Raw genomic sequence first — 56841 nt, forward strand, 5'->3', positions numbered from 1 at the left:
CCGGGCGAGTACCGGCTGGGCTACTACTACAGCACGGCGAAGGCCGATGACGTCTACGACGACGTCGACGGCCAGCCGCAGGGGCTGACCGGCAACGACTTCAAGTCGCGCGGCAGCAAACATGGCTGGTGGGTGGTGGCGCAGCAGCAGGTCACTTCGCACAACGGCGATGCCTCGCGCGGGTTGAGCCTGTTCGCCAACCTGACGGTCCACGACAAGGCAACCAACGTGGTGGACAACTACCAGCAGCTCGGGGTGGTCTACAAGGGTCCGTTCGACGCGCGGCCGAAGGACGACATCGGCCTGGGCATCGCGCGCATCCACGTCAACGACGATGTGAAGAAGCGCCAGCGCCTGGTGAACCAGGTGAACGGCATCGACGACTACGACAACCCGCTGTACCAGCCGCTGCAGGACACCGAGTACAACGCCGAGCTGTACTACGGGGTGCATGTGACCGACTGGCTGACGGTGCGGCCGAACCTGCAGTACATCAAGCAGCCGGGCGGGGTCGACGAGGTCGACAACGCGCTGGTGGCGGGGATCAAGATCCAGACGGTGTTCTGACCGTCGCGTTGCCTGCTCCGGTGTTGTGCCTGGGCCCGCCCGAGCGTTTCGGGCGGGCCGTTTTTTTCCGGCGACCGCTCTTCCCGGCTGCCTGTTACAAACCGACTACGCTTTTCCTGTGCCGATCATTTGGGGCTTGCGTGCGAAATGTAGTAAAACTACACGGATGCACGCCCGGGCTTTCCGGGAAGGGGAGAGGGTAGGACAATCGGACATGCTTGAGCATCCGCTGCAGCGTTTCTTTCATTCCATGCGGGCCAAGCGACCGTTCGACTGGGTACGCTTCCAACGTCGCGATCTGCTGTTGATCGACCATCCGCTGTGCCAGGCCGTATTCAGTCGGCAAGGGGCGCAGCTCCTGCATTTCCAGCCGCAGGGCGAACGCCCGTTGCTGTGGTGCGCCAGCGAATGGCCGGCCCTCAGCAGTGCGCCGGTGCGCGGCGGCATCCCGGTCTGCTGGCCGTGGTTCGGCAGCCATCCGAACGGCAGCGAATGGCCGCAGCAGGGCTGGGCGCGGCAACGCGAATGGCGCCTGCTGGATGCCTACGCCGACGAAAGCAAGGTGGTGGTGAGCTGGCAACTGGACCTGGAGGACTGGCACGTGCGCCTCGATGCGCGCCTTGGCCAGCGCCTGGAGCTGGAGCTGTGCAGCTACCATGAGGAAGACGACGATTGCCTGTTCAGCTTCGCCCTGCAGCCCTACTGGCGGGTCGGTGCGCTGAGCCGGGTGGTGGTGCACGGCATGGAGCTGGAGTCGGCTCGCGGCCAGCGCGGCGCTTCGCGGATTCCGGGAACCTGGATACCGCGCGGCGCGGTCAAGCAGGTGCTCTACCATCCCGGATCGCTGGTGCTGGAGGACGGCGGCTGGAACCGCCGCTTGCGGATCGACAAGAACGTCAGCGCCGGCAGCGTGATCTGGCACCCCGGCAGCCGCCCGGTGGAGCAGGTCGAGCCGGGCGAAGCGGAACGCTTCCTCTGTATCGGCGCCGCTGGCTACCGCCCGGGCGGGCTGATCCTGGCGCCCGGCGAACGCATGCGCCTGAGTCTCGCCGCCGGCCTGCAATAGGCGGGCGGTCAGTTGTCCTCGTCGAGGGGATAGCGGGTCGGCACCAGGCTTTCCTTGATCCGCCGCAGGTGCGGCTGGAAGTCCACGCCGCGGCGCAGGGTCACTCCGGTGGCCAGTACGTCGAGCACGGTGAGCTGGACGATCCGCGAAGTCATCGGCATGTAGATGTCGGTGTCTTCCGGCAACGGGATGTCCAGGCACAGGGTGCTGGCCCTGGCCAGCGGCGAGCCGGCGGCGGTCAGGCCGAGCACCGAGGCGCCGTTCTCCCGCGCCAGGTGCGCCACCTCCACCAGCTCGCGGGTGCGTCCGGTATAGGAAATCACCACGAACAGGTCGCCGGTATGCGCCACCGAGGCGATCATCCGTTGCATCAGCACGTCGGCCTGGGCGCTCACCGCCAGGTTGAAGCGGAAGAACTTGTGCTGCGCGTCGAGCGCTACCGAGGCCGAGGCGCCGAGACCGAAGAAGTGGATCTGCCGGGCCTGGATCAACAGGTCCACGGCGCGGTCGATGACGCGTGGGTCGAGCAGCTTGTGGGCGCTGTCGAGGGAGGCGATGGTGTTGCTGAAGATCTTCCGCGTATAGGCTTCCGGCCCGTCGTCCTCGGCTACCGCCTGGGTCACGAAGGCAGCGCCGCTGGCCAGGCTCTGGGCCAGCTGGATCTTCAGTTCCGGATAGCCGCTCATGCCGAAGGAGCGACAGAAGCGGTTCACCGTCGGTTCGCTGACCGCTGCCGCCTGGGCCAGGGCGGCGATGCTGAAGCGGGTGGCCTGCTGCGGGTTCTGCAGGATGACCTCGGCGACTTTGCGCTCCGCCTTGTTCAGTTCGTCCAGGCGGCTCTGGATCTGCTCCAGCAGGTTTTTCATCCGGGTTCCTCGTGTTCTGTCGGCCCGGCGGGGAAGGGCCGGCGGCGGCGCCTATCCTAACGTCAGGCCGGCATGCGACCAACAGCGTGGCGGGCTGGGAAAAATATGTTGTTTAATTACTACATATTTGTCTTAATTGCGCAGTGGATGGCTCAATATCACTCAATATTTGGTTGGTAACAACAAATGCCTGATGTCCGCGTTCTGCCTTGCACGTTAGCGCTGTTCGGTGCGCTGGGCGATCTCGCCTTGCGCAAGCTGTTCCCGGCGCTCTACCAACTCGATCGCGAGAACCTGCTGCACCGCGATACCCGCGTCCTGGCCCTGGCCCGTGACGAAGGCGCTCCCGCCGAACACCTGGCGACGCTGGAGCAGCGCCTGCGCCTGGCAGTGCCGGCGAAGGAGTGGGACGACGCGGTCTGGCAGCGTTTCCGCGAACGCCTCGACTACCTGAGCATGGACTTCCTCGACCCGCAGGCCTATGTCGGCTTGCGCGAGGCGGTGGACGACGAACTGCCGCTGGTCGCCTACTTCGCCACGCCGGCCTCGGTGTTCGGCGGCATCTGCGAGAACCTCGCCGCCGCCGGTCTCGCCGAGCGCACCCGGGTGGTGCTGGAGAAGCCCATCGGTCATGACCTGGAGTCGTCCCGCGAGGTCAACGAGGCAGTCGCCCGGTTCTTCCCGGAAAGCCGCATCTACCGGATCGACCATTACCTGGGCAAGGAGACGGTGCAGAACCTGATCGCCCTGCGCTTCGCCAACAGCCTCTTCGAGACCCAGTGGAACCAGAACCACATCTCCCACGTGGAGATCACCGTGGCCGAGAAGGTAGGCATCGAAGGCCGCTGGGGCTACTTCGACCAGGCCGGGCAACTGCGCGACATGGTGCAGAACCACCTGCTGCAACTGCTCTGCCTGATCGCCATGGATCCGCCCAGCGACCTTTCGGCGGACAGCATTCGCGACGAGAAGGTCAAGGTGCTCCGCGCCCTCGAGCCGATTCCCGCCGAACAACTGGCTTCGCGCGTGGTGCGTGGGCAGTACACCGCCGGTTTCAGCGACGGCAAGGCAGTGCCGGGCTACCTGGAGGAGGAACATGCGAATCGCGACAGCGACGCGGAAACCTTCGTCGCCCTGCGCGTGGATATCCGCAACTGGCGCTGGTCGGGCGTGCCGTTCTACCTGCGCACCGGCAAGCGCATGCCGCAGAAGCTGTCGCAGATCGTCATCCACTTCAAGGAGCCGCCGCACTACATCTTCGCTCCCGAGCAGCGTTCGCTGATCAGCAACCGGCTGATCATCCGCCTGCAGCCGGACGAAGGTATCTCCCTGCAAGTGATGACCAAGGACCAGGGCCTGGGCAAGGGCATGCAATTGCGTACCGGCCCGCTGCAACTGAGTTTTTCCGAGACCTACCACGCGGCGCGGATTCCCGATGCCTATGAGCGTCTGCTGCTGGAGGTCACCCAGGGCAACCAGTACCTGTTCGTGCGCAAGGACGAGGTGGAGTTCGCCTGGAAGTGGTGCGACCAGCTGATCGCTGGCTGGGAACGCCTGAGCGAAGCGCCCAAGCCGTATCCGGCGGGGAGTTGGGGGCCGGTGGCCTCGGTGGCCCTGGTGGCCCGCGATGGGAGGAGTTGGTATGGCGATTTCTGAGTTGAAGCTGCCGGCCGGCGTCGGCCTGCAGGTCTGGGGCAGCGCCGCCGAGCAGGCCCGCGGCCTGGCAGCCGAGGTCGCCGGCCGGTTGCGCTCGGCGCTGGCCGAGCAGGGCCAGGCGCTGCTGGTGGTGTCCGGTGGGCGCAGTCCGGTGGCCTTCCTCGAAGCCTTGAGCGAGGAGCCGCTGGACTGGTCGCGGATCACCCTCAGCCTGGCCGACGAGCGCTGGGTGCCGGAGTCCCATGCCGATAGCAACGCCGGCCTGGTTCGCCGCCACCTGCTCCGTGGCGAGGCGGCGAAGGCGCGCTTCATCGGCCTCTACCAGCCGGCGGCGAGCCTGGAGGAAGCGGCCGAGCTGGCCGACCACCACCTGCACGAGCTGCCGTTGCCGATCGACGTGCTGGTCCTCGGCATGGGCGACGACGGCCATACCGCCTCGCTGTTCCCGAACAGCCCTGGCCTGGACCTGGCGATGGATCCCCAGGGCACGCGCCGTTGCCTGCCGATGTGGGCGCCGAGCGTGCCGCACCAGCGCCTGACCCTACCGCGCGCCGTGCTGGCGGCGGCGAAGGTGCAGCTGCTGGCGATCCAGGGCCAGTCCAAGCTGGCCACCCTGAACACCGCGCTGGCGGTCGAGGACGAACGGCGGATGCCGGTTCGCGCCTTCCTCCGCGCGCCGCTGACGATCCATTGGTACCCCTGAGTGGCGGAGCTGTAGCCATGCACAACCTTGAACAGAAGACCGCCCGCATCGACACGCTGTGCCGGGAGGCGCGCATCCTCCCGGTGATCACCATCGACCGCGAGGCGGACATCCTGCCGATGGCCGATGCCCTCGCCGCCGGCGGCCTGACCGCCCTGGAGATCACCCTGCGCACGGCACACGGGCTGACCGCCATCCGTCGCCTCAGCGAGGAGCGCCCGCACCTGCGCATCGGCGCCGGCACCGTGCTCGACCCGCAGACCTTCGCCGCCGCGGAAAAGGCCGGGGCGAGCTTTGTGGTCACCCCGGGATGCACTGACGAGTTGCTGCGCTTCGCCCTGGACAGCGAAGTCCCGCTGTTGCCCGGCGTGGCCAGCGCTTCCGAGATCATGCTCGCCTACCGCCATGGCTACCGCCGCTTCAAGCTGTTTCCCGCCGAGGTCAGCGGCGGCCCGGCGGCGCTGAAGGCGTTCTCGGGACCATTCCCCGATATCCGCTTCTGCCCCACCGGAGGCGTCAGCCTGAACAATCTCGCCGACTACCTGGCGGTACCCAACGTGATGTGCGTCGGCGGCACCTGGATGCTGCCCAAGGCCGTGGTCGACCGCGGCGACTGGGCCCAGGTCGAGCGCCTCAGCCGCGAAGCCCTGGAGCGCTTCGCCGAGCACCGCAGACACTGAGACTGCCTGCCTGGGCATGCCCGGCTTCGGCCGGGTTTTTTTATGCCGTCCGGATTATCCGGGGCATGGAACGGCTAACGTCATCGGCGTTATTCGCCGATGCGCCGGCGTTCCCGCAGATAGTCGCCGAGCCGGCTCTGCAGGTAGGGTACGGCCATGGCATGCGCGAGGTAGGCGTCCACCTCCATCAATCGCCAGTATTGTCCTTCGTCGCCGAAGCGGATGGCCTCGAATTCGCGGTCCTCCAGGCGCGCCACCAGGAAGTAGGCGAAGGGCGCGCTGCCGCTGGTGCTCGGATACTGTCGCTGCCATTCGATACGAGGTTCTTCCAGGCGGATGGAGAACTCTTCCTCGAGTTCGCGCAGGGCGCATTCGGCAGGCGTCTCCAGGCCCTCGCGGCCGCCGCCGGGAAAGTCCCAGTAGCCGGGGAAGGGAATGCCGGGTTTTTCGTCGCGTTTGTAGACGACCAGGTGGTCGCCATAGAACAGCGCCAGCTTGGCGCCGCTGAAGGGAGGGACATCGTGCACCGGGGCCTCCGGGTGGCGGGGTGGGTGAACCCGGCCTAGTCTAGCGGGATTGTCCGGGTTTCCGCCCGGGGACGGTGCTTTGTCCTGACGAAGCGCGTATGATGCGCGCCCTTCGATTCGTTGCCAGCCACACCGGGAGGTGCCCAGATGAACGATACCCCAGAGAATCCACACGTACCGGTCGGGGAAAAATTGCAGAAAGTCCTCGCCCGTCTCGGCGTCGGTTCCCGGCGCGACGTAGAAGTGTGGATCGCCGAAGGCCGGGTCAACGTCAATGGCAGCGTGGCCAGCCTCGGCCAGCGGGTCGACAGCCACGATGCGATCACCGTCGATGGCCACCTGATCCGCCGCGAAGAGGCCGCCGAGAATGTCCGTCGCGTGCTGATCTACAACAAGCCGGAAGGCGAGGTCTGCACCCGTGACGATCCGGAAGGCCGCCCGACCATCTTCGACCGCCTGCCGCGCCTGCGCACCGGTCGCTGGATCAATGTCGGTCGCCTGGACATCAATACCACCGGCCTGCTGCTGTTCACCACCGATGGCGAACTGGCCAACCGCCTGATGCATCCTTCCTATGAGATGGACCGCGAGTACGCGGTACGGGTGCGCGGCGAGGTCACCGAAGAGATGATCGAGCGCCTGCTCAACGGCGTGATGCTCGAGGACGGCCCGGCCAAGTTCAGCGATATCCAGCAGGCGCCGGGCGGCGAAGGCTTCAACCACTGGTACCACTGCGTAGTGATGGAGGGCCGCAACCGCGAGGTGCGCCGGTTGTGGGAATCCCAGGGATTGGTGGTCAGCCGCCTGAAGCGGGTGCGTTTCGGCCCGGTGTTCCTGACCTCCGAGCTGACCATGGGCCGCTACCGCGAAATGGACCAGCGCGAAATCGACATCCTCAGCGAGGAAGTCGGCCTCAAGCCGGTGGCGCTGCCGGGCATGACCACCAAGGCGCGCGAGAAGGCCGAACGCCAGCAGCGCAAGCAGGCCCGTCCGCTGGCGCGCAGCGAGCGTCCGGAAGCCGGGCGCAAGCGTGCGCCAAGGCGCGAGGACGGCGAGAATGCCGCTCGTCGCGCGCCGGCTTCGCGTCCCGCGCGCGGTCCGCAGCCGAGCGCCGAGCGCAAGGGGCGCGAGCAGGGCACTCCGGTTGCCGAGCGGCCCCGCGAGAGCAACCGCAAGCCGCGCCCGAGCAAGCCGCGCGACGAGCGTCCGGCCAGCGCGCCGGGCGACAAGCCGGCGGCCCGCAAGCCGCAGGTCAAGCGGCGGCCGAAACCGGCCGGCGACGGTATGCGTCCGGGCTTCCGCCGCTGAGCGGAAAGCGCCCTGGAAAGGCCCCTTTGGGGGCCTTTTTCATGCCTGGTAATCGGTGTCTAATGGTCGCCCGCACACAAGGAGGTGGTGAAATGCACAGGATCCTGGCTATTGCGCTCTGTGCGCTATGGAGCGTCGCCGGGCTGGCCGAGGATGCGGCGATGCCGGCGCAGAGCTGTGCAAGCCTTGGCGAGGCGACGGCCGGCCCCGAGGACAACTTCCGTCCGCCGCTGGAGGGCGAGGTGATCGACAAGGGGCGCGCCTATTTCCACAGCGCGCCGCGTGCCGACTGTGTCACCGGGGTCTTCGTGATTCCCGGCGACTTCGTCACTGTCTACAAGCCGAGCGGCGAGTGGCTGAACGTCATGTACCTGGCTCGAGACGGCAAGGAAACCAGCGGCTGGCTGCTGGAGAAACGCGTCCGCTTGCGCCAGGCCTATGGCGCCCCGGACGAGCCGGCGCAGCCATAAGCGGCAGGACCTTGGCGGAAACCGTGACTGCGCCGGTGAGAGCCGTCGCCACTGCCGTCGCCTGATGCGCCTGCTCCGCGCTTCGGGGGCGAGTCGGCAAGCCTCAGGCGCAGCGCAGGCGGTTGCGGCCGTCGCGCTTGGCTTCGTAGAGCGCCTCGTCGACCCGTCGCAGCAGGTCGTCGCTGCCTTCGCCGGGTCGCAGGTCGGCGCAACCGAGGCTGATCGACAGCTTCAGCGGTTCGCCGGCGTGCCGGTAGTCCAACTCCTCCACCGCCTGGCGCAGGCGTTCGCCGACCATGCAGGCAGCCTGCAGCGGCGTGCTGGACAGCAGGACGAGGAATTCCTCGCCGCCGAAACGGAACACCATGTCGACATTGCGCAGGTGGTCCTTGATGGTTTCCGCCACGGCCTTGAGGGCTTCGTCGCCGACGGTGTGACCGTAGTGGTCGTTGACCCGCTTGAAGTGGTCGATATCGAGCATCAGCACCGAGAGCGGTTGCAGGTTGCGCCGGGCCAGTTCCAGTTCGCGGCCGAGCGCCTGGTCCATGGCGATGCGGTTGCCGGTGCCGGTCAGGGCGTCGCGCAGGGCGGTCTGGATCGCGGCGCGATAGAGCAGGGCGTTGCGCAGCGGGAACAGCAGGGTGCCGAGCAGGCTCTCCAGTTGCCGTTGTTCGTCTTCGCCGAGGCGCTGGCGGCGACGGAAGATCAGTTCGCCGAGGTAGTCGCTGTCATGGCTCAGGCGATAGCTCACCGAATGCTTGGCGCTGCTGCCGAACTCCAGGCGCAGGTCGGAGCCCGGATGGCGGTAGCCAAGGGCGTCCAGCGGGATCAGTTGGCGGACTTCCTCGAAGAACAGGCCGAGAATCCGCTCCGCCTCCAGGCTGCTCTGCAACTGTAGGGTCAGTTGCTGGCGCAACTCCGTCAGGTTGCTGGCGCGCGGCCCGCTGGCGTTGCCGCCGGGCTGGGGGCCGCGCTTCTGCTTGGCGGCGTCGAAATCGATGGTATTGGACTGCTTGGGAGGAGCCATGCGCGGAACCTCTGGCGCGAAAGACGGCGACAGTAGGGCTAAGGCGAGTTTCGTGCCAGCCAACTGAAGAACGGAGAAATCAGAGGCACAGACAGGTTTTCCTAGGAATGGTTTCCACATTCTGTAGGAATTTCGGAGAGATTTCGACGGAATAATGGCGTTTTGCTGGCGAGTGGCCGAGGCGCTCGTCGGAAAGCTGGCGCTCCGCTAGCGGAGCGCCGCCATGGTTCAACTGAAGGCGTTGATGAACCAGGTGATAGCAGGGATGGCGACGAGATCGATCAGTACCGCGCCGCACAGGGGCACGATGATGAAGGCCTTGTGCGAGAACACCCGATAGTGCTCGCAGACCGCGCCCATGTTGGCCACCGCGTTGGGCGTGGCGCCCAGGCCGTGGCCGAGGAAGCCGGCGCAGAGCACCGCGGCGTCGTAGTTGCGGCCGAGCAGGCGGAACAGCACGAAGATCGTCAGCAGCAACAGCACCGCGACCTGGATGAACAGTACGCCGAGCAGCGGCAGGCCGAGGTTCTCCAGCTCCCAGAACTTCAGGCTCATCATCGCCATGGTCAGGAAGATGCCCAGGCAGACGTCGCCCAGGGTACCGACGGCGTGGTCCGGAATGCGCAGCCAGCCGAGCCGGTCGTCGAGGTTGCGCAGGACGATGGCGATGAACATCGCCCCGACATAACTGGGCAGCACCAGGCCCAGGCGTTCCTGGAGCGCGTCGCCGAGCCAGAAGCCGAGCACCATCACCAGCAGCACGCAGGTCAGCAGGCGCAGCAGGAGATTGCCGTCCAGCGTGGCCGCCGCATGCTGGCGTCGCTCCTGCTGGCCGAGGGCTTCCAGCCGGTTGTCGCTTTCCGCCTGCACCGGCAGGCGGTTGCGTTCGATCAGCCAGCGCGCCACCGGGCTGCCGAGCAGCCCGCCAGCGACCATGCCGAAGGTGGCCGAGGCCAGCGCCACGGTGGTCGCGCCCTGGGCGCCGAGCCCTTCCGCAACCGGGCCGAAGGCCGCCGCCGCGCCGAAACCGCCTTCCAGCGACACCGCGCCGGCCATGATCCCGAGCAGCGGGTCGAGGCCGAGCAGCCCGGCGCTGCCGACGCCGATCAGGTTCTGCAGTATCGCCAGCGCCCAGCAGGCCGACAGGTAGACCAGCAGGGTCTTGCCGCCCTTGCGCAGCAGGCCGAGGCTGCCACCGAGGCCGACGGTGGTGAAGAACGCCACCATCAGGGGTGTCTGCAGGCTGGTGTCGAGGCCGATGTCGAGCCAGCCGCGATCCCTGAGCAGCCAGACCAGGAAGGCGAAGCCGAAGCCGGCGATCACCGGTGACGGTACGCACAGACGTGTCAGCCAGCGGCTGCGCTTCTTCAATTGGCTGCCGAGGGCGAGCAGGAGCAGGGCGAGGGCGGTGGTGGACAGGGCGTCCAGGTGCAATGTCGGCATGGCGGGGCTCTATTGTTGTTGTGTGGGCGAAAGGGTGATCAGTTGACCAGGCTGTCGACCAGGCGCGCGGCGATCCGGGCGGTGCGCTGGTCGCTATCGAGTTGCGGGTTGAGTTCGGCGATGTCGGCCAGGCGCAGCTTGCCGCTGGCCTTGGCGCGGCGGACCAGGTGCTCCACCACCGGCATCTCCACGCCGTGCGCCGAGGGCGCGCTGACGCCGGGCGCCTGGGCGGCCGGGAGCACGTCGAGGCAAACGGTCAGGTAGAGGTGGTCGACGGATTGCAGGAAGCTGTCGAGGAAGGCTTCGCTGCGTTCCAGGTTCCACGGCTGCAACTGACGGTCCAGCAGGTAGCGCACACCCAGGCGCTGGGCCTGGTCGAACAGCGCCGCGGTGTTGCTCAGGCGGCTGATGCCCAGGCAGCAGTAGGCGAACGGCCAGTCGCTGGCCTGGCAGAGTTCGGCGATCTGGCGGAACGGCGTGCCGGAGCTGGCCCGTTCGGCGTGGCGCAGGTCGAAATGCGCGTCGAAATTGAGGATACCGATGCGCGGCAGGCGCTCATGCCGACTCAGGTGGCGGGCGAGGCCGGCGAAGCTGGCGTAGGCGATTTCGTGGCCGCCGCCCAGGCCGACCACCCGGTGGCCGCGCGCGAGCAGGTCGGCGACGCGTTGCGCGTAGCGTTCCTGGGCGGCTTCCAGATCGTCGCCGGCGACGATGTCGCCGGCATCGTAGATCGCTTGCTCGCCGTGCCAGGCCAGGTTGGCCAGCGCGCGACGCAAGGCTGGCGGTCCGTGGCGCGCGCCCTGGCGACCCTGGTTGCGGCGCACGCCTTCGTCGCTGGCGAAACCGAGCAGCACGCTGGCCGCTTCGGCGTCGTCTGCGTAGGGACGCATCCATTGGTGCCAGCGCCGCGCGTCGGCGCCTTCCTGGCTATCGATCCGGCCTTGCCAGAGGCTCATGTCGGGGGCGGGGTACATCGAAACTCCTGTTGGTCAGTCCAGCCGCGCGGAAAGTCGCGCGGCGGCGTCGAGGGTCCATTGCCGCAAGCGTTCGCTGCGCGACTGGGCGCGCAAGGCGGGGGCCATCAGGCTGAGGGCGCCGTGCAGGCGCTGGCGGCTGTCCAGCAGCGGTACGCTGATGCCCCAGACGCCTTCGTCGATCTCGCCCTGGCTGACGGCGTAGCCCTGTTCGCGGATCAGCCGGAGTTCCTGCTCCAGCTTGTCGATACGCTCGGCGGAGAGTTCCTGGGCGAGGTACAGCTCCTCGCGCCGTTCGTCCTCCAGGTGCGCCAGCAGGGCTTTGGCCGAGGCGCCATGCAACAGCGGCTGCGCCAGCCCTTTCTGGTAGCAGCAGCGCAGCGGCTGCGGACTGTCGAACAGTTCCAGGCAGATCGCCTGCTGGTTGCTGGCCACCATCAGCGCCACGCTCTCCTGGCTCAGGTCGGCCAGGCGCTTGAGTTCCGGTTTGGCGAGACCGATCAGCGAGGCCTCGCGATCGAATTTCTTCGCCAGTTGCAGGCAGGCTGGGCCGGGCAGGTAGCGGCCCTGGCCGGCCTGTTCTTCGGCCAGGCCCCAGCGCAACAGGGTCTTCAGGTGCCGGTAGGTGCTGCTCAGCGGCTGCTCCAGGGTCAGCGACAGCTCCTTGGCAGACAGGGCTTCGGGAGCCTGGCCGAGGGCAATGAGGATTTGCAGCAGGCGATCGGTGGGGGAATGCTTCGACATGGGAACTCCTTGACCCACAGGGTGAAGGCGATTTCCCGGAAAATGAAACCACTTTCCCACTCAGTGGGAAAAATATGCAAAAAGAATGGGAAGTTCCGGACGGGAAGAGGGAAGGGAAGGACAGGGCAGCCTCGCCGGGCGGCGAGGCTGCCGGGGAATCACTGGGCGTCGAAGGCCTGGCCGTTGACGCCGGCGCTGTCCGGCCCCATGAGGTACAGGTAGACCGGCATGATCTCCTCGCCGGTGGGGTTGTTCAGCGGGTTTTCCCCAGGGTAGGCGAGGGCGCGCATGCTGGTGCGGGTGGCGCCGGGGTTGACGCTGTTGGCGCGGATCGCGCTGGTACCGTCGAGTTCGTCGGCAAGGGTCTGCATCAGGCCCTCGGTGGCGAACTTCGATACCGAATAGGCGCCCCAGTAGGCGCGGCCCTTCCGGCCCACGCTGCTCGAGGTGAAGATGATCGAGGCGTCGCTGGAGAGCTTCATCAGCGGCAGCATGGCGGTGGTCAGCATGAACATGGCATTGACGTTCACCTGCATCACGCGCATGAAGTTCTCCCCGGAAATCTGCTGCATCGGCGAGCGCGGACCGAGGATCGAAGCGTTGTGCAGCAGGCCGTCGATGCGCCCGAACTCGTTCTCCAGGGTTGCCGCCAGTTCCTCGAACTGGTGCGGCTGGGCGGTCTCCAGGTTGAACGGGATCACGGCGGCCTGCGGATGGCCGGCGGCCTCGATGGCGTCGTAGACCTCGTTCAGGTACTCCTCGGTCTTGCCCAGCAGCAGCACGGTGGCGCCGTGGGCGGCGAAGGTCTTGGCGGCGGCGGCGCCGATGCCGCGGCCGGCGCCGGTGACCAGGATCACGCGGTCTTTCAGCAGGTCGGGGCGGGCGGAGTACTGGAACATGTCGAATCCTTTGAATGCATGACCCGCCTGGCGGCGGGTTGTTGTCTGTCGGTGGCGCTGCGGATCAGCAGTCGCAGAGCGCGCGGTCGAGAACGTCGATGAGTTCGCGCGGGTGGTCGACGATCACGTCGGCGCCCCAGTGCGCGGGGTTGTCTTCGGGGTGGATGTAGCCGTAGCGCACCGCCGCGGTCTTGGTCCCGGCGTCGCGGCCGGACTCGATGTCGCGCAGGTCGTCGCCGATGAACAGCACCCTCGACGGATCGATGCCGAGCTGGCTACAGGCCAGTAGCAGCGGCTCGGGATCGGGCTTGCTGCGGGTCACGTGGTCCGGGCAGACCAGCACCCTGGAACGCTCGGCGTAGCCCAGGCGCTGCATGATCGGTTCGGCGAAGCGCACCGGCTTGTTGGTCACCACGCCCCAGATCAACCCGGCTTTCTCGATCGCCGCAAGCAGTTCGGGGATGCCGTCGTAGGGCCGGCTGAGAACCGCGCAATGCTCCTGGTAGCGGTCGAGGAACTCCTGGCGCAGGGGTTCCAGTTCTGGGCTGTCCAGCGACAGGCCGAAGGCCGCGGCAACCATCGCGCGCGCGCCGCCGGAGACCACGTCGCGCACCCGTTGCTCGTCCACCGGCGGCAGGCCGTGGGCGGCACGCATGGCCTGGGTGATGGCGATGAAGTCCGGCGCCGTGTCGAGCAGGGTGCCATCCATGTCGAACAGTACCGCTTTGAGCCGCATGCGCTTCACGCCTCCCGCTGGGTCTGGACCATGTAGTTGACGTCGACGTCGTTGGCCAGCTTGTAGTGCTTGGTCAGCGGGTTGTAGGTCAGGCCGATGATGTCCTTGACCTCGAGACCGGCCTCGCGCGACCAGGCGCCGAGTTCCGACGGACGGATGAACTTGCGGAAATCGTGGGTCCCGCGCGGCAGCAACTGGAGGATGTACTCCGCGCCGATCACCGCGAACAGGTAGGCCTTGGGATTGCGGTTGATGGTCGAGAGGAAAACCTGTCCGCCCGGCTTGACCAGGCGGTGGCAGGCGCGGATCACCGAGGCCGGGTCCGGCACGTGTTCGAGCATCTCCAGGCAGGTGACCACGTCGAACTGCCCGGGCATTTCCTCGGCCATCTGCTCGGCGGTGATCTGCCGGTAGTCGACGGCGACGCCGGATTCCAGCTGGTGAAGGCGCGCCACCGCGAGCGGCGCTTCGCCCATGTCGATGCCGGTGACGTTGGCGCCGCGCTGGGCCATGGCTTCGCTGAGGATGCCGCCGCCGCAACCGATGTCGAGCACCTTCTTGCCGGCCAGGCCGGCGCGCTCGTCGATCCAGTTGACGCGCAGCGGGTTGATATCGTGGAGCGGCTTGAACTCGCTCTCGCGGTCCCACCAGCGATGGGCCAGTGCCTCGAATTTGGCGATCTCGGCGTGGTCGACGTTGCTCATAATCGTTCCCGTTGAAGAGTGAAGCCTTTGGGGGAAGGGCCGCGGCGGCGGAGTCCAATCCTTCATGTTGCCAGCTTTGGCGGAGGGATGGGGCCGGCGGCGGTTCGCCTTCCTATGTCAGTTTGTCGCAGCGGGCCGGCCCGCCGCAGTTCAGGACCTGTCGCTGGCGGCGATCTTCGCCCCCCATTCGCGGGCCCTGGCGATCAGGCGCTGTTCGTCGTGACGGAGCAGGCGGCCGTCGTCGAGGAGTTGCCTGCCGCCGACCCAGACATGCCGCACGCAGTCGCGGCCGCTGGCATAGATAAGTTGCGAAACCGGGTCGTAGACCGGTTGCTGGGCCAGGCCGGACAGGTCGAAGGCCACCAGGTCGGCGGCCTTGCCGGCTTCCAGGGAGCCGATCAGGCGCTCCAGGCCAAGCGCGCGGGCGCCGTTCAGGGTGGCCATGCGCAGCGCGCGGTGGGCGTCGAGGGCGGTGGCCTGGCCGTACACGGCCTTGGCCAGCAGCGCCGCGGTGCGGGTCTCGCCGAGCAGGTCGAGATCGTTGTTGCTGGCCGCGCCGTCGGTGCCGATGGCCACGTTGACCCCGGCCTGCCAGAGCTTTTCCACCGGGCAGAAGCCGCTGGCCAGCTTGAGGTTGGATTCCGGGCAGTGGATCACCGAGCTGTTGGTTTCCACCAGCATCGCCAGGTCGTCGTCGTCCACCTGGGTCATGTGCACCGCCTGGAAACGCGGGCCGAGCAGGCCGAGGCGGTGCAGACGGGCCAGCGGGCGCTCGCCGTTGCGCTCCATGGCCTGCTCCACCTCGAAGGCGGTCTCGTGGACATGCATCTGGATGCTGGCGTCGAGTTCCTCGGTGAGCACCAGGATCTGCTCCAGCTTGTCGTCGCTCACCGTATAAGGTGCGTGCGGGCCGAAGGCGATGCGGATGCGCGGGTGGTGCTTGAGGTCGTCGAACAGCGCCATGCCCTGGCGGATCGCCTCGGCGCTGTCGCGGGCGCCGGGGATCGGGAAGTCCAGCACCGGGATCGCCACCTGGGCGCGTACCCCGCTGTCATGGACCACGCCGCAGATGGCCTGTGGATAGAAGTACATGTCGGAGAAACAGGTGATGCCGCCCTTTACCTGTTCGGCGATGGCCAGCTCCGTGCCGTCGCGGATGAAATCCTCGCTGACCCATTGGCCTTCGGCCGGCCAGATGTGGTCCTGCAGCCAGGTCATCAGCGGCAGGTCGTCGGCGAGACCGCGGAACAGACTCATTGCCGAATGGCCGTGGGCGTTGACCAGGCCGGGGGCGAGCAGCATGCCGGGCAATTCGCGGATTTCCGTGGCGCCATGGCGCATGGCCTGCTCGCGCGGCGCGACCAGGGCGATCTGACCGTCGCGGATGCCCAGCGCGTGATCGCGCAGCACCACCCCGGCGGGCTCCACGGGGACGATCCAGGTCGGCAGCAGGAGGAGGTCGAAGGGGTTACGGACGTTGGGCATGGCGGCGCATCCTGGGCGCAGAGCGGGAAGCCGGAAGTATACCCGAGCGTCCGCGGCTGGGGCTCGTTATAATCCGCAGCTTTTCCGTGATTCAGCGAGAGGTGTGTGCATGCGAGAGCGACTGCTGGCGGCCGAGCGGGTCAAGGCGATCGAGTGGCGGGACGGTACGCTGCGGTTGCTGGATCAGCGCCTGCTGCCCCAGGAGGAGGTCTGGCTCGAACATGAGTCGGCGGCCGAGGTGGCCAAGGCCATTCGCGATATGGTCGTGCGCGGCGCGCCGGCCATCGGCATCAGCGCCGCCTACGGCATCGTCCTTGGCGCCCGCGCGCGCCTGGCGCAGGGCGGCGACTGGCGCGCCGCGCTGGAGGAGGACTTCCGCCTGCTGGCCGACTCGCGACCCACGGCGGTCAACCTGTTCTGGGCGCTGAACCGCATGCGCGACCGTCTGGAGCGAATGAAAGAGGGCGACCAGCCGCTGGCGGTGCTGGAAGCCGAGGCGATCTCCATCCATGAAAGCGACCGCGAGGCCAACCTGACCATGGCCCAGTTGGGCATGGAGCTGATCCGCAAGCAGCAGGGCAGCCCGCAGAACATCCTCACCCACTGCAATACCGGCGCCCTGGCGACCGGCGGGTTCGGCACCGCGCTGGGGGTGATCCGCGCCGCGCACCTGGAAGGCCTGGTCAATCGCATCTACGCCGACGAAACCCGGCCCTGGCTCCAGGGCTCGCGACTGACCGCCTGGGAGCTGGCCAACGAAGGCATCCCGGTCAGCCTGAACGTGGATTCGGCCGCCGCGCACCTGATGAAGACCGAGAACATCACCTGGGTCATCGTCGGCGCCGACCGCATCACCGCCAATGGCGATGTCGCCAACAAGATCGGCACCTACCAGTTGGCGGTCAACGCCATGCACCACGGCGTGCGCTTCATGGTGGTGGCGCCGAGTTCGACCATCGACATGAACCTGGAGAGCGGCGAGGACATTCCGATCGAAGAGCGCGACGGTCGCGAGCTGCTGGAAATCGGCGGGCGACGGGTGGCGGCCGAGGTCGATGCCTACAATCCGGTATTCGACGTGACCCCGGCGGATCTTATCGATGCCATCGTGACCGAGCGAGGCGTCGTCGAGCGTCCCGACGCCGAGCGCATGGCCGCCCTGATGAGCCGCAAGCGCCTGCATTGAACGAGGCGACTGGAGGTCGTCCCCGCCAGGGCCTTTGCCTTGGGCTGGGGCGTGGGCTGTGGTAAGCTCCGACGGTTATTCGAGCGCCCCGCGGAGGGGCCTCGAGAGTGCGCGAATCCTTGACTCAAGTCGTTGATTTGTAGTGAGTTGGCGCTGCTCGGGCATGCGCCGACCTACTTCGTTTGCCTCAGGATCGAGGCGGCGAAGTTCCACCAGAAAAAGGAACCAGGCTTCTCATGGGCGAACTGGCCAAAGAAATTCTCCCGGTCAATATCGAAGACGAGCTGAAACAGTCCTATCTCGACTACGCGATGAGCGTGATCGTCGGGCGGGCCCTGCCGGATGCACGTGACGGCCTGAAGCCGGTGCACCGCCGTGTGCTTTATGCCATGAGCGAGCTGGGCAACGACTGGAACAAGCCCTACAAGAAATCCGCCCGTGTGGTCGGCGACGTGATCGGTAAGTACCACCCGCACGGCGACACCGCGGTCTACGACACCATCGTGCGCATGGCGCAGCCGTTCTCGCTGCGCTACATGCTGGTGGACGGCCAGGGCAACTTCGGTTCGGTGGACGGCGACAACGCCGCAGCCATGCGATACACCGAAGTGCGCATGGCCAAGCTGGCCCACGAACTGCTGGCGGACCTGGAAAAGGAAACCGTCGACTGGGTGCCCAACTACGATGGCACCGAGCAGATCCCGGCGGTCATGCCGACCAAGATTCCCAACCTGCTGGTCAACGGTTCCAGTGGTATCGCCGTGGGCATGGCGACCAACATCCCGCCGCACAACCTCGGCGAAGTGATCGACGGCTGCCTGGCGCTGATGGACAACCCCGACCTGACCGTCGATGAGCTGATGCAGTACATCCCCGGTCCGGACTTCCCCACCGCCGGCATCATCAACGGCCGCGCCGGGATCATCGAGGCCTACCGCACCGGTCGCGGGCGCATCTACATCCGCGCCCGTGCCGTCGTCGAGGAGATGGAGAAGGGCGGCGGTCGCGAGCAGATCATCATCACCGAGCTGCCGTACCAGTTGAACAAGGCGCGGTTGATCGAGAAGATCGCCGAGCTGGTGAAAGAGAAGAAGATCGAGGGTATTTCCGAGCTGCGCGACGAGTCCGACAAGGACGGCATGCGCGTGGTCATCGAGCTGCGTCGCGGCGAGGTGGGCGAGGTGGTCCTCAACAACCTCTATGCCCAGACCCAGCTGCAGAGCGTGTTCGGCATCAACGTGGTGGCCCTGGTCGACGGCCAGCCGCGCACGCTGAACCTGAAGGACATGCTCGAAGTGTTCGTCCGCCACCGCCGCGAAGTGGTGACCCGGCGTACCGTCTACGAGCTGCGCAAGGCCCGCGAGCGCGGGCACATCCTGGAAGGCCAGGCGGTCGCCCTGTCGAACATCGATCCGGTGATCGAGCTGATCAAGAGTTCGCCGACCCCGGCCGAGGCCAAGGAACGCCTGATCGCCACTGCCTGGGAGTCCAGCGCGGTGGAAGCGATGGTCGAGCGTGCCGGCGCCGACGCCTGTCGTCCGGAAGACCTGGATCCGCAGTACGGCCTGCGCGACGGCAAGTACTACCTGTCGCCGGAACAGGCCCAGGCGATCCTCGAGCTGCGCCTGCATCGTCTGACCGGTCTGGAGCACGAGAAGCTGCTCTCCGAATACCAGGAAATCCTCAACCTGATCGGCGAGCTGATCCGCATCCTGACCAACCCGGCGCGCCTGATGGAGGTGATCCGTGAGGAGCTGGAAGCGGTTAAGGCCGAATTCGGCGATGCTCGCCGCACCGAGATCGTGGCTTCCCAGGTCGACCTGACCATCGCCGACCTGATCACCGAGGAAGACCGCGTGGTGACCATTTCCCACGGCGGCTACGCCAAGTCCCAGCCGCTGGCTGCCTACCAGGCGCAGCGTCGCGGCGGCAAAGGCAAGTCCGCCACCGGGATGAAGGACGAGGACTACATCGAACACCTGCTGGTGGCCAACAGCCATGCGACCCTCCTGCTGTTCTCCAGCAAGGGCAAGGTCTACTGGCTGCGTACCTTCGAGATTCCGGAGGCCTCGCGTACCGCGCGTGGCCGGCCGCTGGTGAACCTGCTGCCGCTGGACGAGGGCGAGCGGATCACCGCGATGTTGCAGATCGACCTGGAGGCGCTGCAGCAGAACGGCGGCGCCGATGACGACCTCGACGAAGCCGAAGGCGCGGTGCTCGAGGGCGAGGTGGTCGAGGCCGCCGAGGTCGAGGAAGTCGAGGGCGAGACCGCCGAGCTGGTGGCCGAGCCGACCGGCGCCTACATCTTCATGGCCACCGCCTTCGGTACCGTGAAGAAGACCCCGCTGGTGCAGTTCAGCCGTCCGCGCAGCAGCGGCCTGATCGCGCTCAAGCTGGAAGAGGGCGACACCCTGATCGCCGCCGCGATCACCGATGGCGCCAAGGAAGTCATGCTGTTCTCCAGCGCCGGCAAGGTGATCCGTTTCGCCGAGAGCGTGGTGCGCATCATGGGCCGCAACGCCCGCGGCGTACGCGGCATGCGCCTGGGCAAGGGGCAGCAACTGATCTCCATGCTGATTCCGGAGTCCGGGGCGCAGATCCTCACCGCCTCCGAGCGCGGCTTCGGCAAGCGTACCCCGCTGAGCAAGTTCCCGCGTCGCGGCCGTGGCGGCCAGGGGGTGATCGCCATGGTCACCAACGAGCGCAACGGCGCGCTGATCGCCGCGGTACAGGTCCAGGAAGGCGAGGAGATCATGCTGATTTCCGACCAGGGCACCCTGGTGCGGACGCGTGTCGACGAAGTCTCCCTGTCCGGCCGCAATACCCAGGGCGTAACCCTGATCAAGCTCGCCAGCGACGAGGTACTGGTCGGTCTGGAGCGTGTCCAGGAGCCGTCGGGCGGAGATGACGAGGACCTGCCCGAGGGCGAGGAAGCTGCCGAATCTCTGGGCGAGTCGGCCGAGTCCGAGCCCGCGGCGGAAGCGGAAGGCAACGAAGAGTAAGGCTCGGGGCGGGCGTCTGCGCCCGCCTGGCCGATGACGTCGGCGGATAACTCACGGCTATCCGCCCTACCTATAGCGAGAGTGGATGTGAGCAAGCGAGCCTTCAATTTCTGCGCCGGTCCCGCGGCGCTTCCCGACGCAGTTCTGCAACGTGCCCAGGCCGAGCTTCTCGACTGGCGGGGCAAGGGCCTTTCGGTCATGGAAATGAGCCACCGTAGCGACGACTACGTGGCCATCGCCAGCAAGGCCGAGCAGGACCTGCGCGACCTGCTCGACATTCCCTCGGACTACAAGGTGCTGTTCCTGCAGGGCGGCGCCAGCCAGCAGTTCGCCGAGATTCCGCTGAATCTGCTGCCCGAAGATGGCGTCGCCGACTATATCGATACCGGTATCTGGTCGAAGAAGGCCATCGAGGAGGCTCGTCGCTATGGCACCGTGAATGTCGCGGCCAGCGCCAAGGAGTACGACTACTTCGCCATTCCGGGTCAGAACGAGTGGACGCTGACCAAGGACGCGGCCTATGTGCACTACGCCTCCAACGAGACCATCGGCGGCCTCGAGTTCGACTGGATTCCCGAGACCGGCGACGTGCCGCTGGTCACCGACATGTCCTCCGATATCCTCTCGCGCCCGCTCGACGTGTCCCGCTTCGGCCTGATCTATGCCGGGGCGCAGAAGAACATCGGCCCGTCCGGCCTGGTGGTGGTGATCGTTCGCGAAGACCTGCTCGGCCGCGCCCGCAGCGTCTGCCCGACCATGCTCAACTACAAGATCGCCGCGGACAACGGTTCCATGTACAACACCCCGGCGACCTACTCCTGGTACCTGTCCGGCCTGGTCTTCGAATGGCTGAAGGAGCAGGGCGGGGTGACCGCGATGGAGCAGCGCAACCGCGCCAAGAAGGACCTGCTGTACAAGACCATCGATGCCAGCGACTTCTACACCAACCCGATCCAGCCGAGCGCCCGCTCCTGGATGAACGTGCCGTTCCGCCTGGCCGACGAGCGTCTCGACAAGCCGTTCCTGGAAGGCGCCGAGGCGCGCGGGCTGCTCAACCTGAAAGGCCACCGCTCGGTCGGCGGCATGCGCGCTTCCATCTACAACGCCCTTGGCCTGGACGCGGTCGAGGCGCTGGTCGCATACATGGCGGAGTTCGAGAAGGAGCACGGCTGATGGCGGACCAGGACCAGCTCAAGGCCTTGCGCCTGCGCATCGACAGCCTCGACGAGAAGTTGCTCGAGCTGATCAGCGAGCGTGCCCGTTGCGCCCAGGACGTGGCGCGAGTGAAGACCCAGACCCTGGGCGAGGGCGAGGCGCCGGTGTTCTACCGTCCCGAGCGCGAAGCCTGGGTGCTCAAGCACATCATGCAATTGAACAAGGGGCCGCTGGACAACGAAGAGGTCGCGCGGCTGTTCCGCGAGATCATGTCGTCCTGCCTGGCGCTCGAGCAGCCGCTGAAAGTGGCCTATCTCGGACCCGAGGGCACCTTCACCCAGGCCGCGGCGCTCAAGCATTTCGGTAATGCGGTGATCAGCACGCCGATGGCGGCGATCGACGAGGTGTTCCGCGAGGTCGCCGCCGGCGCGGTGAACTTCGGCGTGGTGCCTGTGGAAAACTCCACCGAGGGGGCGGTCAACCATACCCTCGACAGCTTCCTTGAGCACGACATGGTGATCTGCGGCGAAGTCGAGCTGCGTATCCACCATCACCTGCTGGTCGGCGAAACCACCAAGACCGACAACATCACCCGGATCTATTCCCATGCCCAATCCCTCGCGCAATGTCGCAAGTGGCTGGACTCGCACTACCCGAGCGTTGAGCGGGTGGCGGTGTCGAGCAACGCCGACGCGGCCAAGCGGGTGAAGAGCGAGTGGAATTCGGCGGCGATCGCCGGCGACATGGCGGCCAGCCTGTACGACCTGAGCAAGCTGCACGAGAAGATCGAGGACCGCCCGGACAACTCCACGCGCTTCCTGATCATCGGCAACCAGGAGGTGCCGCCGACCGGCGACGACAAGACCTCGATCATCGTTTCCATGCGCAACAAGCCGGGAGCCCTGCACGAGCTGCTGGTACCGTTCCACAACAACGGTATCGACCTGACCCGCATCGAAACCCGCCCGTCGCGCAGCGGCAAATGGACCTACGTGTTCTTCATCGATTTCGTCGGCCACCATAAAGAACCGCTGATCAAGGACGTCCTGGAGAAGATCGGCCAGGAAGCCGTCGCCCTGAAGGTCCTGGGCTCCTATCCGAAAGCGGTGCTCTGAGCGCGCTGTCATTCCGAAGAGACGGGTCATCGATGAATGCCCCGTCCCGCGTCGAGGCTGAACTATCCATGTCCGATTTCCTTGCCCTGGCCCAGCCGGGGGTGCAAAAGCTGTCGCCCTACGTCCCTGGCAAGCCGGTGGACGAACTGGCCCGCGAGCTGGGCATCGACCCTGCGGCGATCGTCAAGCTCGCCAGCAACGAGAACCCGCTGGGTGCGAGCCCAAAGGCGCTGGAGGCTATCCGCGCCGAACTGGCGGAACTGACCCGTTATCCTGACGGCAACGGTTTCGAACTCAAGCGCAAGCTGGCCGAGCGTTGCGCGGTGGATGCGGCGCAGGTGACCCTGGGCAACGGCTCCAACGACATTCTCGACCTGGTCGCCCGTGCCTACCTCGCGCCTGGTCTGAACGCCGTGTTCAGCGAACATGCCTTCGCCGTCTACCCGATCGCCACCCAGGCCGTGGGCGCCGAGGGGCGGGCGGTCAAGGCGCGCGTCTGGGGGCATGACTTGGAAGCGATGCTCGCCGCCATCGATGGGCAAACTCGCGTGGTGTTCGTCGCCAACCCGAACAACCCGACCGGGACCTGGTTCGGTGCGGACGCCCTGGAGCGGTTCCTCGCCCAGGTGCCGGCGGAGGTGCTGGTGGTGCTGGACGAGGCCTATATCGAATACGCCGAGGGCGACGAGCTGCCCGATGGCCTGGACTACCTGGCGCGCCATCCCAACCTGCTGGTCTCGCGGACTTTCTCCAAGGCCTATGGCCTGGCTTCGCTGCGGGTCGGCTACGCGCTTTCGAGCAAGGCGGTGGCCGATGTGCTCAACCGCGTGCGCCAGCCGTTCAATGTCAATAGCCTGGCCCTGGCGGCTGCCTGCGCGGCGCTGGATGACCATGACTACCTGGCGCAGAGTCGCCGCCTAAACGATTCCGGCATGGCGCAGCTGGAGGATGGCTTCCACGCGTTGGGCCTGTCCTGGATTCCCTCGAAGGGCAACTTCATCGCCGTGGATCTGGCTCGCGATGCCGGTCCGGTCTACCAGGCGCTGCTGCGCGAAGGCGTGATTGTGCGCCCGGTGGCTGGCTACGGGATGCCGACCTTCCTGCGCGTCTCCATCGGGCTGCCGGAGGAGAACGATCGTTTCCTCCAGGCGCTGGGCAAGGTGCTGGCGCATGACTGAGGTCACGCCGCTGCAACAGTCGACCCCTAAGCTGGGCCGCCTGGTGGTGGTGGGGCTGGGCCTGATCGGCGGCTCCTTCGCCAAGGGGTTGCGGAGCAAAGGGTTGTTCCGGGAAGTGGTCGGCGTGGATCGGGATGCCGAGTCTTGCCGCCTGGCGGTGGAACTCGGCGTGGTCGACCGTTGCGAGGAGGATCTTGGCCGCGCCTGCGTCGGCGCTGACGTGATCCAACTGGCGGTGCCGATCCTGGCGATGGAACGGGTGCTGGCCGACCTGGCGAAGCTCGACCTGGGCAAGGCTGTATTGACCGACGTTGGCAGCGCCAAGGGCAATATCGCGCGTGCCGCGCGTGCCGCGTTCGGCGGGATGCCGCGGTACCTGGTGCCGGGGCATCCGATCGCGGGTTCCGAGCAGAGCGGAGTGACCGCGGCGAAGGCGACCCTGTTCCGCCGGCACAAGGTGATTCTCACGCCCTCCGCGGAGACCGATGCCGACGCGCTGGCGCTGGTCGACAGCCTGTGGCGCGCGCTGGGCGCGGACGTCGAGCACATGGAGGTCGAGCATCACGACGAGGTTCTGGCGGCCACCAGCCACCTGCCTCACCTGCTGGCCTTCACCCTGGTCGACTCCCTGGCCAAGCGCAGCGAGAACCTGGAGATCTTCCGCTATGCCGCCGGCGGTTTCCGTGATTTCACACGGATCGCCGGCAGCGACCCGGTGATGTGGCACGACATCTTTCTCGCCAATCGCGAGGCGGTGCTGCGTACACTGGATGTTTTTCGTGACGACCTCGACGCGCTGCGCGAGGCCGTCGACACTGGGGACGGGCACCAGTTGTTGGGCGTTTTCACGCGCGCCCGGGTAGCCCGTGAGCATTTCAGCAAAATCCTGGCCCGTCGGGCCTATGTGGACGCCATGCACAACAACGACCTGATTTATCTGGCCCAGCCGGGCGGCAGCCTGTCCGGAACCATCCGGGTACCGGGCGACAAGTCGATCTCCCATCGCTCGATCATGCTCGGCTCCCTGGCCGAAGGCACCACCGAAGTGGAGGGCTTCCTCGAGGGTGAGGACGCACTGGCAACCATCCAGGCGTTCCGCGACATGGGAGTGGTGATCGAGGGGCCACAGAACGGCCGCGTCACCGTCCATGGCGTTGGCCTGCACGGCCTCAAGGCGCCGCCTGGGCCGATCTACCTGGGTAACTCCGGTACTTCCATGCGTCTGCTCAGCGGTCTGCTGGCGGCTCAGCCGTTCGACAGCACCCTGACCGGCGACGCTTCCCTTTCCAAGCGGCCGATGAATCGCGTAGCCAAGCCGCTGCGCGAGATGGGCGCGGTAATCGAGACGGGGCCGGAAGGCCGTCCGCCGATGACCATTCGCGGCGGCCAGCGCCTCACCGGTATGCATTACGACATGCCGATGGCCAGCGCCCAGGTGAAGTCCTGCCTGTTGCTCGCCGGGCTCTACGCCGCGGGTGAGACCTCGGTCACCGAGCCGGCGCCGACCCGCGACCACACCGAGCGCATGCTGCGCGGCTTCGGCTATCCGGTGGAGGTCGAGGGCAGCACCGCCAAGGTCGAATCCGGGCACAAGTTGAGCGCCACCCATATCGAGGTCCCGGCCGACATTTCCTCGGCAGCCTTCTTCCTGGTTGCCGCCAGTATCGCCGAGGGTTCGGAACTGGTCCTGCAGCACGTCGGCATCAACCCGACGCGCGTCGGCGTCATCGAGATCCTGCGCCTGATGGGTGGTGACCTGAGCCTGGAAAACCAGCGCGAGGTCGGCGGCGAGCCGGTCGCCGACATCCGCGTGCGCTCCGCGCGGCTCAAGGGCATCGACATTCCCGAGGACCTGGTGCCACTGGCCATCGACGAGTTCCCGGTACTCTTCGTGGCTGCCGCCTGCGCCGAGGGGCGCACCGTCCTGCGTGGCGCCGAAGAGCTGCGGGTCAAGGAGTCGGACCGTATCCAGGTCATGGCCGACGGCCTGAAGGCCCTGGGCGTGAAGGCCGAGCCGACCCCGGATGGCATCGTCATCGAGGGTGGTGCGTTCGGTGGCGGCGAAGTCTGGGCGCACGGCGACCACCGTATCGCCATGTCCTTCAGCGTCGCTTCGCTGCGCGCCAGCGGGCCGATCCGCATCCACGATTGCGCCAACGTCGCCACCTCCTTCCCCAACTTCCTCGCCCTGTGTGCCCAGACCGGTATCCGGGTCGCCGTGGAGAACCATTGATGAACGGCGCTGTACCGATGCTCGCCATCGATGGCCCCAGTGGCGCTGGCAAGGGCACGGTCGCCGGGCTGCTCGCCCGGCGCCTGGGCTGGAACCTGCTGGATTCCGGGGCGCTTTATCGGCTGTTGGCGTTCGCCGCGGTCAACCATGGTGTCGACCTGACCAATGAAGAGGCGCTGAAGGTCCTGGCTGCGCACCTCGATGTGCAGTTCGTCGCCGCCGATGGCAGCCATGGGCAGCGCATCATTCTCGAAGGCGAGGAAGTGACCGATGTGATCCGTACCGAGCAGGTCGGTGCCGGCGCCTCGCAGGTCGCCGCCTTACCGGCCGTGCGCGATGCGTTGCTGCAGCGCCAGCGGGCGTTCCTCGAAGCGCCGGGGTTGGTGGCCGACGGCCGCGACATGGGCACCGTGGTGTTTCCCGATGCGCCTCTGAAGATCTTCCTCACCGCCTCGGCGGAGGAGCGTGCGCGTCGACGCTACCTGCAGTTGAAGGCGAAGGGCGCGGATGTCGACCAGTCTGCCTTGCTGGAAGAAATCCGCGAGCGCGACGAGCGCGACAGCCAGCGCGCGGTCGCGCCGCTGAAACCGGCCGATGACGCGATCCTGCTGGACTCCACCGAAATGAGCATCGAGGCGGTGGTCGAGACGATCATCCGGCACTGCGAGCGGCAGGGCTGGGACGTCTGAGGTTTCGGCGCGGGAATTGACGATACAGGGCCTGGTTGCTAATATTCCAGACCTTATGTTGTGGCGTTTTGCAGGTGCGGTGAGGGTTGCCTCTCGACTTGGATGGCGCCATCGCAGAACAACCCAACTGGGCATTCCCATTCGGGAGTGCAATCAGAAGCTAGCAGGAAACCAGCAAATTGTCCTGCGGCTTCATTTAATGACTTGACCGCATTGGCTGGTGATGCGGAATCGGGCCCTTCCGGGCCTTTGACTACAGGTATGAACATGAGCGAAAGCTTCGCAGAACTCTTTGAAGAAAGTCTGAAATCCCTCGACATGCAGCCGGGTGCCATCATCACCGGCATCGTGGTCGACATCGATGGTGACTGGGTCACCGTCCATGCCGGTCTGAAATCCGAGGGCGTCATCCCGGTCGAGCAGTTCTACAACGAACAGGGCGAACTGACCATCAAGGTGGGTGACGAAGTCCACGTCGCATTGGACGCGGTAGAAGACGGCTTTGGCGAGACCAAGCTGTCCCGCGAGAAAGCCAAGCGCGCCGAGAGCTGGATTGTTCTGGAAGCGGCTTTCGCTGCCGACGAAGTGGTCAAGGGCGTCATCAACGGCAAGGTCAAGGGCGGTTTCACCGTCGACGTCAACGGCATCCGCGCGTTCCTGCCGGGTTCGCTGGTCGACGTGCGTCCGGTTCGCGACACCACCCACCTGGAAGGCAAAGAGCTCGAGTTCAAGGTCATCAAGCTCGACCAGAAGCGCAACAACGTTGTCGTTTCCCGCCGCAGCGTCCTGGAAGCCGAGAACAGCGCCGAGCGTGAAGCTCTGCTGGAATCGCTGCAGGAAGGCCAGCAGGTCAAGGGTATCGTCAAGAACCTCACCGACTACGGCGCATTCGTGGACCTGGGCGGCGTAGACGGCCTGCTGCACATCACCGACATGGCCTGGAAGCGCATCAAGCATCCGTCCGAGATCGTCAACGTTGGCGACGAGATCGACGTCAAGGTCCTGAAGTTCGACCGCGAGCGCAACCGTGTATCCCTGGGCCTGAAGCAACTGGGCGAAGACCCGTGGGTTGCCATCAAGGCGCGTTACCCGGAAGGCACCCGCGTCATGGCCCGCGTCACCAACCTCACTGACTACGGCTGCTTCGCCGAGCTGGAAGAGGGCGTGGAAGGCCTGGTACACGTCTCCGAAATGGACTGGACCAACAAGAACATCCATCCGTCGAAAGTCGTCCAGGTTGGCGACGAAGTGGAAGTTCAGGTTCTGGACATCGACGAAGAGCGTCGTCGTATCTCCCTGGGTATCAAGCAGTGCAAATCCAACCCGTGGGAAGACTTCTCCAGCCAGTTCAACAAGGGGGACCGTATCTCCGGTACCATCAAGTCGATCACCGACTTCGGTATCTTCATCGGTCTGGACGGCGGCATCGACGGCCTGGTCCACCTGTCCGACATCTCCTGGAACGAAGTCGGCGAAGAAGCCGTACGTCGCTTCAAGAAGGGCGACGAGCTGGAAACCGTCATCCTGTCGGTCGACCCGGAGCGCGAGCGCATCTCCCTGGGCATCAAGCAGCTGGAAGACGATCCGTTCTCCAACTACGCGTCCCTGCACGAGAAAGGCAGCATCGTCCGCGGTACCGTGAAGGAAGTCGACGCCAAGGGCGCTGTCATCAGCCTGGGCGACGACATCGAAGGTATCCTGAAGGCTTCCGAAATCAGTCGTGACCGCGTCGAAGACGCGCGCAACGTCCTGAAGGAAGGCGAGGAAGTCGAAGCCAAGATCATCAGCATCGACCGCAAGAGCCGCGTCATCAGCCTCTCCGTCAAGTCCAAGGACGTCGACGACGAGAAGGACGCAATGAAAGAACTGCGTAAGCAGGAAGTAGAAAGCGCTGGTCCGACCACCATCGGTGATCTGATCCGTGCTCAGATGGAGAATCAGGGCTAAGTCTCTGATCCATCATGAAAAAGGGCGGCCTAGGCCGCCCTTTTTCGTTTTCCCCTTCTTGGACCTGTTCAAAGACTGATCAGCATGCTAAAAGAGACCTGAGCTGATCTAGCCGCTTGAAAAAGAAGGGAAAACCATGACCAAGTCGGAGTTGATCGAACGGATCGTTACCCATCAGGGGCAACTGTCCGCGAAGGATGTCGAGTTGGCAATCAAGACCATGCTGGAGCAAATGTCCCAGGCCCTGGCGACCGGGGACCGGATCGAGATCCGTGGCTTCGGCAGCTTTTCCTTGCACTACCGCGCCCCGCGCGTCGGTCGCAACCCCAAGACCGGGGAGTCGGTACGCCTCGACGGCAAGTTCGTGCCGCACTTCAAGCCGGGCAAGGAGTTGCGGGATCGGGTCAACGAGCCGGAGTGACTCTGGCAGATACGAGGTTTTTTCAATGCAATGGCTCGGGCGGATTTTGACTGCTGTGTTTGTGTTGGTGGTTGCGCTGGTGGTCCTGGTTTTCGTATTGGAAAATCAGAATAGCGTCAGCCTTGCCTTCCTTGGGTGGCACACTCCTGACGGTCCGCTTTCTCTCTTCGTGTCTCTGGCTTTCATCCTCGGTGGGCTCGGTGGGTTGTTGAGTGGGGCATTGCTTCGTTTGAGGGGGCGTCAACAAAAATCTCTTCGCTCTGAATCAACCTCTCTATAAGTTCGTCCCTTCCGAACTAATTGCGTGCCAGCTCCGCAGTGGGTCTCTTCTTGCTGAAAAGGGTTGCTGCCGGCGGGTCGTAACCTCTCGTGGAAGGTATCCTCTGGCCTGCTTGACCCCATTTTTCTGCTGTGGGCACTAATCTCTGACTGTCTTGTCTAACATACGTCCGTGCATCCTGAATCGCGAGCTAGGCTCTGTTATCAGCGATTGGTGCGCTGAAGGTGTTTGCGTCGTATCCCTATCTCCTGGAGTCGATGGTCGCGACCGTGCGGCTTGTAATCTCGTAGCATGCTGTCAAAATGCAGCAGCTTCCTGATGCATCTCCACGTCAGGAGGGGGGCTGCCGCATGATGACTCCTTAACCCAAGAATTGGATCCGTTGTGACAGAAAAAAATTTTCCCTCCTATAAAGCCAAGAGCGGCGAGTTCGATCTGATAGAGATTATGAGTGGGTTGTGGTCCCTGAGATGGCTGATTGCTTTGCTGGCAGTGTTGCCCGTGTTGTTGGCTATTGTTTATCTATTCATCACCAAGCCCGTCTATGAGGCTCGTGTCTCGACGCTGCCTCCTTCACTCAGCGATATAGCTGGTTTCAACTTGGGAAGATCGGAAAACGGGCTTCCCGCGTTTTCGGCAAATGGTGTCTATTCAATCTTCGTGCGAAATCTCCAGTCCGAAGAGACTCGCCGTCAGTTTTTTCGAGATGTATATATTCCTTCCTTGGAGGAGGGGGCTTCTGTTGGTTCGCGGGATCAGCTTTATGCGCTTCTCATGAATTCGGTAACTATTCAGAAGCCTAGCAAAGAGGATAGCGAGCGCTACACTGTCGTCATCGAGCGGCATGATCCTTCGCAGGCGGCGGAGTGGGGCGAGAAATATATAGGAATTGCAGTCAAGCGTTCCATGCAGGAAATGCAAGAAGGAGTACGCCGCGAGTTTCAAGTGAAGAATCGCAATATACAGCAACAGATCGACATCTTGCGTGAAACTGCGAAGGCTCGCCGTGAAGATCGTATCTCTCGACTGAAAGAGGCGTTGCGCGTTGCGGAGGCCTTGAAGCTGGAAAATCCTCCGTTGATAGAAGGGCAGGTTGATCAACAGCTTTCCTCCATCATGGAAGGCGGACTGATGTACATGCGTGGTGCCAAGGCTATTCGGGCAGAAATAAAAACGCTGCAAGATCGTGTCTCCGATGATCCTTTCATTCCCGCATTACGAGGCTTGCAGGAGAAGTATGCTCTTCTGGAGGGGCTGACGCTGAATCTCGATAAAGTCGCTGTTTTTCGTCAGGATGGTACGATAGAGGTGCCAGATGATCCCGTCCGTCCAAGAAAAGGCATAGTGCTTATCCTAAGCATGCTTGCCGGTGGTTTTTTGGGGGTTGCGGTGGCTCTAGCCATCCTTATGGTGAGAGGTGGGTTTAGGCGCACGGTCGATGCTGCATGAGTTTTTTGCTTGTAGGGTCGGCAGAAGTTTATAGTCAATGGGATTTTCAGTTTTCAATCCATCGGATTTTGGTTGAGAACTGTTTTACATGAAGTGAGGTGCGCGTTAAATGAAGGATCTGAAGGTTGCAGTTGTTGGGCTAGGCTATGTTGGTCTTCCGCTTGCTGTTGAATTTGGTAAAAAACGAACCGTTGTCGGTTTCGATATCAATCAGGGGCGAATCGCTGAACTGCGGCAAGGCATTGACTCTACTCTTGAAGTAGATGCGGCTGAGTTGAAAGAAGCGTCCGAACTGAGCTTTACTTCCAATCTTCAGGACTTGCAAAAGTGCAATGTTTTCATTGTGACGGTTCCTACACCTATTGATGAACATAAGCAACCCGACCTCACCCCTCTTGTAAAGGCCTCGGAGAGCATCGGAAAGGTTCTGAAGAAGGGCGATATTGTAATTTATGAGTCTACCGTTTACCCGGGAGCGACGGAAGAGGACTGCGTACCTGTTCTGGAAAAATTTTCCGGGCTGAGGTTTAACGAGGACTTCTTCGCCGGTTATAGCCCCGAGCGCATCAATCCCGGCGATAAGGAACATCGGGTCTCTTCGATCAAGAAGGTCACTTCCGGCTCTACGCCGGAGATCGCAGAGTTGGTTGACTCCCTGTATAGAGAGATCATCACTGCCGGTACTCACAAGGCGAGCAGCATTAAAGTCGCTGAGGCTGCCAAGGTGATCGAAAATACGCAGCGAGATCTCAATATTGCTCTGATCAACGAACTCGCCATCATTTTCAATCGAATGGGTATCGATACCGAGGCGGTCCTCAAGGCTGCCGGCACGAAATGGAATTTCATGCCGTTCCGCCCGGGCCTAGTCGGCGGTCATTGCATCGGAGTCGATCCATATTATCTGACTCATAAAGCCCAGAGTATTGGCTATCATCCAGAGATCATCCTGGCTGGCCGCCGTTTGAATGACGGTATGGGTGCCTACGTCGTTTCGCAACTGGTCAAGGCTATGCTCAAGCGTCGTATCCACGTGGACGGTGCTCGCGTTCTGCTTATGGGGCTTACATTCAAGGAAAATTGTCCAGACCTCCGCAATACCAAAGTCGTCGATATTGTCCGTGAGTTGGCGGAATACAACATACAGGTTGATGTTTTTGATCCTTGGGTGAGCGCCGAAGATGCCATGCATGAGTATGGGATTACTCCAGTCGGTACGCCATCCCATGGCGCTTATGATGGAATTATCCTTGCGGTCGCGCACAGTGAATTCAAAAATATGGGCGCAGAAAATATACGGAAGTTAGGGAAGGCTGAGCATGTTCTCTATGATCTAAAATATCTACTCGATGAAGATCAGTCTGATCTACGCCTGTAAGATCAGTTGTAAGCTTTGTGAGTAGACGAGAGGGAATATGATGAGTCGTTATGAAGAGCTAAGAAAGGAATTGCCGGCGCAGCCGAAAGTCTGGCTGATTACAGGTGTGGCGGGCTTTATTGGCTCTAATCTTCTTGAGACTTTGCTAAAGCTTGATCAGAAGGTTGTCGGCCTGGATAATTTTGCTACTGGTCATCAGCGGAACCTGGACGAAGTGCGGTCCTTGGTTAGCGAGAAGCAATGGTCAAATTTTAAATTTATTCAAGGTGATATTCGCAATCTGGATGATTGCAATAACGCCTGTGCAGGTGTTGATTACGTTTTACATCAAGCTGCCTTGGGTTCGGTACCGCGTTCTATTAACGATCCGATCACCTCCAATGCAACGAACATCGATGGTTTCTTGAATATGCTGATTGCAGCCAGAGATGCCAAGGTGCAGAGTTTCACTTATGCGGCAAGTAGCTCTACCTATGGAGATCATCCCGGTTTACCGAAGGTGGAGGATACTATAGGTAAGCCTCTTTCCCCTTATGCGGTTACCAAATATGTGAATGAGCTTTATGCCGATGTGTTTTCGCGCTGCTACGGCTTTTCGACCATTGGGCTTCGTTATTTCAATGTGTTCGGTCGTCGACAGGATCCCAATGGTGCCTATGCGGCAGTCATACCAAAATGGACCTCTTCGATGATCCAGGGTGATGATGTCTATATTAACGGTGATGGCGAGACCAGTCGGGATTTTTGTTATATTGAAAACACCGTTCAGGCCAATCTGCTTGCTGCAACCGCGGGGCTTGATGCTCGTAATCAAGTTTACAATATTGCTGTTGGCGGGCGGACGAGTTTGAATCAGTTGTTCTTTGCGCTTCGCGACGGCCTTGCCGAAAACGGTGTGTCCTATCACCGGGAACCTGTTTATCGTGATTTTAGGGAGGGGGATGTACGTCACTCTCTCGCTGATATCAGCAAGGCTGCTAAACTGCTGGGGTATGCGCCGAAATATGATGTGTCTGCAGGTGTGGCGTTGGCCATGCCTTGGTACATCATGTTTTTGAAATGATATTCACTCTGGTGCGTTTGGATGAAAGTAGCGTCGTTTCCAAGAGCGGCGCTATTTTTGCTTTTGAGAGTCGCCTGGTGCTCCAAGTGCTCAATATTAGAGGCGTGTGATTCTCTATTTTCATCGCGGAGCACTTTTTCTATGATTGTTTTTTTATTTTTTGCTCATTGTTTTCTCTTTTTTATGGTTTAGAAAAGTATGCTGGGAAAACATAGTTTGGTTTATTTTTTGTTCAAGTCTTTTCCGGCAATATTGACTCTTGTCGGTCTTTCCGTTTTTACTCGTCTGTTGAGTCCGGGTGAGTATGGAGTCTATTCGCTGACAATTATAGTTGTTGGCTTCCTCAATACGGTTTTCTTGCAATGGGTGGCGCTGGGGGTTGGTCGTTATCTACCTGAGTGTAGTGATGACCAAGCTCGGGCGAGGCTTCTTGGCACGGCTAGGGCCATTAGCTTCCTTGTTTCACTCGTTATCATATTCGTCACGTTCCTGCTTTGGGAGTGGCGTGAAGAGATAGGTTTCTCTATTCTTTATTATATGGTCGGTTTTCTTTGCCTGGCACAGGCTTGGCATGATTTGAATCTGAAGATTCAAAATGCGATCTTGCAGCCGCTGACCTACGGGAAAATGTTGTTGATCAAAGGGGCTGGAAGCTTCTTTATCGGTGTTCTCCTTGTTTATTTCGGGTTTGGCGTTGATGGTTTGCTGCTGGGTACGCTTGTGTCTCTGGTACTGGCGACCATTTTCTTCCAAGATGCGTGGCGGGGAGTCAGTTGGGCGTTGGTAGACAAGGAGCAGTTAACCAGGTTGTTTGCCTATGGTGCACCACTGACGCTTACTTTCCTTTTTGCATTCATAGTCAATGCGTCTGATCGCTTCTTTATTGGGGCATTTCTGGGGGATGCCGCGGTAGGTGTCTACTCGGTGTCATATGACCTAGCGCAATATAGTGTTGGTACAGTGGCTTCTGTCGTTCACCTGGCGGCTTTTCCGCTGGTAATGGAGAAACTTTCCAAGAGCGGCTTGCCACAGACACAGGACCAACTGCGGAAGACCTTTATTTTTATCTTTGCAGTAGTCTCGCCTGCTGCCTGTGGTCTGGCCATGGTGGCTCCGGAAATTTCAGGATCTATTATGGGCGAAGAGTTTCGTGAGGGTGCCCTAAAGATAATTCCGTTGATATCCCTTTCGGCTTTTCTGGGGGGCTTGAAATCTTTTTACTTTGACTACTCTTTCCAATTGGCTAGTGCTACACGAGTGCAGGTTGTGACAGTGGCGGTGTCGGCAGTGGTTGATGTTGTGTTTAATTTAATCCTTATTCCGGAGTTTGGAATAGTTGGCGCGGCGGTATCTTCTGTTATGGCGTTTTCCTCTGCAATACTAATTAGTATCTTCTTGGGGCGGCGTGTTTTCCCAATGCCCGCCCTTCCGGGGAAAGATGCTATGAAAATTGTGTTGTCTGTGCTGTTGATGGCGGTGTCAGTTGCATCCTTCAGTTTGGAGAGTGCTCTTTTTGGCCTGGTTGTGAAAGTTGTCTTGGGGGGAGGGGTCTATTTGGCGGCAATGATTGCTCTTGATGTTTCTGGCATGCGTACTTTCCTGAAGAGCAAGCTAATTCGATGATAAGCAGTATGCCGACTTGCTTTCTGTTTGGAGGGGATGGGTCCCGGTTTGGTGGGGAGTGCCCAGAGCACTGCGATCTCCCGTTGGACAGGCGTGTCCAGGAATCAAGGAGGGGTAAATCATGATAGCGGAGCTCCCAGCAGTGCGGGTTCGGGCTTTTACCCAAGGTAGATCCGTTCCCAGTTCGAGATTTCGCGTGAAGGCTCTGCTCGAAGGGCTTGGCACGCGAGGTATCGACATGCATATGTCGGAAGCGCTGGTCTCTGCCTATCCTCCGGCTCGTCGACTGGATCGCCCGCTTTGGTTGCTGAGAGAACTGCTTCACCGCCTTCCTCAGGTAATCGGCTCTTACGGAAGTGACGTTGTGATCCTTCAACGAGAGCTTCTCTCGACAATTCCAACTCTTGAGTTTCTTACCAAGGCGCCCAGAATTCTGGATGTCGATGATGCAATATGGCTGCATCGTAGGGGGATCGCCGCGAATTCGATTGCTCGTCGTGTCGACCATATCGTGTGTGGCAATCAATACCTGGCCGATTACTTCGGTCAGTTCGGTAGGCCGACTACGATCATTCCGACGGGCGTCGATACTCTTCGTTTTTCACCCAGAAGGGAACGCAGGGAGAATAGAGTGATCGGCTGGTCCGGCACGTCGGGTGGCTACCGCTTTCTTTATGACATAGAAATCCCGCTGTCCCACCTGTTCAGAGATCACCCCGAATGGAAATTGAGGATCGTTTCGGACCGTCCTCCCGAGTTCAAGGTCATTCCAGCCGAAAAGGTTGAGTTCATTCGCTGGACAGAGACCAATGAGGTCGAAACGATTGCCGGAATGGATATCGGTATAATGCCTCTTGCCGATGATCTATGGTCGAGGGGGAAGTGTAGCTACAAAATGTTGCTTTATATGGCCTGTGGCTTGCCGGTAGTGGTTTCCGAGTATGGTATGAACCGCGATGTTCTAGCCCGAGGCTTCATCGGATATGGTGCGGTGGACGACGAGGGCTGGTATGAGTCACTTGCGGCTTTGGTCAAAGATCCGGAAGCCCGTGTGCGTGCAGGGCAAAATGGAAGAGATATTATCGAAAGGCACTATTCTCTCGATGTCGTTTGTGACCTGTGGGCAATGGTCATTGGCTCGGTAGCGCCTGGAAAGGGAACGAGGTGATTTGATGTGTGGTATCGCTGGCTTCTGGAATATTACGGGAACTCTCCTAGGGGATAATGCACGTGTGGCCCGGCAGATGGCTGCCGCCATACATCATCGTGGACCGGATGAGTCGGGGATTTGGTACGAGGCTCCGCGCGCCCCGATACTTGTCCATGCGCGTCTTGCGGTTCTGGAGCTTTCCCCCGCAGGCAGCCAGCCCATGCACTCCGACTGTGGTCGGTATGTGCTGATTTACAATGGCGAGATATACAACCATCTGGCTCTTAGGGCTCGCCTGAGCGAGGCAGGTGTAACACATTCCTGGCGTGGTGGATCGGACACCGAAACCTTATTGGCATGCTTTGCCCAATGGGGTGTGGAGAGTACCCTCAAGCTCACCGTGGGTATGTTCGCTCTGGCCTTGTGGGATCGACAGGAGAAAACAATTATTCTGGCTCGTGATCGAATGGGCGAAAAGCCTCTCTATTGGGGCTGGCAGAATGGCGTGCTTTTTTTTGCATCCGAACTGAAGGCCCTGAAAGAACATCCGCTTTTTAGGGGGGATATTGATAGAGATGCCTTGGCCCTATTTCTACGATATGGATATGTCCCGGCTCCCTATAGTATTTATAAAGGTATCGGGAAGCTAAGGGCAGGGAGCTATTTGGTCCTATCGGAACGTTCATTGAACGAGACCTGCGAACCTGCTGCCTATTGGAGTGCGAACGCCGCGATAGAAGAGGCTCTCTCCAATCCATTCCAGGGAACGGATGCCGAGGCAGTTGATCTTCTGGAAAGCCAGTTGAGAACTAGCATATCGGATCAGATGGTCTCCGATGTTCCTTTGGGAGCTTTTCTGAGCGGTGGGGTGGATAGTAGTACGGTCGTGGCGCTGATGCAGCAGCAGTCCTCACGCCCTATACGGACATTCTCTATTGGCTTTGATGAGCCTGGGTATGATGAGGCTATTTACGCAAAGGCGGTTGCAGAACATATCGGTACCGATCATACAGAGCTCTATGTCAATTCAAAAGATGCCCTAGATGTAATTCCATCTTTGCCAAAGATCTACTGTGAGCCATTTGGTGACAGTTCGCAGATACCAACCTTGATTGTCAGTGGACTGGCCAGGCAGCAAGTTACTGTTGCGCTGAGTGGAGATGGTGGTGATGAACTGTTTGGCGGCTACAATCCCTATCAGTTTACTCCCCGTGTCTGGCGCATGCTGGAGCGATTTCCTCATTCCATGCGGCGTTTCGCATCGGCTTTTGCTCAGGACTTGCCTTTACCTGACAAGTTGGGGAAGCTGCGTGACGTATTTGCTTCGAGGACGGCCGAGGAGCTTTTCTATCGATTGAACAGTCACTGGAGAAATCACGAATACCCGGTCATAGGTGCAAAGGGTCACACGGCACTATTGGATACTCCAGAAAGATGGCCAAGGGTGGACTCGTTCCAGCACTGGATGATGGCCATGGATGTTCAGGGCTACATGCCTGACGACATTCTGGTGAAGGTAGACAGAGCAGCGATGGCTAACAGCCTGGAAACCCGGGTTCCACTGATAGACCATCGCGTGTTCGAACTGGCTTGGCGCATGCCGTTGCATATGAAGATTCGCAATGGAAAAGGAAAGTGGTTGCTTCGTGAGGTCTTGTATAGGCATGTTTCGCGAGAGCTCATAGAGCGGCCCAAGAAGGGGTTTTCCGTTCCTGTCTCCGATTGGCTGAGAGGCCCTCTGAAAGAGTGGGCTGAATCGCTGCTTGATGAGCGACGCCTTCAGCAAGAAGGTTATTTGGATAGTAGGTTGATACGCAGGATCTGGAACGACCACTTGGCGGGAAGGCGGGACCACTCAAGACGCCTCTGGAGTGTTCTCATGTTCCAAGCGTGGTTGGAGTCATGACTACAGTAAAAGTTATCCACGTGATAGCCGGCCTGAAGAAAGTCGGCGGTGCTGAGTTAATGCTCAAGCGGTTGATCGAGACTCAAAATGGCGGCAGCGAATTCGAACATTCGATTATTTCACTGTCTGATCTTGGCGAGTTTGGGCAGGGTCTGATTGAGGCTGGTATATCTGTTGATGTGCTTGGCATGACCTCGATGAGGGATATGCCTCGGGTGCTCCTTCGTCTAATAGGGATATTTCGTGAAAGGAGGCCCGATATAGTCCAAACATGGATGTATCATTCCGATCTTCTTGGTGGATTGGCTGCCAGAATGGCCGGTATTGGCGGGATTATATGGGGAGTCCGCACGACCGACCTTCAAGAGGGCGGCAAGAGTACGACTGTTCTGGTACGGAAGGTGTGTGCCTGGCTATCCGGATTCTTGCCAAAATATATTGTTTGCGCCGCCGAGGCCTCAAGGCGCTCACACATTGCTGTTGGCTACAACGCAAGCAGGATGCTGGTCATTCCCAACGGTTTCGATCTCACTCGCCTGCAGGCGACTGACGAACAGCGGTCCGCTATCAGGAGTGGAGCTGGCATAGAGGCCAGCGATATCGTGGTTGGCAGTCTAGGCAGATTCCACCCGGTAAAGGATCATGCTTCCTTTGTCGCAGCTGCCGGTCTGCTGGCTCCACGTTATTCGCGCTTGAAGTTTCTTTTGGTGGGACGGGAGCTGCTGTCTTCCAATGCTGAATTGCAGCGCCTCATCGAAGCGACCGGGTATGCGGAGCGCTTCATCCTGCTTGGAGAGCGGCAAGATGTAGCATCGTGTCTGAAAGCCATGGATATCTTCTGTCTGCATTCTCGCACGGAGGGATTCCCCAATGTTCTTGGTGAAGCCATGGCCATGGGATTGCCTTGTATTACCACTGATGTGGGTGATGCTGCTTATTTGCTAGGTAACGACGGTGTCGTCGTTCCGGCCTTGGATCCGAATGCGCTCGGCAAAGGTATCGAGGATCTCATTGCGTTGGATGTCGAGGGTCGTCGGGCACTTGGTGAGGCTGCAAGACAGAGGATTTACTCGAACTTCACGATGGCCAGTGCCTCTCAGCGTTTCATGAGTCTGTATCGCGACATTCTTGTAAAAAGAAAAGCTTGACGAGCTTGAAGGTTATGTTTGTAAAACGCATCGAGGAGTTTGCATGAAGCCGGTATTGTTGATGATAGTGAACGACCCGGCTTTCTTCATGTCTCACCGTTTACCGGTCGCTGTCGGAGCCCAGCAGGCTGGTTTCCAGGTACATATCGCCACACGCCCTGGTGACGCGGTGAAAAAGATCGTCTCCCAAGGTTTTCTGCATCATGAATTGCCACTGTCCAGAAGCGGAAAGAATCCTTTTTCAGAGCTGTATCTGCTGACTTATGTCTGGCGCCTTTTGTGGAGGTTGCGGCCTGATGTTTTACACCTGGTTACCATCAAGCCGGTAATCTATGGCGGTATCGCCGCACGCTTGGCGCCGGTGAAGGGGGTCGTGGCGGCCGTTTCCGGACTTGGTTTCGTTTTCATGGCCAAGGGTCTGAAGGCCTGCGCGTTTCGTGCCTGTGTCGCCTGGCTTTATCGGCGGGCTTTGGGCAAGAAAAAGTTGCGTGTCATCTTTCAAAATCCCGATGATCGGGACGCGCTGATCGGCCTGGGTGCGATCACTTTTGAAAAGTCCGTCCTGATTCGCGGTTCGGGGGTCGACCTGACGCAATACCAGCCGGCCCCGGAAAGCCCCGAAACGCCGGTGGTCACATTGGCGGCTCGGTTGCTCAGGGACAAGGGTGTGCTGGAATTCGTCGAAGCGGCAAATATCCTTAGGCAGCGCAGCGTACCGGCACATTTTCAACTGGTCGGAGACCTGGATCCTGGGAACCCCACCAGTATCGAGCCGTCCGAACTAGAGCGTTGGCGTAGTGAGGGCACGATCGAGTGTCTTGGTTATCGCCAGGATATCGCGTCTGTCTTCGCCCGTTCGCATATAGTCGTTCTGCCTTCTTATCGTGAAGGGCTTCCTAAGGTCCTGGTCGAGGCGTCGGCGTGCGGGCGTGCGGTTGTGACCACCGATGTACCGGGTTGCCGGGATGCAATCCAGGCTGATGTTACGGGCCTGCTCGTGCCGGTGCGTGATTCTGCTGCTCTGGCGGATGCCATTCAGCGTCTTATTGAGTCGCCAGAGTTGCGTAAGAAGATGGGAGCTGCTGGGCGAGCGTTGGCAGAGCGTGATTTTGCGATCGAAAGTATCGTCCAACAGCACCTGGATATTTATCGGGCACTAGGGAGCGGAGCTTGACGCGACATAATGTATTGGTAACGGGGGCAACCGGATTCATCGGGGCCGCGCTGGTCAATAGTCTCTGTTCTTCCGGGCAGTACAAGGTTTGGGCCGGGTGCCGCCGAAGAGGTGGGGCCTGGCCTCGAGGGGTTACTCCCTTGCTTCTGGGTGAACTGGGCAGTTCTGTTGTCTGGGATGCGGAGTCGGCCATCGATACGGTGGTTCATTGCGCTGCCCGCGTGCATGTCATGAGCGAGACGGCCTCCGATCCGCTCGTCGAGTTCCGCAAGGCCAACGTTCAGGGGACACTTGATCTGGCCCGGGAGGCCGTATCCCGGGGAGTGCGGCGTTTCATCTTTATCAGCTCGATAAAGGTCAATGGCGAGGGAACTGAGCCCGGTCGGCCCTATACTGCGGACAGTCCGCCCAATCCTGTCGATCCCTATGGCGTATCCAAACGGGAAGCGGAGCAAGCGCTATTGGATCTGGCGGAAGAGACCGGACTGGAGGTTGTGATCATCCGACCGGTCCTGGTTTATGGTCCAGGGGTCAAGGCCAACGTACAGACCATGATGCGCTGGCTGAAGCGCGGCGTGCCCCTCCCTCTAGGGGCCATTCATAATCGGCGTAGTCTGGTGTCGCTGGATAATCTTGTCGACCTCATCATCACCTGCATCGAGCATCCGGCTGCGGTCGGGCAAGTTTTCCTCGTAAGCGACGGTGAGGATCTTTCCACCACCGAGTTGCTGCGGAGAATGGGACGCGCCTTGGGCGCTCCCGCTCGCCTGCTGCCTGTTCCCGCCAGTTGGATCGGTGCAGCGGCGAAAGTTCTGAACAGGCAGGCATTTGCTCGCCGCCTGTGCGGCTCATTGCAAGTCGATATCATGAAAACCCGCCAAGTGCTTGGCTGGACTCCGCCTGTAGGGGTGGACCAGGCATTGGAGAAAACCGCCCGCTCTTTCCTGGATCGCCAATGATGAATCTATGGTTGTTGTTGCCGGCGGTTGCCGCTCTTTCCCTGCTGTTGACCGCCGGCTTGCGCCGTTACGCGATTGCCCGCAGCTTGATCGATGTACCCAATGCTCGAAGTTCTCACCAGGTGCCGACGCCTAGGGGGGGCGGTGTCGCTATCGTGCTCTCCTTCCTGCTGGCAGTGCTGCTTGCGGCGATATTGGGCGCGGTGAAACCGGATCTGGCCACTGGTATCCTGGGGGCGGGTATCGGGATCGCATTGCTGGGCTTCCTCGACGATCATGGCCATATCGCTGCCCGTTGGCGTTTGCTCGGCCATTTCGCCGGTGCTTGCTGGCTGCTGTACTGGCTTGGAGGTTTGCCTGCATTGGCCTTTTTCGGCCTTGTGGTCGATCTGGGGTGGGTTGGGCACATAGCTGCGGCGTTCTATCTGGTATGGATGCTCAATCTCTACAATTTCATGGACGGTATCGATGGGATTGCCAGCGTTGAGGCTGTGTGTGTGTGCGTTGGCGCTGCCCTGCTTGTCGTGGTCAGTGGTGTAGGTTCCGATGAGGCATCCCAGGGCGTTTGGTTGGCGGCGCTGCTGGCAGCCGCGGTGACGGGGTTCCTTTTCTGGAATTTCCCTCCTGCGCGGATCTTCATGGGGGATGCTGGTAGCGGTTTCTTGGGGGTTATCATTGGTGGCCTTTCCCTGCAAGCCGCATGGGTCTCGCCGCAACTCTTCTGGGGTTGGCTCATCCTGCTGGGGGTATTCATTGTTGATGCCACCCTGACCTTGTTGCGCCGGTTGCTGCGGGGAGACAAGGTTTATGAGGCGCATCGCAGTCACGCATACCAGTATGCTTCTCGTCATTACGGGCGTCATCTTCCTGTTACCCTGGCAGTGGGAAGCATCAACATCTTCTGGTTGTTGCCACTGGCACTGCTTGTCGCAGCGGGGAAGATCGACGGCATGCTTGCGTTGTTGATTGGCTACCTGCCTCTGGCGTTCCTGGCGCTCCGTTTTAAGGCCGGAGTCCTGGAATCACGCGCTGCTTGAATGTCCCGGTTGGCTGGAGGCGCGGGACGATTTTCCGGGAACGTATAATATGAAAGGAATGTGCAAGCGATGATCAGTAGTGACTACTGCCGATAGCGTGGTTTGGGTTCCGGAATGGTATTTGCCAGACCAAGGAAATGGACTGCCCGGACTTGTTCGGGTGGATGCGGGTGCAGTGAAGGGGGCTGATTAATAGGATGTTGGATAACTTGCGTGGACGCCTCCTGGGATTGCCGCGCCGCCAGAAGCGCATTCTCCAGGTTGCGACGGACATCGGCCTGGTGTGGCTTTCATTGTGGCTGGCTTTCCTGGTGCGTCTCGGCACCGAAGACATGATCGATCCGTTCGGGGATCACGCCTGGCTGTTCATAGCGGCGCCTCTAACCGCCATCCCGCTCTTCATCCGCTTCGGCATGTACCGGGCGGTGATGCGCTACCTGGGCAACGATGCCCTTATCGCGATCGCCAAGGCCGTCACCATTTCCGCGCTGGTCCTGTCGTTGCTGGTCTACTGGTACCGCTCCCCGCCGGCGGTGGTGCCGCGTTCCCTGGTGTTCAACTACTGGTGGTTGAGCATGCTGCTGATCGGCGGCTTGCGTCTGGCCATGCGCCAGTATTTCATGGGCGACTGGTACTCTGCTGTGCAGTCGGTACCATTTCTCAATCGCCAGGACGGCCTGCCCAGGGTGGCTATCTATGGCGCGGGGGCGGCCGGCAACCAGTTGGTTGCGGCATTGCGTCTCGGTCGGGCGATGCGTCCGGTGGCGTTCATCGATGACGACAAGCAGATCGCCAACCGGGTCATCGCCGGTCTGCGGGTCTATACCGCCAAGCATATCCGCCAGATGATCGACGAGACGGGCGCGCAGGAGGTTCTCCTGGCGATTCCTTCCGCCACTCGGGCCCGGCGCCGAGAGATTCTCGAGTCCCTGGAGCCGTTCCCGCTGCACGTGCGCAGCATGCCTGGCTTCATGGACCTGGCCAGCGGCCGGGTCAAGGTGGACGACCTGCAGGAGGTGGACATCGCTGACCTGCTGGGGCGCGACAGCGTCGCACCGCGCAAGGAGCTGCTGGAACGGTGCATCCGCGGTCAGGTGGTGATGGTGACCGGGGCGGGCGGCTCTATCGGTTCGGAACTCTGTCGGCAGATCATGAGTTGTTCGCCTAGCGTGCTGATCCTGTTTGAGCACAGCGAATACAACCTCTATAGGATCCATCAGGAACTGGAGCGTCGGATCAAGCGCGAGTCGCTTTCGGTGAACCTGTTGCCGATCCTCGGTTCGGTGCGCAATCCTGAGCGCCTGGTGGACGTGATGCGTACCTGGAAGGTCAATACCGTCTACCATGCGGCGGCCTACAAGCATGTGCCGATCGTCGAGCACAACATCGCCGAAGGCGTTCTCAACAACGTGATAGGCACCTTGCATGCGGTGCAGGCCGCGGTGCAGGTCGGCGTGCAGAACTTCGTGCTGATTTCCACCGACAAGGCGGTGCGGCCGACCAATGTGATGGGCAGCACCAAGCGCCTGGCGGAGATGGTCCTTCAGGCGCTCAGCAACGAATCGGCGCCGGTGCTGTTCGGTGACCGGAAGGACGTGCATCACGTCAACAAGACCCGTTTCACCATGGTCCGCTTCGGCAACGTCCTCGGTTCGTCCGGCTCGGTCATTCCGCTGTTCCGCGAGCAGATCAAGCGCGGCGGCCCGGTGACGGTCACCCACCCGAGCATCACCCGTTACTTCATGACCATTCCCGAGGCGGCGCAGTTGGTCATCCAGGCCGGTTCGATGGGGCAGGGCGGAGATGTATTCGTGCTGGACATGGGGCCGCCGGTGAAGATCCTGGAGCTCGCCGAGAAGATGATCCACCTGTCCGGCTTGAGCGTGCGTTCCGAGCGTTCGCCCCATGGTGACATCGCCATCGAGTTCAGTGGCCTGCGTCCTGGCGAGAAGCTCTACGAAGAGCTGCTGATCGGTGACAACGTGAATCCCACCGACCATCCGATGATCATGCGGGCCAACGAGGAACACCTGAGCTGGGAGGCCTTCAAGGTCGTGCTGGAGCAGTTGCTGGCCGCCGTAGAGAAGGACGACTACTCGCGGGTTCGCCAGTTGCTGCGGGAAACCGTCAGCGGCTATGCGCCTGACGGTGAAATCGTCGACTGGATCTATCGCCAGAGGCGGCGAGAACCCTGAGTCATCGTTCTCCGGAAAAGGCCGCCTAGCGGCCTTTTTTGTTTTCTCCGTACGATGTTTCCGGTGCCGGACCAGGAAGCGACTGCTTTGCTGGGGCTGTCGATCCAGGTGCGTTCCACGGCGATAAGGTGGTTTCGTGGATGGGCATGAAGCCCTCTACGTGGTCATTCATCTCTGAAGGAGTGCACCCATGCACCTAATCAAATCCGCTCTGCTTCTCATCCTGTTCGCCTGTCTTCCGTTTTCGGCTTCCGCCGCACCGGTCGCCGTCGCCAAGAATCCGCTGGCCGCAACGACACCTGCGACGACCCTGTCGCCGGGGGAGCAGGTCAATATCAATACGGTCGACGAGGCCGCCCTGATACGGGGGCTCAACGGTGTCGGCGAGGCCAAGGCCAGGGCGATCCTCGAGTATCGTGCGGCCCATGGTCCGTTCGTCTCGGTGGATCAACTGCTGGAAGTGAAAGGGGTAGGCCCGGCGTTGCTGGAGAAGAACCGGTCGCGGATCGTCATCGAGTGAGGTGCGACCGAAGGGGCGAACTTTCGTCCCGATAACGAAAAAGCCCCCGGCATATGCCGAGGGCTTTGAATTTGGCTCCGCGACCTGGACTCGAACCAGGGACCCAATGATTAACAGTCATTTGCTCTACCGACTGAGCTATCGCGGAACAGCGAGGCGTATGTTACTGATTAAAAAGGGGAAGTCAAGCCTCTCCCGATGACTTCCCCTTTTTCCCTACAGGACCTGGACGATGGCCTTGGTGATGGTCTCCAGGTTCGATTTGTTCAGCGCGGCGACGCAGATACGGCCGGTGCTGACGGCGTAGATACCGAACTCGGTCTTCAGGCGCTCGACCTGGTCGGCGGTCAGGCCGGAATAGGAGAACATGCCACGCTGGCGACCGACGAAGCTGAAGTCGCGCTTGGCGCCGTGGGCTGCCAGTTGCTCGACCATCGCCAGGCGCATGTCGCGGATGCGGTCGCGCATCTCGCCCAGTTCCTGCTCCCAGAGGGCCCGCAGTTCCGGGCTGTTGAGCACGGAGGAGACGACGCTGGCGCCGTGGGTCGGTGGGTTCGAATAGTTGGTGCGGATCACCCGCTTCACCTGGGACAGCACGTGGGCCGATTCATCGCGGCTTTCGGTCACGATCGAGAGGGCGCCGACGCGTTCGCCATAGAGCGAGAAGGATTTGGAGAACGAGCTGGAAACGAAGAAGCTCAGGCCCGACTGGGCGAACAGGCGCACCGCGGCGGCGTCTTCCTCGATGCCGTTGCCGAAGCCCTGGTAGGCGATGTCGAGGAATGGCACGTGGCCCTTGGCCTTGAGCACGTCCAGCACCTGTTTCCAGTCGTCCAGCTCGAGATCGACGCCGGTCGGATTATGGCAGCAGGCGTGCAGGACCACGATCGAGCGGGCCGGCAGGGCATTCAGGTCTTCCAGCAGGCCGGCGCGGTTCACGCCATTGCTGGCGGCGTCGTAATAGCGGTAGTTCTGCACCGGGAAGCCGGCGGCTTCGAACAGTGCGCGGTGGTTTTCCCAGCTCGGGTCGCTGATGGCCACGGTGGCGTCGGGCAGCAGGCGCTTGAGGAAGTCGGCGCCGAGCTTGAGGGCGCCGGTGCCGCCGACGGCCTGGGTCGTGACCACGCGGCCGGCGGCCAGCAGCTCGGATTCGTTACCGAACAGCAGTTTCTGTACGCCCTGGTCGTAGGCGGCGATCCCTTCGATCGGCAGGTAGCCGCGCGGCGCGTGGGCCTCGATGCGGGCCTTCTCGGCAGCCTGCACGGCACGCAACAGCGGAATGCGCCCCTCCTCGTTGTAGTACACGCCCACGCCCAAGTTGATCTTGCCCGGACGGGTATCGGCGTTAAAGGCTTCGTTCAGGCCAAGGATGGGATCACGCGGTGCCATTTCGACGGCAGAAAACAGACTCATTTTGCGGCTGCTCGGAGTGTGAAGAGAGGAGGGCAACGCAACCCGTTATGCGGGGGCGCAAAGGGTTGCGCAAACGGGGGGTTATTATAGACACCCCTTGATGCATGCGGCGACATTTAGGTGCATGCTTTCAGCTATTTCTGACGCCGGATTTTCCTTGGCGTCACAGCTCCCTGCGAGGTTTTTCATGGATACGTTCCAACTCGACTCGCGCTTCAAGCCCGCCGGCGACCAGCCGGAAGCCATCCGGCAGATGGTCGAGGGGCTGGAGGCGGGGCTTTCGCACCAGACCCTGCTGGGGGTGACGGGCTCTGGCAAGACTTTCAGCATCGCCAACGTGATTGCCCAGGTGCAGCGCCCGACCCTGGTCCTGGCGCCGAACAAGACCCTGGCGGCCCAGCTCTATGGGGAGTTCAAGACGTTCTTCCCGCACAATTCCGTGGAGTACTTCGTTTCCTACTACGACTACTACCAGCCGGAGGCCTACGTACCGTCTTCCGATACCTATATCGAGAAGGACTCCTCGATCAACGACCATATCGAGCAGATGCGCCTGTCGGCGACCAAGGCGCTGCTCGAGCGTCCGGATGCGATCATCGTCGCCACCGTGTCGTCCATCTACGGCCTCGGTGATCCCGCGTCCTACCTGAAGATGGTCCTGCACCTGGACCGCGGCGACCGCATCGACCAGCGCGAACTGTTGCGGCGACTGACCAGCCTGCAGTACACCCGCAACGACATGGATTTCGCCCGTGCGACTTTCCGTGTGCGTGGCGATGTGATCGACATCTTCCCGGCCGAATCCGATCTCGAGGCGATTCGTGTCGAGTTGTTCGACGACGAGGTGGAAAGTCTCTCGGCCTTCGACCCGCTCACCGGCGAGGTGATCCGCAAGCTGCCGCGCTTCACCTTCTACCCCAAGAGCCACTACGTGACCCCGCGCGAGACGCTGCTGGAGGCGGTCGACCAGATCAAGGCCGAACTCAAGGAACGCCTGGACTACCTGCGCAACAACAACAAGCTGGTGGAAGCCCAGCGCCTGGAGCAGCGCACGCGTTTCGACCTGGAGATGATCCTCGAACTGGGCTACTGCAACGGCATCGAGAACTACTCGCGCTATCTTTCCGGGCGGGCCCCCGGCGAGCCGCCGCCGACGCTCTACGACTACCTGCCGGCCAACTCGCTGCTGGTTATCGACGAATCGCACGTCAGCGTTCCGCAGGTCGGCGCGATGTTCAAGGGCGACCGCTCGCGCAAGGAGACCCTGGTGGAATACGGTTTCCGCCTGCCTTCGGCGCTGGACAACCGGCCGCTGCGCTTCGAAGAGTGGGAGGCGGTGAGTCCGCAGACCATCTTCGTCTCCGCCACCCCGGGCCCCTACGAGGCGGAACATGCCGGGCGGGTCATCGAGCAGGTGGTGCGTCCCACCGGGCTGGTCGATCCGGAGATCGAGGTACGCCCGGCGATGACCCAGGTGGACGACCTGCTCTCGCAGATCCGCCAGCGGGTGGCCAAGGACGAGCGGGTGCTGGTGACTACCCTGACCAAGCGCATGGCCGAAGACCTCACCGATTATCTCGGCGATCACGACGTGCGGGTGCGCTACCTGCACTCGGACATCGATACCGTCGAGCGAGTGGAGATCATCCGCGACCTGCGCGCCGGTGCGTTCGACGTGCTGGTGGGGATCAACCTGCTGCGCGAAGGCCTGGACATGCCCGAGGTGTCGCTGGTGGCGATCCTCGACGCGGACAAGGAAGGCTTCCTGCGCTCGGAGCGCTCGCTGATCCAGACCATCGGTCGTGCCGCGCGCAACCTGCACGGCAAGGCGATCCTCTACGCCGACAACGTCACCGGCTCGATGCAGCGTGCGATCGACGAGACCGAGCGGCGTCGGGCCAAGCAGATCGCTTTCAACGAAGCCCATGGCATCGTGCCCAAGGGGGTGCGCAAGGACATCAAGGACATTCTCGAAGGCGCCGTGGTGCCCGGCGCGCGCGGCAAGCGCAAGGGCGTGGCCAAGGTGGCGGAGGAGAGCGGGCGCTACGAGAACGAACTGCGCTCGCCGAGCGAGATCAGCAAGCGCATCCGCCAACTGGAGGAAAAGATGTACCAGTTGGCCCGCGACCTGGAGTTCGAGGCGGCGGCGCAACTGCGCGACGAGATCCAGACGCTGCGCGAGCGCCTGGTCAACGTCTGAACCTCAGTGAGCCCCGGCGTCGGCGCGGGCGCCGATGCCGGCCGGCAGCGAGCGGGTCAGCAGCACCGCGAGCATGCTCACTGCGAGCACCATGCCGATGATATGGAAAGCATCGTTGTAGGCCATGATCATCGCCTGCTGGTGGGTGATCTCGCTGAGTTTGCCCAGCGCCGCCTGCTGGCTGCCCAGTTGCGCGGCGAGTTGCGCGAGGCGTTCGTCGACCTGCGGGTTGGTCGGCACCAGGGCTTCGCGCAGATAGTCGAAGTACACCTTGGCGCGACTGTCGAGCAGGGTCGCGAGCAGGGCGATGCCGATGGCGCCGCCGAGGTTGCGCAGGATGTTGAACAGGCTCGAGGCCGAGCCGGCATCCTGTGGCTGCAGGTAGGCGGTGGCGATCAGCGAAATGGTCACCATGATCATCGGCTGGCCGAGGGCGCGCAGTAGCTGGATCTGGTTGAACTGCGGTCCGGCGAAGTCCGGGTTGAGCACTCCGGAGAAGAAGCTGGCAAGGCCGAACAGGCCGAAGCCGGCGGCGCAGAGCAGGCGCGGCGAGACCAGCTTCATCAACTTCGGGACCAGCGGGATCAGGAACAGCTGGGGAATGCCCATCCACATGATCACCTCGCCGATCTGCATGGCGTTGTAGCCCTGGATTTGCGCCAGGTATAGCGGCAGTACGTAGATCGAGCCGTACAGGCCCATGCCCAGACCGATGCTGGAAATGCTCGCGAGGCCGAAGTTGCGGTTGCGCAGGATGCCCAGATCGATCAGCGGGTTCGGCCGCGACAACTGCAGGATGACGAACAGGACCAGGCTGAACAGGGCGACGCTGCCGAGGCTGACGATCAGTTGCGACTCCAGCCAGTCCTTGCGGTGACCTTCCTCGAGGAAGACCTGCAGGCAGCCCAGGCCGATGCCGAGGGTGACGATGCCGGCGTAGTCGGTACTCTTCAGCAGTTCCCAGTGCGGCGCCTTTTTCTCCAGGCCGTAGAGCAGCCCGGCGATCATCAACAGGCCCGGCGGCACGTTGATATAGAAGATGTATTCCCAGCCGAAGTTTTCCGTCAGCCAGCCTCCCAGGGTCGGTCCGATGGAGGGCGCGAAGGTGGCGGTGATGGCGAACAGCGCCATGCCCTTCGGACGGTGGTGTTCCGGCAACTTGACCAGGGCCAGGGTGAACGCCAGCGGAATCAGCGCGCCGCCGGTGAAACCCTGCATGGCGCGGAACACGATCATGCTTTCCAGGTTCCAGGCGAACGAGCAGAGCAGCGAGGACACCAGGAAGCCCACCGAGATCATCACCGCCAGGCGCCGTGCCGAGAGCAGCTGCACCAGCCAGGCGGTCATCGGGATCATGATGATCTCCGCCACCAGATAGGAGGTGGAGATCCACGAGCCTTCCTCGAGGGTCGCCGCCAGCGCGCCCTGGATGTCCTTCAGCGAGGAGTTGGTGATCTGGATGTCGAGCACCGCCATGAATGCGCCGAGCATGGCGCTGAGCACCGCGATCCAGTCGCGCCGGGTCGGTTCGCCAAGCGGCCGGGCCAGCGCCTCAGCGGTCACGGAGCTCGACCTCGGCTTCGACGGACATGCCGGGGCGGATGCGGCCATGCAACGGGTTGTCGGCCTCGAACACGATCTTCACCGGGATGCGTTGCACCACCTTGGTGAAGTTTCCGGTGGCGTTGTCCGGTGGCAGCAGGCTGAACTGCGCGCCGGAAGCGGCGAACAGGCTATCGATGCGACCGTCGATAGGCGTGTCGGGGAAGGCGTCGAAGGTCAGGCGCGCCTTCTGCCCGTCGCGCATGCGGCCGACCTGGGTCTCCTTGAAGTTGGCCTGGACCCAGATGTCTTCGTCCGGCACCAGTGACAGCAAATGGGTACCAACCTGCACGTACTGGCCGTTGCGTGCGCTGCGCTGGCCGACCAGGCCGTTGATCGGCGAATGGATCAGGGTGCGTGACAGGTTGATTTCGGCTTGCGCCAGTTCGGTTCGGGCGCTGGCGATCTGCGCTTCCAGGCGCTTGATCTCGGCGCCCAGGGTGTCGCGCTGGACGCGTTGTGCCTCGAGGTCGGCGCGGGCCTTGGCCAGTTGCGAGCGAGCCACATGGTTGTCGGCGGTGAGGGTGGTGACCCGTTCCTCGGAAACGTAGCCGGGCTTGCGCAGGGCTTCGGCGCGGTTCAGGTCGATCTGTGCGCGGCCGAGGGTTGCCTGGCTGGCGTTGACGTCGGCGGCGCTGGCGGCGATCAGGCTGCCCTGCTGCACCAGCTTGCTGCGCGCCTGGGCCAGTTCCGCCTCGCGGGTGGCCAGCGCGGCCTGGGCGCGCTCGACGGCCAGCTTGAAGTCGGCGTCTTCCAGGCGTACCAGTAGCTGCCCCTTGTCCACGTGCTGGTTGTCGCGCACCAGGACTTCCTCGACCCGCGCGCCCAACTGGCTGGCCACCCGCGTGATCTCGCCCTGGACGTAGGCGTTGTCGGTGCTTTCCACGTGGCGGCCGATGAACCACCAGTGGAGGAAGAAGGCCAGGGCGATCAGGCCGACGGCCACCAGGAAGACGGTCAGGCGACGTTTGAGTTGGGCGGGCATGGGTGGAGTGTTCCGTCGGCAAAATTCGGCCAATCTAGCAGTGTTCCGCCGGACGTTATAGGCGCTACACTTCGGACTCTTTGTTGCTTATAGGGAACAATAATGGGGCTTGATGATGCGCTGATCTTCACCCGCGTGGTGGAGTACCACAGCTTCACCCAGGCCGCGCAGAGCCTGGGCATGCAGAAGTCCACGGTGAGCCGGCGCATCGCCCTGCTGGAGGAGCGCCTGGGGGTGCGCCTGCTCAATCGCACCACCCGCAAGTTGCGCCTGACCGAAGTAGGGCAGGCCTACTACGAGCGCTGCCGGCAGATCATGCACGATTTCGCCGAGGCCGAGCAGGCGGTCATGCAGTTGCAGCAGGCGCCGTCGGGATTGCTGCGGATCACCTCGCCGATAGAGTTCGGCCAGATGTTCCTCGCCAGCCTGCTGGGCGACTTCATGCGCCAGTACCCGCAGATCACCGCCGAGGTCGAACTGGCCTCGCGCAGCGTCGATCCGCTGCAGGAGGGCGTCGACATCGTGATCATGGTCGGCCAGCCGGAGGATTCCACCCTGGTGGCCCGTCGCCTGCTCTCTACCAGCCGCTGGCTCTGCGCCAGCCCCGACTACCTGGCGGCGCACGGCACGCCGACATCGGTGGCCGAGCTTGCCGGGCATCGCGCGGTCCTTCTGTCCACCGACTCCCAGCGCTACTGGCCGCTTTCCGGAGACAGCCTGCCCTGCCAGCGGGTGCTGTCCTGCAACAACATCACCTTCGCCCGCGAGGCGGTGGTCGCCGGTGCCGGCATTGCCGCGCTACCGGCGCTGATCTGTGCGGAGAGCGTGCACAGCGGGCGTCTGGTGCGTTTGCTGGCGGACGTGCCGTTGCCGGTCGGCGAACTGTATGCGGTCTATCCTTCGCGGCGTTTCCAGGCGATGAAGGTCAAGGCCTTCCTCGATTTCCTGATCAGCCGCCTGCCGGCCGACACCGGTCGTTTACTGGAGCCGGAGGCGGCCCGCCTGATAACATCGCGCCCCTGAATTTCCGTTTTAACTTCCGCTTGGCAAGAGAGTCTCCATGACCACTGTTCGTACTCGCATCGCCCCGTCGCCGACGGGCGACCCGCACGTCGGTACCGCATACATCGCGCTGTTCAACCTGTGCTTCGCGCGTCAGCACGGCGGTCAGTTCATCCTGCGCATCGAGGACACCGACCAGTTGCGTTCGACGCGGGAGTCCGAGCAGCAGATCTACGACGCCCTGCGCTGGCTCGGCATCGAGTGGGACGAGGGCCCGGACGTCGGCGGCCCGCATGGCCCGTACCGGCAGAGCGAGCGCGGGCACATCTACAAGAAGTATTCGGACGAACTGGTCGAGAAGGGCCATGCCTTCACCTGCTTCTGCACGCCCGAGCGCCTCGATGCGGTTCGCGCCGAGCAGATGGCGCGCAAGGAAACCCCGCGCTACGACGGCCACTGCATGCACCTGCCGAAGGATGAGGTGCAGCGCCGCGTCGCCGCCGGCGAGTCCCATGTCACCCGCATGAAGGTGCCGACCGAGGGTGTCTGCGTGGTGCCGGACATGCTCCGCGGCGATGTCGAGATTCCGTGGGATCGCATGGACATGCAGGTGCTGATGAAGGCCGACGGCCTGCCCACCTACTTCCTCGCCAACGTGGTCGACGACCACCTGATGGGCATCACCCACGTCCTGCGCGGCGAAGAGTGGCTGCCGTCGGCGCCCAAGCTGATCAAGCTCTACGAGTATTTCGGCTGGGAGCAGCCGCAGCTGTGCTACATGCCGCTGCTGCGCAACCCTGACAAGAGCAAGCTGTCCAAGCGCAAGAACCCGACCTCTATCACCTTCTACGAGCGCATGGGCTACCTGCCGCAGGCGCTGCTCAACTACCTCGGGCGGATGGGCTGGTCGATGCCGGACGAGCGCGAGAAATTCACCCTCGCCGAGATGATCGAGCATTTCGACCTGTCGCGCGTCTCCCTGGGCGGACCGATCTTCGACCTGGAGAAGCTCTCCTGGCTGAACGGGCAGTGGATCCGCGAGCAGTCCGTGGAGGAGTTCGCCCGTGAGGTGCAGAAGTGGGCGTTGAATCCCGAATACCTGATGAAGATCGCTCCGCACGTGCAGGGACGGGTGGAGAACTTCAGCCAGATCGCGCCGCTGGCCGGATTCTTCTTCAGCGGCGGGGTGCCGCTGGACGCTTCGCTGTTCGAACACAAGAAGCTCGATCCGACCCAGGTCCGCCAGGTCCTGCAACTGGTGCTGTGGAAACTCGAATCCCTGCGCCAGTGGGAGAAGGAACGCATCACCGGCTGCATCCAGGCTGTCGCCGAACACCTCCAGCTCAAGCTGCGCGACGTGATGCCGCTGATGTTCCCGGCCATCACCGGACATGCCAGCTCGGTTTCGGTGCTGGACGCCATGGAGATCCTTGGTGCCGACCTGTCGCGCTATCGCTTGCGCCAGGCCCTGGAGCTGCTGGGCGGGGCGTCGAAAAAGGAAACCAAGGAATGGGAGAAGATCCGCGACGCCATTCCCGGCTGACCGGCTTTCTTCTACAGTCGATGACGAGGCCCGCCCAGTTGCGGGCCTCGTTTTTTGGGGAGGGGAGGTAAGTGATTGTTCTTCCGGTAAAATTTTTTAGGTTTCGATGAAAAATAATGTTGACAGCCTCAAGTCTCACCCTTAGTATGCGCCCCGTCTTCACGACGAACTCAACGAAGTGAAGCGATCCAGCGGTACTTTGGGGCTATAGCTCAGCTGGGAGAGCGCTTGCATGGCATGCAAGAGGTCGACGGTTCGATCCCGTCTAGCTCCACCAAATTGCCGGGAATACGCGGTTGGTTTTGCGGATTCCTACGAAGGTTTCGTCCCCTTCGTCTAGTGGCCTAGGACACCGCCCTTTCACGGCGGTAACAGGGGTTCGAGTCCCCTAGGGGACGCCACTTCATGTTCATCCGTCCCAGCAATGGATGAGCGTGTCGACAACCGGAAGGTTGTCGAAGCGATCGGAAGATCGCCCGCCTGATGGCGAATTCGGGGCTATAGCTCAGCTGGGAGAGCGCTTGCATGGCATGCAAGAGGTCGACGGTTCGATCCCGTCTAGCTCCACCATATTCCAAGGCCAGCATCGCTGGCCTTACTTTTCGAAGGTTTCATTGTCCCCTTCGTCTAGTGGCCTAGGACACCGCCCTTTCACGGCGGTAACAGGGGTTCGAGTCCCCTAGGGGACGCCACTTTTTCCCGCTCTGCGGGGCTCTATAGGGCCATTCCGAATTGGAATGGCCCTTTTGTTTTTTCCCTTTTCGAATTTCCTGACAGACGGTCCGGCCGTACGCTTGTCGATTTTTATTATGCATATAATATTTCACTCATAATATTTTCGGAGATCGTCATGAGCGACAAGAAAACCCAGACCCGTGCCCGCATCCTCGGTGCCGCCACCCAGGCCCTGCTCGAGCGGGGCGCCGTCGAGCCTAGCGTCGGGGAAGTGATGGGCGCGGCGGGGCTCACCGTCGGCGGCTTCTATGCCCACTTCCAGAGCAAGGATGCGCTGATGCTCGAGGCGTTCGAGCAATTGCTCGGCAAGCGCCGCGAACTGCTCGGTGAACTCGACCCCGGATTGTCGGGAAAGGAGCGTCGGGCCTTGGCGGCCGCCTTCTACCTGTCGCGCAAGCATCGGGACGCACAGGTCGACGCCGGTTGTCCGCTGCCGGCGACCCTCGCCGAGGTGGCGCGCCTGCCGGAGGGGTTTCGCGAGGTCTTGAGCAGGCATGTCGAGATCATGGTCGCCAGCCTGGCGGAAAATCCCGAGGAAACCGACGTCGCCCTGGCCGACCTGGTGTTGATGATTGGCGGTTTGGCGCTGGCCCGGGCATTGGGGCCGGGCGAGCTGTCCGACCGGGTTCTGCGTGCCGCCAAGCAGGCGGTGAACTGAGGAGGTGCGAGATGAGTAGCCTGACCTGGATTCGCGGTTTCAACGGGACGATCGGCCGCATCGCGCCGCGTTGGACGGCCGAGCGTATGCGTCGGGCGTTCATGATGCCTGGCGAGTGGCCGCCGAAGGATTGGGAGCTGCCGCTGCTGGCCAGCTCGGAGCGCGTCACTCTGCGCTTCGGGCTGTCGGTGTTGCGCTGGGGCGAGGGGCCGGCAGTCCTGCTGCTGCATGGCTGGGCCGGCAGGCCGACACAGTTCGCCCATCTGATCGAGCAACTGGTCGGCGCGGGTTATTCGGTGTATGCCCTCGATGCGCCGGCCCACGCCTTGCTGGAGGCCGCTGGTGAGTTGCCGCCGCTGCGTGCGGTGGTCGGTCATTCCCTGGGTGGCGCGGCGGCGTTGCTGGCGGCCCAGATGGGGCTGCGCAGCGAAGCGCTGGTGACGGTCTCGGCGCCGTCGCGGATTCTCGAACAGTTGCGCCTGTTCGCTCGTTTCGTCGGTTTGCCGGCCCTGGCTCGCTCGCATTTCATCCGCCTGGTCGAGCGGCAGGCGGGCATATCCGCGGCGTGCCTGGATGTGGCGCGCTACCGTCTGGAAATGCCCGGACTGGTGGTGCATGCCGACGACGACACGCGCGTAGCGGTGGAAAATGCCGAGCGCATCCATGCCGCCTGGCCGGCCAGTCGCTTGCTGCGCCTGCCGGGCGGCGGCCACCACCGACTGCTCGGCGAGCGCAGGCTGAGCGAGTCGCTGCTGGCGCTGCTCGAGGAGCGCCCGGCGATGCGCGCTTGCCGGCGCGTGGAAAAGACGGCGAGCGCTTCCTGAGGCGCGTAGCAGAGGGGTTGTCGTTGTCCTGACCTCGGTTCTTCGGTAAAAAGCGCTGTGGCCCGCGCGGAGCGATCCGGCGGGGCGAGCCGTTTCGAATCGAGGAATGCCCATGACATTGCCGCTGGATCGGGTCCTGCTGCAGGCCAGCCCGGTATTGCCGGTGCTGGTGATCGAGGACGTGGCGCTGGCGCCCGACCTGGCGCGCGCGTTGTATGCGGGCGGCGTCACGGTGCTGGAAGTGACGCTGCGCACGCCGCAGGCGCTGGACGCGATCGCCGCCATCCATCGCGAGGTGCCCGAGGTCCTGCTGGGGGCGGGTACCCTGATCCACACCGAGCAGTTTCTCGAGGCACGCGACGCGGGCGCGCAGTTCGCCGTCAGCCCCGGATGCACGCCGCGCCTTGCCGCCGCCGCGGAGGATGCCGGCCTGCCATACCTGCCCGGGGTGATGACGCCTTCGGAAGTGTTGCTGGCGCTGGAGTACGGTTATCGCTCGCTGAAGCTGTTCCCGGCCGATGGCACTGCCAGCGTGAAAATGCTGAAAAGCCTGAAGGGGCCGTTCACCGGCATCCGCTTCTGCCCGACCGGCGGGGTGAACCTGGACAACCTGCTGAATTTCCTCCGCCTGCCCAATGTCGCCTGTGTCGGCGGCACCTGGCTGGCGCCGCCGAGCCTGATCCGGGCGCGGGCCTGGGATCAGATCACACAACTGGCCAGGGAAGCGCGCGAACTGGCCGGCAGCCTGGAGCAGCATTGATGAATTGGGACTACGCCGATCCGTTCGTGATCGACCTCAGGGTCCTCGCCGAGGACATCGACGGGCTCGGCCACGCGAATAACGCCGTCTACGTCAGTTGGCTGGAGCGCTGCGCCTGGCGTCACTCGCAGCGGCTGGGCCTGGACCTGGCCGAGTACCGCCGGCTGGACCGGGCGATGGCGGTGCTGCGCCACGAGATCGACTACCTGGCCGCGGCTTACGAGGGCGACGAACTGCAACTGGCGACCTGGATCGTCGAGTCCGACCAGCGTTTGCGGATGAACCGGCGCTTCCAGTTGGTACGCCCGGCGGATGGCGCCACGCTGCTGCGGGCGCAGACCACCTTCGTCTGCATCGAACTGTCCAGCGGCAAGCCGAAGCGGATGCCGGCGGAGTTCATCGACGGCTATGGCCAGGCTCTGCTCGCCGGGGCCTGACCCGTCGCGCGTCGGCCGG

At 62.4% G+C, this 56841-nt stretch carries 47 protein-coding genes, 5 tRNA genes and 1 pseudogene; 39 read left to right on the forward strand and 14 right to left on the reverse strand.

The annotated features are described in order from the left end of the window. Together oprB and AC4OR5_RS26470 are read left to right on the forward strand one after the other, a co-directional pair. A pseudogene (gene oprB / locus AC4OR5_RS26465) lies at positions 1 to 567 on the forward strand (carbohydrate porin OprB); the annotation flags it as partial. Positions 568 to 781: 214 nt separating this feature from the next. After that, complete coding sequence (locus AC4OR5_RS26470) at positions 782 to 1633, forward strand: D-hexose-6-phosphate mutarotase (protein WP_003112064.1); 852 nt, start codon at positions 782 to 784, stop codon at positions 1631 to 1633. Positions 1634 to 1641: 8 nt separating this feature from the next. Here the strand turns inward: AC4OR5_RS26470 and AC4OR5_RS26475 are convergent, their stop codons facing one another. Further along, positions 1642 to 2499 (reverse strand): MurR/RpiR family transcriptional regulator, encoded by an 858-nt coding sequence (locus tag AC4OR5_RS26475; protein WP_003091466.1) that lies wholly within the window; start codon positions 2497 to 2499, stop codon positions 1642 to 1644. A gap of 186 nt (positions 2500 to 2685) precedes the next feature. Between AC4OR5_RS26475 and zwf the strand changes: the two genes are divergently transcribed. Genes zwf through AC4OR5_RS26490 form a run of 3 tightly spaced genes read left to right on the forward strand, consistent with a single transcriptional unit; the run spans position 2686 to position 5538 of the window. Then, positions 2686 to 4155, forward strand: a complete 1470-nt coding sequence (zwf, locus tag AC4OR5_RS26480) for a glucose-6-phosphate dehydrogenase (protein ID WP_003091465.1) — start codon at positions 2686 to 2688, stop codon at positions 4153 to 4155. After that, positions 4142 to 4858, forward strand: a complete 717-nt coding sequence (gene pgl, locus AC4OR5_RS26485; protein WP_003130495.1) for a 6-phosphogluconolactonase — start codon at positions 4142 to 4144, stop codon at positions 4856 to 4858. The genes zwf and pgl overlap by 14 nt, the downstream gene beginning before the upstream one ends. A 17-nt stretch (positions 4859 to 4875) precedes the next feature. After that, positions 4876 to 5538 (forward strand): bifunctional 4-hydroxy-2-oxoglutarate aldolase/2-dehydro-3-deoxy-phosphogluconate aldolase, encoded by a 663-nt coding sequence (locus AC4OR5_RS26490; RefSeq protein WP_003138452.1) that lies wholly within the window; start codon positions 4876 to 4878, stop codon positions 5536 to 5538. Positions 5539 to 5627: 89 nt separating this feature from the next. Here AC4OR5_RS26490 and AC4OR5_RS26495 read toward each other — a convergent pair whose 3' ends face one another. Further along, positions 5628 to 6065, reverse strand: a complete 438-nt coding sequence (locus AC4OR5_RS26495) for an NUDIX hydrolase (RefSeq protein ID WP_003107683.1) — start codon at positions 6063 to 6065, stop codon at positions 5628 to 5630. Between the two features lie 147 nt (positions 6066 to 6212). On the opposite strand from AC4OR5_RS26495, the gene rluB reads away from it, so the two are divergent. Both rluB and AC4OR5_RS26505 read left to right on the forward strand, forming a co-directional pair. Beyond that, positions 6213 to 7373 carry a 23S rRNA pseudouridine(2605) synthase RluB gene (rluB, locus tag AC4OR5_RS26500; RefSeq protein ID WP_031638952.1) on the forward strand — a complete coding sequence of 387 codons (1161 nt, stop codon included), beginning with the start codon at positions 6213 to 6215 and terminating at the stop codon, positions 7371 to 7373. Between the two features lie 92 nt (positions 7374 to 7465). Further along, the gene (locus AC4OR5_RS26505) at positions 7466 to 7843 is read left to right on the forward strand and encodes a hypothetical protein (RefSeq protein ID WP_009313747.1); all 378 of its coding nucleotides are present in this window, start codon (positions 7466 to 7468) and stop codon (positions 7841 to 7843) included. Positions 7844 to 7946: 103 nt separating this feature from the next. Here the strand turns inward: AC4OR5_RS26505 and AC4OR5_RS26510 are convergent, their stop codons facing one another. The 8 genes from AC4OR5_RS26510 to AC4OR5_RS26545 all read right to left on the reverse strand — a co-directional run bounded on the left by AC4OR5_RS26510 (position 7947) and on the right by AC4OR5_RS26545 (position 15855). Then, positions 7947 to 8870 (reverse strand): GGDEF domain-containing protein, encoded by a 924-nt coding sequence (locus AC4OR5_RS26510; protein ID WP_003091460.1) that lies wholly within the window; start codon positions 8868 to 8870, stop codon positions 7947 to 7949. A 228-nt stretch (positions 8871 to 9098) separates the two neighbouring features. Then, entirely contained in the window at positions 9099 to 10313 is a 1215-nt protein-coding gene (gltS, locus tag AC4OR5_RS26515; RefSeq protein ID WP_003091456.1) for a sodium/glutamate symporter, read from the reverse strand. Between the two features lie 38 nt (positions 10314 to 10351). After that, positions 10352 to 11287 carry a formimidoylglutamase gene (gene hutG / locus AC4OR5_RS26520; protein WP_003091455.1) on the reverse strand — a complete coding sequence of 312 codons (936 nt, stop codon included), beginning with the start codon at positions 11285 to 11287 and terminating at the stop codon, positions 10352 to 10354. Between the two features lie 15 nt (positions 11288 to 11302). Next, positions 11303 to 12031, reverse strand: a complete 729-nt coding sequence (locus tag AC4OR5_RS26525; RefSeq protein ID WP_003091454.1) for an IclR family transcriptional regulator — start codon at positions 12029 to 12031, stop codon at positions 11303 to 11305. 158 nt (positions 12032 to 12189) lie between these two features. Further along, a complete protein-coding gene (locus AC4OR5_RS26530) occupies positions 12190 to 12930 on the reverse strand; it encodes a YciK family oxidoreductase (protein WP_003091453.1) in 741 nt (246 codons plus the stop codon). A gap of 64 nt (positions 12931 to 12994) precedes the next feature. After that, entirely contained in the window at positions 12995 to 13675 is a 681-nt protein-coding gene (gene mupP / locus AC4OR5_RS26535; protein ID WP_003119716.1) for an N-acetylmuramic acid 6-phosphate phosphatase MupP, read from the reverse strand. Then, on the reverse strand, positions 13672 to 14370 hold the full coding sequence (ubiG, locus tag AC4OR5_RS26540) for a bifunctional 2-polyprenyl-6-hydroxyphenol methylase/3-demethylubiquinol 3-O-methyltransferase UbiG (protein ID WP_003091451.1): 699 nt from the start codon (positions 14368 to 14370) through the stop codon (positions 13672 to 13674). Before ubiG ends, mupP begins: the two co-directional genes overlap by 4 nt. Before the next feature lie 150 nt (positions 14371 to 14520). Next, complete coding sequence (locus tag AC4OR5_RS26545; RefSeq protein ID WP_003091450.1) at positions 14521 to 15855, reverse strand: TRZ/ATZ family hydrolase; 1335 nt, start codon at positions 15853 to 15855, stop codon at positions 14521 to 14523. Positions 15856 to 15964: 109 nt separating this feature from the next. On the opposite strand from AC4OR5_RS26545, the gene mtnA reads away from it, so the two are divergent. The 21 genes from mtnA to AC4OR5_RS26650 all read left to right on the forward strand — a co-directional run bounded on the left by mtnA (position 15965) and on the right by AC4OR5_RS26650 (position 44663). Beyond that, the gene (gene mtnA / locus AC4OR5_RS26550) at positions 15965 to 17041 is read left to right on the forward strand and encodes an S-methyl-5-thioribose-1-phosphate isomerase (RefSeq protein WP_003091449.1); all 1077 of its coding nucleotides are present in this window, start codon (positions 15965 to 15967) and stop codon (positions 17039 to 17041) included. A 236-nt stretch (positions 17042 to 17277) separates the two neighbouring features. Further along, positions 17278 to 20043: a DNA gyrase subunit A gene (gyrA, locus tag AC4OR5_RS26555; RefSeq protein ID WP_003116419.1), complete on the forward strand. Its 2766-nt coding sequence runs from the start codon at positions 17278 to 17280 to the stop codon at positions 20041 to 20043. 87 nt (positions 20044 to 20130) lie between these two features. Next, the gene (gene serC, locus AC4OR5_RS26560; protein ID WP_003111764.1) at positions 20131 to 21216 is read left to right on the forward strand and encodes a 3-phosphoserine/phosphohydroxythreonine transaminase; all 1086 of its coding nucleotides are present in this window, start codon (positions 20131 to 20133) and stop codon (positions 21214 to 21216) included. Then, the gene (gene pheA, locus AC4OR5_RS26565; protein ID WP_003091446.1) at positions 21216 to 22313 is read left to right on the forward strand and encodes a prephenate dehydratase; all 1098 of its coding nucleotides are present in this window, start codon (positions 21216 to 21218) and stop codon (positions 22311 to 22313) included. Before serC ends, pheA begins: the two co-directional genes overlap by 1 nt. Before the next feature lie 68 nt (positions 22314 to 22381). After that, positions 22382 to 23491 (forward strand): histidinol-phosphate transaminase, encoded by a 1110-nt coding sequence (hisC, locus tag AC4OR5_RS26570; protein ID WP_003091445.1) that lies wholly within the window; start codon positions 22382 to 22384, stop codon positions 23489 to 23491. Next, positions 23484 to 25724 carry a bifunctional prephenate dehydrogenase/3-phosphoshikimate 1-carboxyvinyltransferase gene (locus AC4OR5_RS26575; RefSeq protein ID WP_031692589.1) on the forward strand — a complete coding sequence of 747 codons (2241 nt, stop codon included), beginning with the start codon at positions 23484 to 23486 and terminating at the stop codon, positions 25722 to 25724. The genes hisC and AC4OR5_RS26575 overlap by 8 nt, the downstream gene beginning before the upstream one ends. Further along, the gene (gene cmk / locus AC4OR5_RS26580; RefSeq protein WP_003091443.1) at positions 25724 to 26413 is read left to right on the forward strand and encodes a (d)CMP kinase; all 690 of its coding nucleotides are present in this window, start codon (positions 25724 to 25726) and stop codon (positions 26411 to 26413) included. The genes AC4OR5_RS26575 and cmk overlap by 1 nt, the downstream gene beginning before the upstream one ends. A gap of 267 nt (positions 26414 to 26680) precedes the next feature. After that, the gene (gene rpsA, locus AC4OR5_RS26585; protein WP_003091442.1) at positions 26681 to 28360 is read left to right on the forward strand and encodes a 30S ribosomal protein S1; all 1680 of its coding nucleotides are present in this window, start codon (positions 26681 to 26683) and stop codon (positions 28358 to 28360) included. A 136-nt stretch (positions 28361 to 28496) separates the two neighbouring features. After that, the gene (gene ihfB, locus AC4OR5_RS26590; RefSeq protein WP_003091441.1) at positions 28497 to 28781 is read left to right on the forward strand and encodes an integration host factor subunit beta; all 285 of its coding nucleotides are present in this window, start codon (positions 28497 to 28499) and stop codon (positions 28779 to 28781) included. 664 nt (positions 28782 to 29445) lie between these two features. Beyond that, positions 29446 to 30510, forward strand: a complete 1065-nt coding sequence (locus AC4OR5_RS26595) for an LPS O-antigen chain length determinant protein WzzB (protein WP_014602695.1) — start codon at positions 29446 to 29448, stop codon at positions 30508 to 30510. 109 nt (positions 30511 to 30619) lie between these two features. Next, complete coding sequence (wbpO, locus tag AC4OR5_RS26600; RefSeq protein WP_023086035.1) at positions 30620 to 31888, forward strand: UDP-N-acetyl-D-glucosamine 6-dehydrogenase WbpO; 1269 nt, start codon at positions 30620 to 30622, stop codon at positions 31886 to 31888. 37 nt (positions 31889 to 31925) lie between these two features. Continuing rightward, the gene (gene wbpP / locus AC4OR5_RS26605) at positions 31926 to 32951 is read left to right on the forward strand and encodes a UDP-N-acetyl-alpha-D-glucosaminouronate 4-epimerase WbpP (RefSeq protein ID WP_023835806.1); all 1026 of its coding nucleotides are present in this window, start codon (positions 31926 to 31928) and stop codon (positions 32949 to 32951) included. Between the two features lie 198 nt (positions 32952 to 33149). Beyond that, a complete protein-coding gene (locus tag AC4OR5_RS26610) occupies positions 33150 to 34574 on the forward strand; it encodes an oligosaccharide flippase family protein (protein WP_058160375.1) in 1425 nt (474 codons plus the stop codon). A gap of 196 nt (positions 34575 to 34770) precedes the next feature. Next, positions 34771 to 35742 (forward strand): glycosyltransferase family 4 protein, encoded by a 972-nt coding sequence (locus AC4OR5_RS26615; protein ID WP_170835774.1) that lies wholly within the window; start codon positions 34771 to 34773, stop codon positions 35740 to 35742. Between the two features lie 4 nt (positions 35743 to 35746). Further along, positions 35747 to 37630 (forward strand): asparagine synthase (glutamine-hydrolyzing), encoded by a 1884-nt coding sequence (asnB, locus tag AC4OR5_RS26620; RefSeq protein WP_058160374.1) that lies wholly within the window; start codon positions 35747 to 35749, stop codon positions 37628 to 37630. After that, on the forward strand, positions 37627 to 38778 hold the full coding sequence (locus AC4OR5_RS26625) for a glycosyltransferase family 4 protein (protein WP_058160373.1): 1152 nt from the start codon (positions 37627 to 37629) through the stop codon (positions 38776 to 38778). The genes asnB and AC4OR5_RS26625 overlap by 4 nt, the downstream gene beginning before the upstream one ends. Before the next feature lie 43 nt (positions 38779 to 38821). Further along, positions 38822 to 39952, forward strand: a complete 1131-nt coding sequence (locus AC4OR5_RS26630) for a glycosyltransferase family 4 protein (RefSeq protein ID WP_003122254.1) — start codon at positions 38822 to 38824, stop codon at positions 39950 to 39952. Then, positions 39949 to 40911 carry a UDP-glucose 4-epimerase family protein gene (locus tag AC4OR5_RS26635; RefSeq protein WP_016253165.1) on the forward strand — a complete coding sequence of 321 codons (963 nt, stop codon included), beginning with the start codon at positions 39949 to 39951 and terminating at the stop codon, positions 40909 to 40911. Before AC4OR5_RS26630 ends, AC4OR5_RS26635 begins: the two co-directional genes overlap by 4 nt. Next, on the forward strand, positions 40911 to 41948 hold the full coding sequence (locus AC4OR5_RS26640) for an MraY family glycosyltransferase (RefSeq protein WP_058160376.1): 1038 nt from the start codon (positions 40911 to 40913) through the stop codon (positions 41946 to 41948). The genes AC4OR5_RS26635 and AC4OR5_RS26640 overlap by 1 nt, the downstream gene beginning before the upstream one ends. 197 nt (positions 41949 to 42145) lie before the next feature. Further along, entirely contained in the window at positions 42146 to 44143 is a 1998-nt protein-coding gene (locus tag AC4OR5_RS26645; RefSeq protein WP_116271269.1) for a polysaccharide biosynthesis protein, read from the forward strand. Positions 44144 to 44333: 190 nt separating this feature from the next. Beyond that, positions 44334 to 44663, forward strand: coding sequence for a ComEA family DNA-binding protein (locus AC4OR5_RS26650; protein ID WP_058160371.1), 330 nt, complete (start codon positions 44334 to 44336; stop codon positions 44661 to 44663). A 72-nt stretch (positions 44664 to 44735) separates the two neighbouring features. Here AC4OR5_RS26650 and AC4OR5_RS26655 read toward each other — a convergent pair. Together AC4OR5_RS26655 and AC4OR5_RS26660 are read right to left on the reverse strand one after the other, a co-directional pair. After that, a tRNA-Asn gene (locus tag AC4OR5_RS26655) sits at positions 44736 to 44811 on the reverse strand. Positions 44812 to 44879: 68 nt separating this feature from the next. After that, on the reverse strand, positions 44880 to 46076 hold the full coding sequence (locus AC4OR5_RS26660) for an amino acid aminotransferase (protein WP_116271270.1): 1197 nt from the start codon (positions 46074 to 46076) through the stop codon (positions 44880 to 44882). 187 nt (positions 46077 to 46263) lie between these two features. Between AC4OR5_RS26660 and uvrB the strand changes: the two genes are divergently transcribed. Continuing rightward, positions 46264 to 48276 (forward strand): excinuclease ABC subunit UvrB, encoded by a 2013-nt coding sequence (gene uvrB / locus AC4OR5_RS26665; RefSeq protein WP_003104590.1) that lies wholly within the window; start codon positions 46264 to 46266, stop codon positions 48274 to 48276. 3 nt (positions 48277 to 48279) lie between these two features. On the opposite strand, the gene AC4OR5_RS26670 is transcribed toward uvrB, so the two are convergent. Next, complete coding sequence (locus tag AC4OR5_RS26670) at positions 48280 to 49839, reverse strand: MDR family MFS transporter (protein ID WP_003116435.1); 1560 nt, start codon at positions 49837 to 49839, stop codon at positions 48280 to 48282. Beyond that, positions 49829 to 50863 carry an HlyD family secretion protein gene (locus AC4OR5_RS26675; RefSeq protein WP_003091421.1) on the reverse strand — a complete coding sequence of 345 codons (1035 nt, stop codon included), beginning with the start codon at positions 50861 to 50863 and terminating at the stop codon, positions 49829 to 49831. Before AC4OR5_RS26675 ends, AC4OR5_RS26670 begins: the two co-directional genes overlap by 11 nt. A gap of 102 nt (positions 50864 to 50965) precedes the next feature. On the opposite strand from AC4OR5_RS26675, the gene AC4OR5_RS26680 reads away from it, so the two are divergent. The 10 genes from AC4OR5_RS26680 (at position 50966) to AC4OR5_RS26725 (ending at position 56822) form a co-directional block, all read left to right on the forward strand. Next, the gene (locus AC4OR5_RS26680) at positions 50966 to 51886 is read left to right on the forward strand and encodes a LysR family transcriptional regulator (RefSeq protein ID WP_003091419.1); all 921 of its coding nucleotides are present in this window, start codon (positions 50966 to 50968) and stop codon (positions 51884 to 51886) included. Positions 51887 to 51923: 37 nt separating this feature from the next. After that, positions 51924 to 53408, forward strand: coding sequence for a glutamate--tRNA ligase (gltX, locus tag AC4OR5_RS26685; protein WP_003091417.1), 1485 nt, complete (start codon positions 51924 to 51926; stop codon positions 53406 to 53408). A 201-nt stretch (positions 53409 to 53609) separates the two neighbouring features. Continuing rightward, positions 53610 to 53685: transfer RNA gene (locus tag AC4OR5_RS26690), tRNA-Ala, on the forward strand. 48 nt (positions 53686 to 53733) lie between these two features. After that, a tRNA-Glu gene (locus AC4OR5_RS26695) sits at positions 53734 to 53809 on the forward strand. Positions 53810 to 53902: 93 nt separating this feature from the next. Beyond that, positions 53903 to 53978: transfer RNA gene (locus tag AC4OR5_RS26700), tRNA-Ala, on the forward strand. A 46-nt stretch (positions 53979 to 54024) separates the two neighbouring features. Next, positions 54025 to 54100: transfer RNA gene (locus AC4OR5_RS26705), tRNA-Glu, on the forward strand. Between the two features lie 158 nt (positions 54101 to 54258). Then, complete coding sequence (locus tag AC4OR5_RS26710) at positions 54259 to 54801, forward strand: TetR/AcrR family transcriptional regulator (protein WP_003116437.1); 543 nt, start codon at positions 54259 to 54261, stop codon at positions 54799 to 54801. 11 nt (positions 54802 to 54812) lie between these two features. Continuing rightward, positions 54813 to 55625 carry an alpha/beta fold hydrolase gene (locus AC4OR5_RS26715; protein WP_058160370.1) on the forward strand — a complete coding sequence of 271 codons (813 nt, stop codon included), beginning with the start codon at positions 54813 to 54815 and terminating at the stop codon, positions 55623 to 55625. 112 nt (positions 55626 to 55737) lie between these two features. After that, positions 55738 to 56385, forward strand: coding sequence for a bifunctional 4-hydroxy-2-oxoglutarate aldolase/2-dehydro-3-deoxy-phosphogluconate aldolase (locus AC4OR5_RS26720; RefSeq protein WP_003091412.1), 648 nt, complete (start codon positions 55738 to 55740; stop codon positions 56383 to 56385). Beyond that, positions 56385 to 56822, forward strand: coding sequence for an acyl-CoA thioesterase (locus tag AC4OR5_RS26725; protein ID WP_003107647.1), 438 nt, complete (start codon positions 56385 to 56387; stop codon positions 56820 to 56822). Before AC4OR5_RS26720 ends, AC4OR5_RS26725 begins: the two co-directional genes overlap by 1 nt. Positions 56823 to 56841 lie beyond the last annotated feature (19 nt).

Source organism: Pseudomonas sp. YA1 (assembly GCF_058680555.1).

Excerpts from the sequence above, each read along its gene's own strand:
- AC4OR5_RS26645 (WP_116271269.1), top strand. The coding sequence starts at position 42,146 with ATGTTGGATAACTTGCGTGGACGCCTCCTGGGATTGCCGCGCCGCCAG.
- AC4OR5_RS26505 (WP_009313747.1), top strand. The coding sequence starts at position 7,466 with ATGCACAGGATCCTGGCTATTGCGCTCTGTGCGCTATGGAGCGTCGCC.
- AC4OR5_RS26575 (WP_031692589.1), top strand. The coding sequence starts at position 23,484 with ATGACTGAGGTCACGCCGCTGCAACAGTCGACCCCTAAGCTGGGCCGC.
- AC4OR5_RS26640 (WP_058160376.1), top strand. The coding sequence starts at position 40,911 with ATGAATCTATGGTTGTTGTTGCCGGCGGTTGCCGCTCTTTCCCTGCTG.
- AC4OR5_RS26475 (WP_003091466.1), bottom strand. The coding sequence starts at position 2,499 with ATGAAAAACCTGCTGGAGCAGATCCAGAGCCGCCTGGACGAACTGAAC.
- AC4OR5_RS26660 (WP_116271270.1), bottom strand. The coding sequence starts at position 46,076 with ATGAGTCTGTTTTCTGCCGTCGAAATGGCACCGCGTGATCCCATCCTT.
- ubiG (WP_003091451.1), bottom strand. The coding sequence starts at position 14,370 with ATGAGCAACGTCGACCACGCCGAGATCGCCAAATTCGAGGCACTGGCC.
- AC4OR5_RS26525 (WP_003091454.1), bottom strand. The coding sequence starts at position 12,031 with ATGTCGAAGCATTCCCCCACCGATCGCCTGCTGCAAATCCTCATTGCC.
- zwf (WP_003091465.1), top strand. The coding sequence starts at position 2,686 with ATGCCTGATGTCCGCGTTCTGCCTTGCACGTTAGCGCTGTTCGGTGCG.
- AC4OR5_RS26675 (WP_003091421.1), bottom strand. The coding sequence starts at position 50,863 with ATGCCCGCCCAACTCAAACGTCGCCTGACCGTCTTCCTGGTGGCCGTC.
- rluB (WP_031638952.1), top strand. The coding sequence starts at position 6,213 with ATGAACGATACCCCAGAGAATCCACACGTACCGGTCGGGGAAAAATTG.
- AC4OR5_RS26715 (WP_058160370.1), top strand. The coding sequence starts at position 54,813 with ATGAGTAGCCTGACCTGGATTCGCGGTTTCAACGGGACGATCGGCCGC.
- gltS (WP_003091456.1), bottom strand. The coding sequence starts at position 10,313 with ATGCCGACATTGCACCTGGACGCCCTGTCCACCACCGCCCTCGCCCTG.
- AC4OR5_RS26720 (WP_003091412.1), top strand. The coding sequence starts at position 55,738 with ATGACATTGCCGCTGGATCGGGTCCTGCTGCAGGCCAGCCCGGTATTG.
- AC4OR5_RS26680 (WP_003091419.1), top strand. The coding sequence starts at position 50,966 with ATGGGGCTTGATGATGCGCTGATCTTCACCCGCGTGGTGGAGTACCAC.
- ihfB (WP_003091441.1), top strand. The coding sequence starts at position 28,497 with ATGACCAAGTCGGAGTTGATCGAACGGATCGTTACCCATCAGGGGCAA.
- gltX (WP_003091417.1), top strand. The coding sequence starts at position 51,924 with ATGACCACTGTTCGTACTCGCATCGCCCCGTCGCCGACGGGCGACCCG.
- asnB (WP_058160374.1), top strand. The coding sequence starts at position 35,747 with ATGTGTGGTATCGCTGGCTTCTGGAATATTACGGGAACTCTCCTAGGG.
- AC4OR5_RS26710 (WP_003116437.1), top strand. The coding sequence starts at position 54,259 with ATGAGCGACAAGAAAACCCAGACCCGTGCCCGCATCCTCGGTGCCGCC.
- AC4OR5_RS26530 (WP_003091453.1), bottom strand. The coding sequence starts at position 12,930 with ATGTTCCAGTACTCCGCCCGCCCCGACCTGCTGAAAGACCGCGTGATC.
- AC4OR5_RS26630 (WP_003122254.1), top strand. The coding sequence starts at position 38,822 with ATGAAGCCGGTATTGTTGATGATAGTGAACGACCCGGCTTTCTTCATG.
- rpsA (WP_003091442.1), top strand. The coding sequence starts at position 26,681 with ATGAGCGAAAGCTTCGCAGAACTCTTTGAAGAAAGTCTGAAATCCCTC.
- wbpO (WP_023086035.1), top strand. The coding sequence starts at position 30,620 with ATGAAGGATCTGAAGGTTGCAGTTGTTGGGCTAGGCTATGTTGGTCTT.
- pheA (WP_003091446.1), top strand. The coding sequence starts at position 21,216 with ATGGCGGACCAGGACCAGCTCAAGGCCTTGCGCCTGCGCATCGACAGC.
- AC4OR5_RS26650 (WP_058160371.1), top strand. The coding sequence starts at position 44,334 with ATGCACCTAATCAAATCCGCTCTGCTTCTCATCCTGTTCGCCTGTCTT.
- AC4OR5_RS26625 (WP_058160373.1), top strand. The coding sequence starts at position 37,627 with ATGACTACAGTAAAAGTTATCCACGTGATAGCCGGCCTGAAGAAAGTC.
- cmk (WP_003091443.1), top strand. The coding sequence starts at position 25,724 with ATGAACGGCGCTGTACCGATGCTCGCCATCGATGGCCCCAGTGGCGCT.
- AC4OR5_RS26545 (WP_003091450.1), bottom strand. The coding sequence starts at position 15,855 with ATGCCCAACGTCCGTAACCCCTTCGACCTCCTCCTGCTGCCGACCTGG.
- AC4OR5_RS26490 (WP_003138452.1), top strand. The coding sequence starts at position 4,876 with ATGCACAACCTTGAACAGAAGACCGCCCGCATCGACACGCTGTGCCGG.
- pgl (WP_003130495.1), top strand. The coding sequence starts at position 4,142 with ATGGCGATTTCTGAGTTGAAGCTGCCGGCCGGCGTCGGCCTGCAGGTC.
- uvrB (WP_003104590.1), top strand. The coding sequence starts at position 46,264 with ATGGATACGTTCCAACTCGACTCGCGCTTCAAGCCCGCCGGCGACCAG.
- AC4OR5_RS26470 (WP_003112064.1), top strand. The coding sequence starts at position 782 with ATGCTTGAGCATCCGCTGCAGCGTTTCTTTCATTCCATGCGGGCCAAG.
- AC4OR5_RS26610 (WP_058160375.1), top strand. The coding sequence starts at position 33,150 with ATGCTGGGAAAACATAGTTTGGTTTATTTTTTGTTCAAGTCTTTTCCG.
- wbpP (WP_023835806.1), top strand. The coding sequence starts at position 31,926 with ATGATGAGTCGTTATGAAGAGCTAAGAAAGGAATTGCCGGCGCAGCCG.
- mtnA (WP_003091449.1), top strand. The coding sequence starts at position 15,965 with ATGCGAGAGCGACTGCTGGCGGCCGAGCGGGTCAAGGCGATCGAGTGG.
- gyrA (WP_003116419.1), top strand. The coding sequence starts at position 17,278 with ATGGGCGAACTGGCCAAAGAAATTCTCCCGGTCAATATCGAAGACGAG.
- AC4OR5_RS26725 (WP_003107647.1), top strand. The coding sequence starts at position 56,385 with ATGAATTGGGACTACGCCGATCCGTTCGTGATCGACCTCAGGGTCCTC.
- hutG (WP_003091455.1), bottom strand. The coding sequence starts at position 11,287 with ATGTACCCCGCCCCCGACATGAGCCTCTGGCAAGGCCGGATCGATAGC.
- hisC (WP_003091445.1), top strand. The coding sequence starts at position 22,382 with ATGTCCGATTTCCTTGCCCTGGCCCAGCCGGGGGTGCAAAAGCTGTCG.
- AC4OR5_RS26510 (WP_003091460.1), bottom strand. The coding sequence starts at position 8,870 with ATGGCTCCTCCCAAGCAGTCCAATACCATCGATTTCGACGCCGCCAAG.